Annotated in this window: 58 protein-coding genes and 2 tRNA genes (2 of these 60 cut by a window edge); 36 read left to right on the plus strand and 24 right to left on the minus strand. The window is 60.3% G+C overall.

The window, feature by feature from the left end:
• The 7 genes in view from KQH53_14135 to KQH53_14165 are tightly spaced (at most 60 nt apart) and all read left to right on the plus strand, a layout consistent with a single transcriptional unit that may run on beyond the window.
• A protein-coding gene (locus KQH53_14135; GenBank protein ID MCB2227815.1) for a hypothetical protein crosses the window boundary here: on the plus strand, nt 1–101 show its 3' portion. The gene continues 490 nt to the left of window position 1, outside the view; only the last 101 of its 591 coding nucleotides appear in the window; the start codon falls outside the window, past its left edge; its stop codon occupies nt 99–101.
• Nucleotides 98–535: a hypothetical protein gene (locus KQH53_14140; GenBank protein ID MCB2227816.1), complete on the plus strand. Its 438-nt coding sequence runs from the start codon at nt 98–100 to the stop codon at nt 533–535. The genes KQH53_14135 and KQH53_14140 overlap by 4 nt, the downstream gene beginning before the upstream one ends.
• Nucleotides 536–561: 26 nt before the next feature.
• Complete coding sequence (locus KQH53_14145; protein MCB2227817.1) at nt 562–1,248, plus strand: DUF1638 domain-containing protein; 687 nt, start codon at nt 562–564, stop codon at nt 1,246–1,248.
• A 60-nt stretch (nt 1,249–1,308) separates the two neighbouring features.
• On the plus strand, nt 1,309–1,932 hold the full coding sequence (locus KQH53_14150; GenBank protein ID MCB2227818.1) for a cobalamin-dependent protein: 624 nt from the start codon (nt 1,309–1,311) through the stop codon (nt 1,930–1,932).
• On the plus strand, nt 1,929–3,068 hold the full coding sequence (locus tag KQH53_14155) for a hypothetical protein (protein MCB2227819.1): 1,140 nt from the start codon (nt 1,929–1,931) through the stop codon (nt 3,066–3,068). The genes KQH53_14150 and KQH53_14155 overlap by 4 nt, the downstream gene beginning before the upstream one ends.
• 31 nt (nt 3,069–3,099) lie before the next feature.
• Nucleotides 3,100–4,953, plus strand: a complete 1,854-nt coding sequence (locus KQH53_14160) for a DUF4445 domain-containing protein (GenBank protein MCB2227820.1) — start codon at nt 3,100–3,102, stop codon at nt 4,951–4,953.
• Between the two features lie 34 nt (nt 4,954–4,987).
• Complete coding sequence (locus KQH53_14165; GenBank protein MCB2227821.1) at nt 4,988–5,782, plus strand: methyltetrahydrofolate cobalamin methyltransferase; 795 nt, start codon at nt 4,988–4,990, stop codon at nt 5,780–5,782.
• A 1,231-nt stretch (nt 5,783–7,013) separates the two neighbouring features.
• Here the strand turns inward: KQH53_14165 and KQH53_14170 are convergent.
• Entirely contained in the window at nt 7,014–7,724 is a 711-nt protein-coding gene (locus KQH53_14170; protein MCB2227822.1) for a hypothetical protein, read from the minus strand.
• A gap of 894 nt (nt 7,725–8,618) precedes the next feature.
• Here KQH53_14170 and KQH53_14175 point away from each other — a divergent pair.
• The 4 genes from KQH53_14175 to KQH53_14190 all read left to right on the plus strand — a co-directional run bounded on the left by KQH53_14175 (nt 8,619) and on the right by KQH53_14190 (nt 14,171).
• Nucleotides 8,619–9,542 (plus strand): tetratricopeptide repeat protein, encoded by a 924-nt coding sequence (locus KQH53_14175; protein ID MCB2227823.1) that lies wholly within the window; start codon nt 8,619–8,621, stop codon nt 9,540–9,542.
• 15 nt (nt 9,543–9,557) lie between these two features.
• Nucleotides 9,558–10,025, plus strand: coding sequence for an SH3 domain-containing protein (locus tag KQH53_14180; protein MCB2227824.1), 468 nt, complete (start codon nt 9,558–9,560; stop codon nt 10,023–10,025).
• Between the two features lie 242 nt (nt 10,026–10,267).
• On the plus strand, nt 10,268–11,518 hold the full coding sequence (locus KQH53_14185; GenBank protein ID MCB2227825.1) for a hypothetical protein: 1,251 nt from the start codon (nt 10,268–10,270) through the stop codon (nt 11,516–11,518).
• 145 nt (nt 11,519–11,663) lie between these two features.
• On the plus strand, nt 11,664–14,171 hold the full coding sequence (locus KQH53_14190) for a chitobiase/beta-hexosaminidase C-terminal domain-containing protein (protein ID MCB2227826.1): 2,508 nt from the start codon (nt 11,664–11,666) through the stop codon (nt 14,169–14,171).
• 166 nt (nt 14,172–14,337) lie between these two features.
• Here KQH53_14190 and KQH53_14195 read toward each other — a convergent pair whose 3' ends face one another.
• The 3 genes from KQH53_14195 to KQH53_14205 all read right to left on the minus strand — a co-directional run bounded on the left by KQH53_14195 (nt 14,338) and on the right by KQH53_14205 (nt 16,377).
• Nucleotides 14,338–15,051 (minus strand): hypothetical protein, encoded by a 714-nt coding sequence (locus tag KQH53_14195; GenBank protein MCB2227827.1) that lies wholly within the window; start codon nt 15,049–15,051, stop codon nt 14,338–14,340.
• A 2-nt stretch (nt 15,052–15,053) separates the two neighbouring features.
• The gene (locus KQH53_14200; GenBank protein ID MCB2227828.1) at nt 15,054–15,563 is read right to left on the minus strand and encodes a hypothetical protein; all 510 of its coding nucleotides are present in this window, start codon (nt 15,561–15,563) and stop codon (nt 15,054–15,056) included.
• A gap of 496 nt (nt 15,564–16,059) precedes the next feature.
• Nucleotides 16,060–16,377 (minus strand): hypothetical protein, encoded by a 318-nt coding sequence (locus KQH53_14205; protein MCB2227829.1) that lies wholly within the window; start codon nt 16,375–16,377, stop codon nt 16,060–16,062.
• Nucleotides 16,378–16,684: 307 nt separating this feature from the next.
• Here KQH53_14205 and KQH53_14210 point away from each other — a divergent pair, with 307 nt between their 5' ends.
• The 10 genes from KQH53_14210 (at nt 16,685) to KQH53_14255 (ending at nt 25,593) form a co-directional block, all read left to right on the plus strand.
• Nucleotides 16,685–17,311, plus strand: coding sequence for a hypothetical protein (locus KQH53_14210; protein MCB2227830.1), 627 nt, complete (start codon nt 16,685–16,687; stop codon nt 17,309–17,311).
• Nucleotides 17,312–18,173: 862 nt separating this feature from the next.
• Entirely contained in the window at nt 18,174–18,968 is a 795-nt protein-coding gene (locus KQH53_14215; GenBank protein MCB2227831.1) for an IclR family transcriptional regulator, read from the plus strand.
• Nucleotides 18,969–18,974: 6 nt separating this feature from the next.
• Nucleotides 18,975–19,850 carry an acetamidase/formamidase family protein gene (locus tag KQH53_14220; protein ID MCB2227832.1) on the plus strand — a complete coding sequence of 292 codons (876 nt, stop codon included), beginning with the start codon at nt 18,975–18,977 and terminating at the stop codon, nt 19,848–19,850.
• Between the two features lie 17 nt (nt 19,851–19,867).
• Nucleotides 19,868–20,668, plus strand: coding sequence for a carbon-nitrogen hydrolase family protein (locus tag KQH53_14225; protein ID MCB2227833.1), 801 nt, complete (start codon nt 19,868–19,870; stop codon nt 20,666–20,668).
• Nucleotides 20,661–21,545 (plus strand): branched-chain amino acid ABC transporter permease, encoded by an 885-nt coding sequence (locus KQH53_14230; protein ID MCB2227834.1) that lies wholly within the window; start codon nt 20,661–20,663, stop codon nt 21,543–21,545. Before KQH53_14225 ends, KQH53_14230 begins: the two co-directional genes overlap by 8 nt.
• On the plus strand, nt 21,538–22,506 hold the full coding sequence (locus KQH53_14235) for a branched-chain amino acid ABC transporter permease (protein ID MCB2227835.1): 969 nt from the start codon (nt 21,538–21,540) through the stop codon (nt 22,504–22,506). The genes KQH53_14230 and KQH53_14235 overlap by 8 nt, the downstream gene beginning before the upstream one ends.
• A gap of 2 nt (nt 22,507–22,508) precedes the next feature.
• Entirely contained in the window at nt 22,509–23,276 is a 768-nt protein-coding gene (locus tag KQH53_14240) for an ABC transporter ATP-binding protein (protein ID MCB2227836.1), read from the plus strand.
• Nucleotides 23,269–23,973: an ABC transporter ATP-binding protein gene (locus KQH53_14245; protein ID MCB2227837.1), complete on the plus strand. Its 705-nt coding sequence runs from the start codon at nt 23,269–23,271 to the stop codon at nt 23,971–23,973. Before KQH53_14240 ends, KQH53_14245 begins: the two co-directional genes overlap by 8 nt.
• Complete coding sequence (locus KQH53_14250; protein MCB2227838.1) at nt 23,945–24,343, plus strand: hypothetical protein; 399 nt, start codon at nt 23,945–23,947, stop codon at nt 24,341–24,343. The genes KQH53_14245 and KQH53_14250 overlap by 29 nt, the downstream gene beginning before the upstream one ends.
• Before the next feature lie 89 nt (nt 24,344–24,432).
• A complete protein-coding gene (locus KQH53_14255) occupies nt 24,433–25,593 on the plus strand; it encodes an ABC transporter substrate-binding protein (GenBank protein MCB2227839.1) in 1,161 nt (386 codons plus the stop codon).
• A gap of 532 nt (nt 25,594–26,125) precedes the next feature.
• Here KQH53_14255 and KQH53_14260 read toward each other — a convergent pair.
• Nucleotides 26,126–26,212, minus strand: a tRNA-Leu gene (locus KQH53_14260).
• A gap of 133 nt (nt 26,213–26,345) precedes the next feature.
• On the opposite strand from KQH53_14260, the gene KQH53_14265 reads away from it, so the two are divergent.
• On the plus strand, nt 26,346–27,365 hold the full coding sequence (locus KQH53_14265) for a polyprenyl synthetase family protein (GenBank protein MCB2227840.1): 1,020 nt from the start codon (nt 26,346–26,348) through the stop codon (nt 27,363–27,365).
• Between the two features lie 153 nt (nt 27,366–27,518).
• Nucleotides 27,519–28,106 (plus strand): ANTAR domain-containing protein, encoded by a 588-nt coding sequence (locus KQH53_14270; GenBank protein ID MCB2227841.1) that lies wholly within the window; start codon nt 27,519–27,521, stop codon nt 28,104–28,106.
• A gap of 74 nt (nt 28,107–28,180) precedes the next feature.
• Here the strand turns inward: KQH53_14270 and KQH53_14275 are convergent, their stop codons facing one another.
• From KQH53_14275 to KQH53_14295, 5 genes are all read right to left on the minus strand, one after another.
• The gene (locus tag KQH53_14275; protein ID MCB2227842.1) at nt 28,181–29,203 is read right to left on the minus strand and encodes a TAXI family TRAP transporter solute-binding subunit; all 1,023 of its coding nucleotides are present in this window, start codon (nt 29,201–29,203) and stop codon (nt 28,181–28,183) included.
• A 197-nt stretch (nt 29,204–29,400) separates the two neighbouring features.
• Nucleotides 29,401–30,399 carry a TAXI family TRAP transporter solute-binding subunit gene (locus KQH53_14280; protein ID MCB2227843.1) on the minus strand — a complete coding sequence of 333 codons (999 nt, stop codon included), beginning with the start codon at nt 30,397–30,399 and terminating at the stop codon, nt 29,401–29,403.
• 222 nt (nt 30,400–30,621) lie between these two features.
• Nucleotides 30,622–32,262 carry a hydroxylamine reductase gene (gene hcp, locus KQH53_14285; GenBank protein MCB2227844.1) on the minus strand — a complete coding sequence of 547 codons (1,641 nt, stop codon included), beginning with the start codon at nt 32,260–32,262 and terminating at the stop codon, nt 30,622–30,624.
• A gap of 299 nt (nt 32,263–32,561) precedes the next feature.
• A complete protein-coding gene (locus tag KQH53_14290; GenBank protein ID MCB2227845.1) occupies nt 32,562–33,941 on the minus strand; it encodes a sigma-54 dependent transcriptional regulator in 1,380 nt (459 codons plus the stop codon).
• A 607-nt stretch (nt 33,942–34,548) separates the two neighbouring features.
• Entirely contained in the window at nt 34,549–35,526 is a 978-nt protein-coding gene (locus KQH53_14295) for a HAMP domain-containing histidine kinase (protein ID MCB2227846.1), read from the minus strand.
• A 407-nt stretch (nt 35,527–35,933) separates the two neighbouring features.
• Here KQH53_14295 and KQH53_14300 point away from each other — a divergent pair, with 407 nt between their 5' ends.
• The 3 genes from KQH53_14300 (at nt 35,934) to KQH53_14310 (ending at nt 39,669) form a co-directional block, all read left to right on the plus strand.
• Nucleotides 35,934–37,622, plus strand: a complete 1,689-nt coding sequence (locus KQH53_14300; GenBank protein ID MCB2227847.1) for a long-chain fatty acid--CoA ligase — start codon at nt 35,934–35,936, stop codon at nt 37,620–37,622.
• A gap of 174 nt (nt 37,623–37,796) precedes the next feature.
• Nucleotides 37,797–38,849, plus strand: coding sequence for a cold shock domain-containing protein (locus KQH53_14305; protein ID MCB2227848.1), 1,053 nt, complete (start codon nt 37,797–37,799; stop codon nt 38,847–38,849).
• 109 nt (nt 38,850–38,958) lie between these two features.
• Complete coding sequence (locus KQH53_14310; protein ID MCB2227849.1) at nt 38,959–39,669, plus strand: hypothetical protein; 711 nt, start codon at nt 38,959–38,961, stop codon at nt 39,667–39,669.
• Nucleotides 39,670–39,911: 242 nt separating this feature from the next.
• On the opposite strand, the gene KQH53_14315 is transcribed toward KQH53_14310, so the two are convergent.
• The 7 genes from KQH53_14315 to KQH53_14345 form a co-directional block, all read right to left on the minus strand.
• The gene (locus tag KQH53_14315; GenBank protein MCB2227850.1) at nt 39,912–40,955 is read right to left on the minus strand and encodes an aldo/keto reductase; all 1,044 of its coding nucleotides are present in this window, start codon (nt 40,953–40,955) and stop codon (nt 39,912–39,914) included.
• A gap of 71 nt (nt 40,956–41,026) precedes the next feature.
• Entirely contained in the window at nt 41,027–41,806 is a 780-nt protein-coding gene (locus KQH53_14320) for a 2-hydroxyglutaryl-CoA dehydratase (GenBank protein MCB2227851.1), read from the minus strand.
• 30 nt (nt 41,807–41,836) lie between these two features.
• On the minus strand, nt 41,837–42,373 hold the full coding sequence (locus tag KQH53_14325) for a hypothetical protein (GenBank protein MCB2227852.1): 537 nt from the start codon (nt 42,371–42,373) through the stop codon (nt 41,837–41,839).
• Between the two features lie 56 nt (nt 42,374–42,429).
• A complete protein-coding gene (locus KQH53_14330; GenBank protein MCB2227853.1) occupies nt 42,430–42,969 on the minus strand; it encodes a hypothetical protein in 540 nt (179 codons plus the stop codon).
• Nucleotides 42,970–42,993: 24 nt separating this feature from the next.
• Nucleotides 42,994–44,313 (minus strand): 2-hydroxyacyl-CoA dehydratase, encoded by a 1,320-nt coding sequence (locus KQH53_14335; GenBank protein MCB2227854.1) that lies wholly within the window; start codon nt 44,311–44,313, stop codon nt 42,994–42,996.
• Nucleotides 44,310–45,401: a 2-hydroxyacyl-CoA dehydratase family protein gene (locus tag KQH53_14340; protein ID MCB2227855.1), complete on the minus strand. Its 1,092-nt coding sequence runs from the start codon at nt 45,399–45,401 to the stop codon at nt 44,310–44,312. Before KQH53_14340 ends, KQH53_14335 begins: the two co-directional genes overlap by 4 nt.
• A 72-nt stretch (nt 45,402–45,473) precedes the next feature.
• A complete protein-coding gene (locus KQH53_14345; protein MCB2227856.1) occupies nt 45,474–46,088 on the minus strand; it encodes a VOC family protein in 615 nt (204 codons plus the stop codon).
• Between the two features lie 306 nt (nt 46,089–46,394).
• Between KQH53_14345 and KQH53_14350 the strand changes: the two genes are divergently transcribed.
• From KQH53_14350 to KQH53_14380, 7 genes are all read left to right on the plus strand, one after another.
• Nucleotides 46,395–46,925, plus strand: a complete 531-nt coding sequence (locus tag KQH53_14350) for an RsbRD N-terminal domain-containing protein (protein ID MCB2227857.1) — start codon at nt 46,395–46,397, stop codon at nt 46,923–46,925.
• A 45-nt stretch (nt 46,926–46,970) separates the two neighbouring features.
• Complete coding sequence (gene dsrM / locus KQH53_14355; GenBank protein ID MCB2227858.1) at nt 46,971–48,062, plus strand: sulfate reduction electron transfer complex DsrMKJOP subunit DsrM; 1,092 nt, start codon at nt 46,971–46,973, stop codon at nt 48,060–48,062.
• 2 nt (nt 48,063–48,064) lie between these two features.
• Nucleotides 48,065–49,720, plus strand: coding sequence for a (Fe-S)-binding protein (locus KQH53_14360; GenBank protein ID MCB2227859.1), 1,656 nt, complete (start codon nt 48,065–48,067; stop codon nt 49,718–49,720).
• On the plus strand, nt 49,720–50,109 hold the full coding sequence (gene dsrJ / locus KQH53_14365; protein MCB2227860.1) for a sulfate reduction electron transfer complex DsrMKJOP subunit DsrJ: 390 nt from the start codon (nt 49,720–49,722) through the stop codon (nt 50,107–50,109). Before KQH53_14360 ends, dsrJ begins: the two co-directional genes overlap by 1 nt.
• Nucleotides 50,109–50,936 (plus strand): 4Fe-4S dicluster domain-containing protein, encoded by an 828-nt coding sequence (locus KQH53_14370; GenBank protein ID MCB2227861.1) that lies wholly within the window; start codon nt 50,109–50,111, stop codon nt 50,934–50,936. Before dsrJ ends, KQH53_14370 begins: the two co-directional genes overlap by 1 nt.
• 8 nt (nt 50,937–50,944) lie before the next feature.
• On the plus strand, nt 50,945–52,105 hold the full coding sequence (gene nrfD / locus KQH53_14375; GenBank protein MCB2227862.1) for a polysulfide reductase NrfD: 1,161 nt from the start codon (nt 50,945–50,947) through the stop codon (nt 52,103–52,105).
• Between the two features lie 138 nt (nt 52,106–52,243).
• Nucleotides 52,244–52,558: a hypothetical protein gene (locus tag KQH53_14380; GenBank protein MCB2227863.1), complete on the plus strand. Its 315-nt coding sequence runs from the start codon at nt 52,244–52,246 to the stop codon at nt 52,556–52,558.
• Between the two features lie 24 nt (nt 52,559–52,582).
• On the opposite strand, the gene KQH53_14385 is transcribed toward KQH53_14380, so the two are convergent.
• The gene (locus KQH53_14385) at nt 52,583–53,065 is read right to left on the minus strand and encodes a universal stress protein (protein MCB2227864.1); all 483 of its coding nucleotides are present in this window, start codon (nt 53,063–53,065) and stop codon (nt 52,583–52,585) included.
• A 130-nt stretch (nt 53,066–53,195) separates the two neighbouring features.
• On the opposite strand from KQH53_14385, the gene KQH53_14390 reads away from it, so the two are divergent.
• From KQH53_14390 to KQH53_14400, 3 genes are all read left to right on the plus strand, one after another.
• Nucleotides 53,196–53,272 (plus strand) — tRNA-Arg (locus KQH53_14390).
• 202 nt (nt 53,273–53,474) lie between these two features.
• A complete protein-coding gene (locus tag KQH53_14395; GenBank protein ID MCB2227865.1) occupies nt 53,475–53,594 on the plus strand; it encodes a helix-turn-helix domain-containing protein in 120 nt (39 codons plus the stop codon).
• Complete coding sequence (locus KQH53_14400) at nt 53,591–53,899, plus strand: transposase (GenBank protein ID MCB2227866.1); 309 nt, start codon at nt 53,591–53,593, stop codon at nt 53,897–53,899. Before KQH53_14395 ends, KQH53_14400 begins: the two co-directional genes overlap by 4 nt.
• A gap of 85 nt (nt 53,900–53,984) precedes the next feature.
• Here the strand turns inward: KQH53_14400 and KQH53_14405 are convergent, their stop codons facing one another.
• The 6 genes from KQH53_14405 to KQH53_14430 all read right to left on the minus strand — a co-directional run.
• Entirely contained in the window at nt 53,985–54,380 is a 396-nt protein-coding gene (locus KQH53_14405; protein MCB2227867.1) for a hypothetical protein, read from the minus strand.
• Nucleotides 54,377–54,751, minus strand: coding sequence for a hypothetical protein (locus tag KQH53_14410; GenBank protein MCB2227868.1), 375 nt, complete (start codon nt 54,749–54,751; stop codon nt 54,377–54,379). The genes KQH53_14405 and KQH53_14410 overlap by 4 nt, the downstream gene beginning before the upstream one ends.
• A 25-nt stretch (nt 54,752–54,776) precedes the next feature.
• Entirely contained in the window at nt 54,777–55,079 is a 303-nt protein-coding gene (locus KQH53_14415; protein MCB2227869.1) for a hypothetical protein, read from the minus strand.
• 82 nt (nt 55,080–55,161) lie between these two features.
• Entirely contained in the window at nt 55,162–55,548 is a 387-nt protein-coding gene (locus KQH53_14420; GenBank protein ID MCB2227870.1) for a hypothetical protein, read from the minus strand.
• Nucleotides 55,549–55,687: 139 nt separating this feature from the next.
• On the minus strand, nt 55,688–56,056 hold the full coding sequence (locus tag KQH53_14425) for a hypothetical protein (protein ID MCB2227871.1): 369 nt from the start codon (nt 56,054–56,056) through the stop codon (nt 55,688–55,690).
• A gap of 85 nt (nt 56,057–56,141) precedes the next feature.
• On the minus strand, nt 56,142–56,301 hold the end of the coding sequence (locus KQH53_14430; protein MCB2227872.1) for a potassium-transporting ATPase subunit KdpA. The gene runs 224 nt beyond the window's last position; 160 of the gene's 384 nt are visible here — the last part of the coding sequence; the start codon falls outside the window, past its right edge — the gene reads right to left on this strand; the stop codon is at nt 56,142–56,144.

Below are 56,301 nucleotides of genomic sequence, written 5' to 3' on the forward strand. Positions count from 1 at the left end.
CCCGGGACCTCCTGTCCCGGCACAATCCCGCGGCCAAGGCCTTTGCGGTTTCCGCCCAAGAGGGGCTGGAGCCCGCGGTGCTGGAGGAGTTGTTGTCATGAAAGAGCTGCCCCTACACCCCTTGTCGATGGTCCTGACCTTCCGCTTTGCCGAGCCTCGGTCCTCGCGGGAGCTCGAGGCCCTGGTGGCGGGTTTGTTCGACGCCCTGTCCCGGGCCGTGGTGGAGGGCGGGACGGATTGCGTCATCGGGCACATCAAGGGCCTGGCCAAGTTGGGCGAAGCGGATTGGCTGAAAGTAAGCGTGATTTCCCCGGACCGGCCCGCCCAGGCGCTTGCGGAAATCAGCCGGCCGCTGGAGGCCATGGATATGGCCGTCAATCTCATGGTCTACGGCCGGGAGCCGGAAGAGCTTTGGCAAATCGTCTCCCAGGTGGCCGAGCGGCCGGGAGAGGCCTGGAGCGGCGTGGTTGCGCCCCAGCGCCCCGTTCAAACCGTGTCGCTGCACGACCATCACCACGATCACCACAGCCACTAAGGGCTTTTGCCTGGAGCCTGCCCAGCATGAAGGTCATCACCTGCCAAATCTTCGCCTCGGACTTCAAGCACTTCCTGCCACCGGAGGTGGAGATGCGGGTGCTGGACATCGCCCTGCACGTGAGCCCCGAGCGCCTGCGGGACAAGCTCCAGGAGTGCGTGGACGAGATGGAAGACGGCTGCAAGCACATCATCCTGGGCTACGGCCTATGCTCCTGCGCGGTGGAGGGGGTGGTGTCCCAGAAGGCCAGCCTGGTCCTGCCGCGCATGGACGACTGCACCGGGGTCATGCTGGGCTCCAAAGCCGAGTACCTGCGCCAGCAGCAGGATGAGCCGGGCACCTACTACCTGAGCCAGGGCTGGATGGAGGCGGGCACCCATCTGTTCGCGGAATACGAAGGCATGGTCAAGCGCTTCGGCGAAGAGCGGGCCCGGCGGCTCATGCACAGCATGATCCACCACTACAGCCGCCTGGCCTACATCGACAGCGATTACGCCCCCACCCCCCAGGAGTATCAGGACTACTGTGAAGAGACCGCCGCCAACTTCAACCTGCGCTTGGCGCGGCTGCCCGGCTCCTCGCGCCTGATCCAGAAGATCATCGCCCGGCAATGGGACGAAGACTTTTTGGTGTTCGGCCCCGGCAAGCCCATAGACCGTTGGCGATTTTTCGATGACCAAGACGGCAAATCTCTCCAGGCCGCCGAAGGCTAGGCCCCTCGCGCGCCCCTGGGCAATTATCGGTTGGACCACTAGATTAGGAGCATAAAGACCATGAGCAACAATCTTTCAGAACTGATGGCCGACCTCAAGGAACAGGAAGCCCTGGACCTGGTCAAGGCCCAGCTTGAGCAAGGAATGGACCCCAAGGAGATCCTGGCCGCCTGCCAACAGGGCATGGTATTGGTGGGCGAGAAGTTCGAGCAAGGCAGCTTCTACGTTTCGGACCTGATGATGTCCGGCGAGATTTTCAAGACCATCAACGAGATTCTGGCACCCAAGCTTACCGGCGACGCCGTGGCCAAGGGCGACAAGATCGTGGTCGGCACCGTGGGCGGCGACATCCACGACATCGGCAAGGACCTGGTGGTGGCCATGCTGAAGTCCGGCGGCTTCGAAGTGCAAGACCTGGGGGTCGACGTACCGGCCGCCAAGTTCGTGGAAGCCCTCAAGGAGAGCGGGGCCAAGGTGCTGGCCCTCTCCTGCCTGTTGACCACCGCCTATGATTCCATCAAGGCCACCATCGCGGCCTTGGAAGAGGCGGGCATGCGCAACCAGATCAAGGTGATTATCGGCGGCGGTCCGGTGGATGGCCAGGTGGTCAAATACACCGGCGCCGATGCCTTTGGCTCGGACGCCCAAGCGGCGGTGCGCCTGAGCAGGGAGATGATGGCATGAGCTACCAGGGGACTTACGAGGACTACAAGGTAAAGCAGGCCCGCTACGACAAGGCCCTGGCCTGGGAACCGGTGGACACGGTGCCCTGCCTGTACATGGCCAACGCCTTTGCCCCGCGTCACATGGGTATGAGTATCCACGAGTTTTGCACCAACCCTGACAAGGCTGGAGAGGTGAGCCTGGCCTCAATGCAAGCCATCGGCGATTTTGATGGCGTGAACATTATGCAGAGCGGCTACATCACCATGCTCTTGTCCGGTATCTGGCTTTCCAAAGTGGCGGTGCCCGGCATAGACCTGCCGGCCAGCGAACTCTGGCAGGTGAAAGAAAATGAAATTGTAGGGACAGACGCCTATGATTTCATCGTCGAAAAGGGATGGGAAGCTTTTGTGGAAGGCACCATCCCCAAGGTCGTGGACATGGATATGTGGGGCAAGCACTGGGCCTGGATGGAGAAGAATTTTGCCGGTGTGGCCGATACCTATCGTAATATTGGATATATGGTGGCCAACGGCGCCCTAGGCACCATTCCCTTCGAGCCTCTGTGCGGCGCCCGGTCCATGAGCAAATTTTTTATGGACCTCTATCGCATGCCCGACAAGGTCAAGGCGGCCATGGACGTGGCCGCACCCATCATGACCGCCCAAACCATCGGCGCGGCCCAGATGTCCGGCGTTTCTGGCGTGTGGGTGGGAGGCTGGCGCACCGCCAGCGCCATGATCGCCCCGGACATCTGGGACAAGCTGGTGTGGCCCTATTTCCGCGACATGGCCCTGGCCCTCATCGAGCAAGACATCACCCCGGTGTTCCACTGGGACCAGAACTGGAACCGCGACCTGGAGCGCCTGCTGGAGCTACCGGCCAAGAAATGCGTGCTCAACCCCGACGGCATGACCGACATCCGCCTGGCCCACAAGATCCTCAAGGATCACACCGCCATCATGGGCGACGTGCCTTCCCAGTTGTTCGCCGCCGGCGAACCCGAGGACGTGCGCAACTACGTACGCGACCTGGTGCGCGACGTGGGCCCCGAGGGACTGATCCTCTGCCCCGGCTGTGACGCGCCCATCAACACCAAGGTGGACAACATGCAGGCCTTCCTGGACTCCAGCCGGGAATTCGGCCGCGGCGCCTAGCTTGCATCGGTGAGCCCAGGCCCTGACAACCATGTCTGATTCAACCAACCCAGCCCCCCACCCCCGGGTGGTGTTGGAGATCCAACCGCAAGGTTGCTCCGTAAGCACCACCCCGGGGGTTCTTCTCAGCCAAGCCCTAGCCGCCGCGGGAGTGGACTTGCCCTCCGACTGCGGCGGCCAGGGGACCTGCGGCCGCTGCCTGGTGCGCCCGGAAGGCGAGGTGTCGCCCCCGGAGGAGGCCGAGCGCCAAACCTTGGCGCGCATCAAGGCCCCGCCGGGCTATCGCCTGGCCTGCCGCGCCCGGGCCCTGGCCGACCAGAACATCTTCATTCCCCAGGGCCGCGAGGCCCAGGCCGGGGATTGGCAGGTCATCGAGCACCAGGGCGAGGTTCTGGTGGGCCGACCGGCGGTGCTCTGCCGCGAGATCGGCGCTGCCCCGCCCAGCATCGAAGACCAGCGCTGCGACTTGCGGCGAATTTCCGATTGCCTGGCGGACGATCCCGCCCAGCCGCCTTATCGCGCCACACCGGCGGCCCTGGCCCAAATCTCGCGCCTGGCCCGCGAGCATGATTGGCGTTTCAACGCCCTGTCGCGGGGGCGGGAGATAGTCGGCGCCCTGGCCACGGGACAAGGGCCTCTCGGCCTGGCCGTGGACCTGGGCACCACCAAGCTGGCCGCCTACCTGCTGGAGTTGGACAGCGGAAGGCTCCTGGCCGCCCAAGGGCTGATCAACCCCCAGGCGCCCTTTGGCGCGGACGTGATCAGCCGCCTGAACCGGGCCACCCAAAGCCCGGAGGATGCGGCCGAGCTGGCCGCCGGCCTGCGCCGGGCCGTCGACCGGATTGCCCGGCAATTGCTGGAGCAAGCGGGAGCCGACCCCGCTCAACTGGCCGACTTCTGCCTGGTGGGCAACACGGCCATCATCCAGCTTTTGCTGGAGCTGCCCGCCAGGCAATTGGCCCTGTCGCCCTTTGTCTGCTCCAGCGACCTGCCCCAGGACATCCCGGCGCGGGACCTGGGCCTGACCGCCGCGCCGGGGGCCTGGGTGCACATCCCGCCCGGCATCGGCGGCTTCGTGGGCGCGGATCATGTGGCCATGATCCTGGGCACGGACCTGGACCGCGGCAGCGGCCTACGCCTGGGCCTGGACATCGGCACCAACACCGAGATCGCGCTGGCCCTGCCCGGCGGCGACCCGCCCCTCCTGGTGGCCTCGGCCCCCTCGGGCCCGGCCTTCGAGGGGGCCCACCTGGCCTGCGGCATGCGCCTGGGCGCGGGGGCGGTGGGCCGGGTTTGGCACGAGGAGGGCCGCCTGGCCTACGCCACGGTGGACGGCGGAGCCCCGGCCGGACTGTGCGGCTCGGGCATCATCGACGCTGTGGCCGCCCTGCTCGGGGCCGGGCTCCTGGACCGGCGCGGCCACCTGATCGCCTCCCAAGCCGGAGTGCGCCAAGGCGGCGGTGGACCGGAATACCTCCTGGCCCCGGCCGGCGACACCACCACCGGCCAGGACCTGGCCATCAGCCAGGACGACCTGGTGCAGGTGCAGTTGGCCAAGGCGGCCATCATCGCCGGAGTGCGGGTGCTTTTGGCCGAGGCCAAGGTGGACGAGCAGGACCTGGACGAGGTGGTGCTGGCCGGCTCCTTTGGCAGCCACTTCGACGTAGACAGCGCCATGGACATCGGCATGCTGCCCCGGCTGGACACGGCCCGTTATCGCCAGGTGGGCAACGCGGCCGGGCGAGGCGCCCAAATGATGCTGGCCGATCTGGATCAAAGGCAACGCGCCGCCCTGCTGCCCGGCCAAACCCGTTACCTTGAATTGACCACCAAGCCGGAGTTTCGCAGGCTCATGACCCGCTCCCTGGCCTTTACTCCGGCCTAGGTTTGAACCCATCTTTGGACAGGAAGAAGACACCATGCAGATCATCGGTGAGAAGATAAACGGCACCCGTAAAAAGGTGGGCGAGGCCATCGTGGCCAAGGACGCCCAGTTCATTCAAGACCTGGCCCAGAGCCAGGCCCAGGCCGGAGCCGACTATCTGGACGTGAACGCGGGCACCAACCCGGAAAACGAGACCCAGGACCTCATCTGGTTGGTGCAAACGGTGCAGGAGGTGACCGAGGTCCCTCTGTGCCTGGACAGCTCCAGCCCGGCGGCCATCGAGGCGGCCATGCCCCACGTGGCCCGCACCCCCATGATCAACTCCATCAACGGCGATGCCAAGAGGCTGGAGGGCATGCTGCCCATCGTGGCCCAGCACGCCTGCCCGGTGATCGGCCTGGCCCTGGACGAGAGCGGCATGCCCAAGACGGTACAGGATCGCCTGCGGGTGGTGCGCCGCATCATGGAGGCCACCCGCCAGGCGGGCGTGCCCGACGAGCATCTGTTCATCGATCCGCTGATCATGACCGTGGCCACCAGCACCACCGCCGCCCTGGAGGCCCTGGAGTGCATCCGGAGCATCAAGGGCGAGTTCCCCGAGGTGCACATCACCGGCGGCTTGAGCAACGTCTCTTTCGGCCTGCCGCAGCGCTCGGTGATCAACCGCACCTTCGTGGCCCTGGCCATCGAGGCGGGCATGGACTCGGCCATCATGGACCCCAACGATCAGCCACTCACCTCGGGCATCCTGGCCGCGGAGCTGCTGATGGGCCGCGACCGCTTCTGCCGCAACTACACCCAGGCCGCCCGCCAGGGGTTGGTGTCCTGATTGTCTCTTCGGTAATGGGTGGTAGCCTAACCAGGGCAATTTTTGCTCGGCCATGACGACCCCGACGCGCCCCTCCCCGCAAGGGTAGGGGCGCGTTGAAGCTTGAGCAGCGGGGCTTCGCTCGCAGCCCGAACAGACGTCATCTTGGGGGAATATGGCCGGTTCTTGCGAACCAGCCATTGGCATAACAGCATGATATTGTTGGTGCCTGGGGCGGGATTCGATCCCACACGGGGGTTTGCCCCTGGGGATTTTGAGTAACCTGTATCGAAGCACGTAACGTAGCGCAATCTTTACTAATTATTTTTTTGGTATCAATGTATTAATAATTATCGTCTTGTCCTGGTACATCCCTATTTCCCCCCCAAAATCCCTGCATATCGGTCACCAAAGTCCCGACGGGAGGACTTACCTATTCAGATGTCCCCTGTCATCTTCTTGATCTTGTCATTTTAAATCCTCCCTCTAGGCGCCCTGGCTTGCCGGAAGGATGGGTGCTTAGCACAGGCTGGGTTATTGAAATAGCCTGAGTATTGTAGATTGTTTTTCCACTTCTAACTTAATTCGTAATCTTGGCCAATTGCTTGATATCTTAAGATTCAACATTTCCCACCCCATTTGATTGCCTATAGTTAATATAAGTCGCCGCTAAATATCATTGATCCGTATCCTGTTTGGTATCGTTTGCTGTTTTCTGGAAAGAAAAGCTTGTTGGGCCATTTTCATGGAGCGGGTCAAGTCCCAACACGCGGTTACGGCTTCAGTCAAGGCTAGGCTTTTTGGCTGGGCTTCTGCGCGCGACAAGGCGGCCTCCAGCTCGCTCCCGTTGGTCACATTTTCCCCCCAACCTCCGACGAAGAATTGAGGGGCGGAACTATACCTCCATTTTTGAAGACCATTGAAGGGGCCATCGTGAATAATCCGCTAGACCTGACCCCCGCCGATGTGAATCACGTCCGAGCCAGAGTAACCGTGACGGCCAGAAATCTGGTCAAGGAGCAAACCGTGCGGCGCAGGAGGCGCCATAATCTGGGGCTGAGGCCCCTAAATGAAGAGGTGATCAGGCCCGAGGCCTACAGGGAATGTGTCCTTTAGCAAAAGCCAATTCTTGTCCCAAACGCTTTGACGACGTACAGCTGCTGGTGAAGGCCAGGAGGCAAAGCAAAAATAGGGCTGGCAGCATGAAGCGTTTCATGAGACTTCCTGCCAAATCGAAATTTGGTTTTAGGGGCTATTGGGCGGTCAGGCCTTGCAGGACCTGCTGGGTGATCCAAAAATAGAAGTTCACCGGATCGCCCTTGATGCGGCTTTTGGCGTCGTCGCCAAACTTGACCAGCTTGATCTCGCTGTCAGCCGTGCGGGACTGCACCAGCCCCAAGGGAGCCACATAAGGGCTCACTATGGCCGACACCGGGCGACCCTGGTCATCCTTGCCCTTCACTTCCCAGGCCTCGAAGCGGGTTCCTTTAAATTTGAAGCGGCGCTTCTTGACCTTTTTTACGGCCGTTACCCGTTGCATGTCATTTTTCGGGCCTTGCTCGGACTCGAGCATGCTTTGGGGCACCGTGAAGGGGCCGTAGCCCTTGGGCTGGACGATCACTTCCAGGACCTTGCCCAGGCCCTTGGGGGATTCCTCGGCCAAAATGCGGGTGACGACTTGGTTCTTGTCCTGGGTGGTTACATCCACCTCCATCCAGCGGGCCGGCTTGCCTTCCACGCTGGTCTTTTGCAATGTGGCGAAATACATGGTGGACACGTCCTTGGTGCGGAGGTCCGTGATGCGGTAAACGCTCCAGGCGCCCACCTTGGGGTTCCAAGACCCGTCCACCATGATTATGGGCTGGCCGGCGCTGGTGGGCGGGTTTTTGGCGGCTGCCGGAATAGCCCCCAGCAGGATGCAGATCAGAGCGGTGCACAACAGGGTGGATGTAATTTTTCTCATGGGTAACCCCTAAGCTGGGCAGTCATAGGCCAACTAAGCTATCTACCCGTAATTATGATGTTATTATCCTTGCTTCTGCGAAATGCGGCCCTGAATCTGTCATTATGCTTTTTTCGGATCACTTTTACAACCGAGTTGGCGCGGGCAAGGCACCAAACACACCCAGTTTTTGCTAATGTTTGTTGGGCCTTGCGCTTGGTCTTTAGCGGTAAACGCTCTCCCGACTCCAGATAGTCAGGAAAGAGTAAAGGCTGCAATGGTGCCCAGAATTTGCTTTTGCTCATTTCGCCTAATAAAAAAGCTTCCATACTTTATCTCGGCTAACACCCATCCCCACCGGATCGGGTCGCTCACCTGGTCGGTCTCGGCCGGGCTCATGCCCGCGTTGACTGCAACACGGCCATGCACCGTGGGCGATCTTGTACTGCTCGGGCAGGGCCGGGGGCTGGGGAAGGTCTCGGCTGAGAATTGTCCAACAGCTCCTCGGCTTGTCCAGGCCTTATATCAACTATTCCATCAAATCGTCCTTGATAGCCATCGCGTGTTTCTCCTCAGAGACAGAGTCTCCCAAGGATGGCTAATTAAAAATTCGCTGATTCCTCTGCCCGTGAAGCTCGGATGGTTTTTGGCTTGAAGAACTTGTTTACGAAGGCGAAATTTCTTGTTATTTTGAAAATCACGCCGTTTAAGTGATCCTCCGTCTTTGGTGGAATAAATGTTTATCCTCCCGGGATCATTATGTGACGGTGATTTTTTCTTCTTCGACTGAGTCGGCTCACGCAATATCAGGGCCAGTAGCTGAAATAAGATGGGCAACCCCACCGAGATGCAAGGCATATGGTCCAAATATCCCATGGACATCCCTGCAAGGGCACCAATATATTAAGGATTGACATGAACACCGACGTTGTGCGGCTTCAGCTGATTGCCCTTATGATATCCTGCCTGGCCGTGCTGGTATGCGGCCAGGCGGCCCTTGCAAGTTCGCCCCTCTCTCTGCCGGAAGATCTGGTATCCGCCGCAAAAGTCACCGCCGATGAAATTAATAGATCGTCCGCTCACCTGCCCAAGAAAAATAGTGATCAAAATCAGTCCATTGGCAGCACCACCGCCACCAAATCGCCTTTCTCGCTGCCTGACAACCGGCAGCAGGCCGACAAGCAATCCCTAAGCAGCAGACCCGAATTTGACCTTCCCAAGAAAAATAGTGATCAAAATCAGCCTCTAGGCAGCACCACCGCCACCAAATCGCCTTTCTCTCTGCCTGTCAACCAGCAGCAGGCCGACAAGCAATCCCTAAGCAGCAGACCCGACTTTGCCCTGCCCAAGAAAAATAGTGATCAATATCAGCCTGTGGGCAACACCAGCGCCACCGACTCGCCTTTCCCTCAGCCTGATACCCAGCAGCAGACCGACGGGCAATCCATAAGCAGCGAACCCGAAGCCCCTGATGCGGAACAATTGGTGGCCAAGGGCGTAGAACTGGCCCGGGCGGGCAAATGGCGAGAGGCGGGGCAAGCCTTCCAAGCAGCTACCGAGGCCGACCGGGGCAATGCCGCCGCTTGGTGCGATCTGGGCCTGGCCTTGAGTCGCCTCGGAAAAACTCAAAAGGCGGTGGCCGCCTATGAGCAGGCGTTGCAAGCCGATCCAGGCTTTGCCTTGGCCCACAAAAATCTGGCTCTGGCCTTGGAGCACATCGGGCAATATGCCAAAGCGGTCAACTCCTATGAACAATACTTGCGTTTCAAACCGGATGCGGAAGACGCCCGTCAGGTGAGAGCCAGGGCCAAGTGGCTGAAGCAGCACAAGATCAAATAACAGGGGCTAAAAAATATGCGCATTAAAATCTTTCTCTCGCTGCTTGTGATCGTCTTGTTGTCGGTTCTCGGAGGATGCGCTCAGACAAACAAGGCCATCGATTCCTTGCAGGAGGCCCTTACCCCCACGCAGACCAAGAACAAGCCAACGCCCAAACTGGCCGCGGGGTCTTATTTCGTGCATGCATGGGCGCTTAACCTGCGCAAATGCCCCGGCAGCCAGTGCCGCATAATAACTGTTCTGAAACGAGGCCAGGAAGTTAGCGCCAGCGAATGGAAGGCAGGCTGGATCAAGGTTTCCCTTGTGGACAGCCAGAAACAGGGCTGGGTAGCCGCGCGCTATCTGGGAGCTGAAAAACCTCTGACCAGAGCTAGGCGTTCCGACGAAAATGCTGGCCCTGCCCCGGAGCCGCCACCGCCTGCGGGGGAGTTAGCCCCCGCCGTTTCGTCTCCACCCGCCGTGAAGGGTGAACTGGCCAATTGAGGTGTCCTAAAACGCTAAACGCAGGAAGCGTAAAATATCCACCAAGTGCTGGAGTTAACCAAAAAAATACTTCTAGACCCGCTTGGTCACGGTATAGCTTGTCAAATACATATAAATGCCGTGTGAGCCTATCTGCATGTTGCATTAGGGGGGCCAACAGGATTGGCACCTTGGACGATCTTTTGTAGCCTGTCGAGGTAGGCAACATCAAACCGCTAGATTTTCTGTTTAAGGGAGGCAATGTGAAAAAGTTTTTATACTCCATCGGTGTATTGTCAGTACTGTATATACTGTTACTAACGGCCGGCAATGCATTTTCAGCTGATTATAATAATATTGCCAATAAAACTGTCAGCTGGAAAATGTTTAAAATAAATGCGCCCGATAACTGGTTAGGTTCAGCTGAAAAAAGCATATATAAACTTGTATATAATTCCGGCGATGAATATGGCGTTATTATACTAAGTGATAATAAATTTTCCTTTAACGAAAATGACTATCGCAAATTTGTGACATATACATACAACAAATTGGCCAAAGACCCGGACAATATAAATGTAACCTTGCACAAGGTTACGCCATATAGCGTCCTTGGTATGAAAAATGCTCCGGCCGTAGTATTTTCAGCGAAAGGGAAGAAATTTTTTACCTTTGCGCCATATGTTGACCATCACGCCTATTCCATTATTGCTGTATCCTGGCATGATAAATCTAAAATACTACCATCTTATCTAATAGATATGCTGGGTCGGATTGCTGTCGAAACCACAAAACCCAAGCAAATTGTAAGCAAATTTGGCGAACCCATAGAAGTGCGCAATAAGGTTTTGCCAACAAAAAAGCCAGAACACATATCAACCACAGACAACAGTAGCTCTCTAGCGAAACCACGCAGAGAAAAAATTGCCACTTCTTTCACAACGAGGGCTTCATCATCAAATAACAACAATACTAATATGTGTTTTGATAGGATTGCTCCAATTTACAAGGCGCATTTTCTGGAGATTGACAAACTGAAAGATCAATACTATACAAAAAGCGCACAAGAAAAAGATAAAATCAGAGCGATTGCAAATGACAAAAGGGCTAAATTACAAGCTAAAGTCGCACAATTCATTTCGAGCAATCCGGTTATTGGCAGCAAGATACCCTTTAAAACATTTGGCAATTTACCATTTACTGTCCAGCAGGTTAAAGTCAGCATGCTAAACTACAGCAGGATGGAATTTATTGTTAAAGCCAAAATTAACCAAGACATCAAAAATACTAAAGGCGAAATAGAGCAAAGAATTTCAATCTATTTTGGTGCTATTGGCAAAGACAATAAACCAATAAAAGGTACAAAAAATTGGGCTACCAATCATGGTTGGGTGAAATTGCTTTCTGGAACCGTCTATGATGCGATGGGGCACTGGAACGGAGTTCGCCTCCAGAATATGGGCAACTTTAAATATTTGAAAATTATGTCAAAATCTGAATACAAAAAGCGGTAAAATCCGCGCTGGATTTCTAATCCTAGCCGCCTGGACCAATAATCTCGGTGAAAGTGTCTTTTAACGGCCTTAGCTAAGCCGGGTTTAGATCCCTAAATCTTCGGGCACAGGATAATCTCAACAGGAAATAGAGTAGGAGCTTATGGTGTTTTGTAGCTTTGGCGGTTCCGCCACACAAGCGAACTTCTCGCGGGAGATTTGCCAACCCGCAAGCCTGAGCGAAATTTCAGTTACAAATAATTTTGCAGACCACGTAGTGGCGGCAAATTGGGTATGGATCAGGATGAAAAGAATACTAACGCTGCCCCTTTTGATTGCCTTGTGTTTTCTGTTTATTTTTTCACCGCAGACCAATAAAGCTTTGGCCTATGACAATGTATATGCTCATAGAGATATAAATCGGTGCTCAATAGACAAATTCGCACGTGACGTCTCGTTTGATATTTTTGGAAAAAAATATAAGAAATTTAAAAAGTACAATTTCGCACGCAATACCTATGAGATGGAAGGCTATGCCATTCGGAAATCCGGGACTTTCGAGGTTGAAACATGCCTTCGAAGTCGTAATTATCAAAAGTGGATCGAGATGGGTGGATACTCTGCCGACGAACCAGAGTTGTATTCTTCTTTGAGACATTTTTACGACCCCCTGAAGGTGCAGATAGACAAACACACCCATCGAAATGTCACCTACCTTACCGACCATGCAAGCGAATTTTTGGAAAAAGTTAACGATTTTGGTAATTTTCTCACTGGTAAATTTATTGTCGACCCTAGAATGGATGCGCGTGAATGGGCTCTGACAGGACCGGTGCGCAGAGGTTATCCGGAAAACAAGTATAGCCTTTCCAAAGGCATAGAATATATGCGGAGGGCTTGGGCAGAAAAAAACATCAAGATGAAAGACAAACTTTTTGCTGCTGCCTGGCGATCTTGTGGGGAGACAATGCATCTCCTTTCTGACATGACTGTGCCCGCCCATGTCCGTAATGATGCCCACCCTGGTTATCCCAATGGGAAAATTTATACAGGCATGAGATACGATCCGTATGAATATTATGTAACAAAAAATCATGCCAAGATTAGGGCCTGGTCTAAGCTGAAGGTCGCCACTTCTATTTCTGGTAAAATTGGCGACTGCACTGATATGAATAACCTTTTTCATCAGGTTGCTCTTTTTACAAATCAATCCTTTTTCTCGTCAGACACGCTTGCTGGCAAAAACAGAAATGGTCAACAGGTCCGTAGCGCTAACGGAATGCGCCCCTATCCAAAACCAAACCTCGATCGATGTAATCTAGACCCTGAAGGTTTTTATGTGGACAAAAGAACAGGGTTTCATGTTGCGCATGCTGATTGGGCTGATAACACTTGGTGGAATGTTCGAAATTATCTCCGGCAAACTTATATTCCTGCTATTGCGAGCGACCATTATGCATTATACACCGATGAAGAACTCGTTATTGATCAGGCGAAAGTGCTGATTCCTACAGCAGTAAAAGCCAATTGCAAACTGTTAGAGATGTTTATTCCCGAAGTGAAAGTTAAACTTAAAAGTTGGGACGATAAAAACAGAACTATTACAGGCTCTATCACCCATGTCCTGTCCGGCGTTTATGCTGACAAGACTCTGTATCCGAATCAGAGGCCTCTACGGTTCAACAGTGCGGGAGGTAGAGGTAAATCTTGGTCAAATATAATCATAAACAAAAAACGGTTCTCCGAAGTCATGGGAGACTATTTACTGAAGATAGATGACAATAAAATAAGAATCATATTAGGTAAGAAAATAGAACTAAAAAACAATGAAATAAACCTTGCACAATTGAATTTATTTTTTGGTGGTTTCTGGGTTGCGTCAAACGATATGAAGCTAATTATTAACGATTCTATGCGTCCTCCATTAGCCTCTCCACCCAATACAGATTTTAATGACAAATTAAATGTAACCTTGAGTAGCCCAGATGGCGGATCTATTGTTTATCGCTTAAATGGTGGTGCCCCGACAATTTATTCGGCCCCGATTACCTTAACAGAAACTAGTAAGATCGAAGCTTATGCAGATAGAGACCCTTATAGCAATAACTCAATTTCATCCAAGAGTGCAGTTTTCGCATATACGAAAGTTAAGGCTGCCAAAAAATCCGGCTGCTGGGTTTTGGCCAAGGTAATCTCTATTAACGGATGTTCGTTTTATAAACACGAATGCTATAAGGTGCGTTGTTCTGGTGGTAGTGGGTCTTGGACGGTACATAAAAGTAAATCTAGCTGCAGTAAGAACGGCCCGAAGGCTGTATCAGGTTCCGGTTCTTATTCTGTGCCACCCGCAACATTGATTCCCGGTGATAAAATCAAGTTTACAGCTACCGTGAGTGGAGCAAATGGTTACCAAACATCTATAGCAGTGCGCTTTTATAATTCCTCAAAAGGAATTAAATTTAATAAAAAAGGGCGCGCAAATCGCAGCGCGGCTTGGAGTAACTCGATAGCAAGAGCTAATACTTCTCGTCAGGGAAGTGTCCCACCCGAAGCCAATTTTGTTGTGCCGAAGGATTTAAATGTTGACGGTCTTTTGGTAATTTCAGGAGGCGGAACCGGCGGAAACTTTCAAACTTCAATGTTTAATTTGTATTTATATAAATGGAGAAAGTAGAGCGTGTATTTGCCAATCTGTTTAGGGTGAATTGTCTATTTATATTTAATTGAAAGCCGATCTAGTAGACACACTATTTGTGTCTAAGGGCGGGATAACCTGCGAGTAAAATGCGCCAAGGAATCCCATGGTGGACGTGATGAATGGGCGCCATCTGTTGGGTTTTTCATCCATCAGATGGGTTTCCACTCTCGATCTTTTTCCGTAGTTCTACCATTCTATACGTCCAATTTTTACCTTCTGGCTTTAGATAAAAACCGTATTGAGCCCTATTGCGAGAGCGGATCGCCTTTTCCACGAACCGCAACGCCTGCCTCAGCTGGCCCTTTTTTTCTAACACCAGGCTCATGGCGTACTGTGTGTTCCAGCTTCCAGGCGCTGCTTCGTAAGCGGTGTGGGCTGCTTCATAGGCGCTATCGACATCACCCACTTGCAAAAGGGCTTTGGCCCGTTCAGCCAATGCTTCGGCCATGATTGGCGACGGTTTACTATTTCCTGATTGAGTGCTGAAGCGTTGTAAATCCTCTAACGCACCTTGCGCATCGCCATTGCTCAATCTTATCTTGCCTCGCAGCTGGAGCCCGCCCCAGTGATCTGGATTCACAGCCAGCAAATTATTCAAAACTTTTCGGGCATATTGGCTATTGCCAAGCTCCAGCGAGGCCCTGGCTTGCAATTCGTGGGAGGCTTGCCATATCTGGGACTCTTCGTCGGATAGCAGAGCGGCGAAACGCGCCAGACGCAAAGCGCTGTCCATGTCGCCCAAGCGGTAAGCTTTCCATGCCACGCGTATATCTTTTTGGGGATCATGGTCGAAAAGCATGGACACAGCAAAGATTAGGGCTCCGATCAACAAACACACGCGTATGATTTTGATCATGATTAATCCTTTGCCAGTTTTTTACGAGCGGTTTGACCTTGGCCCCACGGCATAATCCATATGAAAAAGAACATGATCGACCAGTCGATAATGCACAAGAGCAACCAAAACCCCCCTTGCGCCCCCATGGCCACGCCCCTGGCAAAACTGCCGGTGCTGGCCACACCGAACACGAACTCGGCCGTGTCATCGTGCAAGATTCTCGACAGCCACCCCACGGGTTCAAACCAGGGTTGGGCTAATCCGAAACCCAACATGAGCCCCACATTAGTTCCAATGAACCATAGCGCGGCGACTAGCAAAGCGGTTTTAAACCCAGGATGCCACGGTTTTTCTCCACCTAGAACCTTGACAACTATCCAAGGCACGCCCAAGCCCAAAAGCGCTCCTTGTGCGATAACGAAAAAACCAAGCCAGTAGCGCAGGTAGCCCAACAAACAACCCATAGCCATGGAAATTAGTAAGCCAGTCCAAACCGATCTACTTAAACTTGGCGGTGACACTTCGGACATGACATCTCCATGGATTATGGATTAGCGATTAAGTACATATAACGCTATAGCTAACCGATCATTGCTATCAAACCAGACAATTTTATTTCTGATCAGACACTACAGGAACAAACAAAGTTCAAAGGCATGGGCTATGGACAAGACAGACAGTATTTTCCGAGGGGCCACGCCGGTCGGTCTTAGCTCCCGTGGCCGCCATCTAGCTAAAGCCGACCATTTTATAAGACGTTTTGATCTCTGCCTTGCTGCACCTAGCCGCTAGAGCACAAATAGCCGGAACTGATAATTCACTACGGCCTCATGGTGGGCATGATTCGTTCGCCAGCAAACTTGCTATACAATAAGCATCCATCTTGATGTGCATAATTGCCCTTATACTTGAATCTGGTTGGCATCAAGACGCCAACCCGTAAGCTTAGACCGTTATACAACCTGATCATTTGGCCTAAATATCTGTTTCAAACCGACTTGCCGCGCGGCATTCTCTATATCAACGTTATATCTTTACAGGGAAATCATCGCCAGCCTTTTTTCTAAGTTTGTCTCCCGCTTTTAAGTCAGGATACATTTGGTCCAATTGATGTTTGGGGATATTAATTTTGCCTTTTTTGCCGCTATCTGTCTGATAATGGATATATACTTGGCTTTTCCAGTCGTTAGTGCTGCTATATTCCGGATCTGAATTGTAGTCTGCTTCTTTTGTTTTAATTTTTGTTACAACTCCGACCCAGGAGTTCTTTTTTTTCTTAATTTGAAAAGCCATCAGAACGATGGCCAATACAATAGCAACTAAAATTCCATAAAAAGTTTCCATGCTAACCCTTTCAGTAGTAGAGATTGATTGGTTGGTGAATTATTGCCTTGGCTGTCACTTGCAATATCAAGCCAAAATCAATTTTAACTATACGTCGTCAAAGCGTTTGGGACAAGATTGGCTTTGGGCTAACGGGCACATTCCCCTTGGACACTATCCGGGCAAAATCATTGGGACTTACCAGGTGCTTACTCATCCCGGTGACCCTGCCCACTTTAAACGGCTGATTTGAGCCTCAGCAGTAATTGCAGCACGATTTGTGATATAGATATTGCCGCTCGACACCAACCACCCGAGGAAAATAGTCATGCCCCAACCCAGTGGAAGCGATACTCCCCAACCCAAAAAGCAAGAACCCCTGTTGGGTTGGATGATCACTCGCCCCGTGATCGACCGCTTTCTGTTGCTCGGTTTTGCCAAGGTATCGGCAATCTGCCTTGTCATTTTCGTTGGCATATTGATTTTCGTGGTAGCCACCATCAAGCACAAGCCGAGTTTCCTCGCTACCCTCGGCATGTTAGGTGTAATGGTGGGCGGCGTCACCGTATGCCTCCTAATCGCCCTCGGCGTGCTGAAGCTGATGCACCGCAAGGGAATGGTCCAGGTGTTCATGCTCACCGAAACCAACGCCCAGTTCGTTTATGGCAAGAATTTCCAAGGCGGGTACGAAAGTCTCTGCCAGTTGGTCGGCACGGCCGGGGTCCTCTCTGGCGACTTAGATTTGGCCGGCATTGCGCTTAGAGAACGCAATAACCAGGACGTGCCGTGGGGCGCAATTCTCAAGTACCGCGAGCATCCCGAGAACTTGGCGATAACCCTCTACCACAAGATCGCGCCGGTGATGCGGCTATACTGCCCCAACCAGGAAATTTACCATCAGGCACTCGAGATCGTGCAACAGCGTTCGGCAGCCGGCAGTCAAGCGGAGCAGTAAACCGCGTGGCAGCGTGAGCTATTCGCACGTTGCCGACGCATCTCTCGGCGCCGTGTGCGGCGATGCACTTGGCATACCGGTGGAGAGCTGGTCGGCCGAACCCATCGCGGTGTAGCGCGGCCGGTGGTTGCGGCCAAGACGTCAAGGGGTTTACCTTTGTGACTCCAACCGCCCGGATTTTGGGGCGGTTTGGCACAAAACCCGACCCTTCGTCGTTATGCACAACAGGTCCTTTCCTGGTCAACCGTCTGTTGCCGCGACCTGCTCTTCTAAAGTAGGTTCAGATCTTCAGCTAGGATTTTAGAACCAAGATAGGGGAGCGTGGATGGCCAGGAAACACTATTCATCCGAACAGATCATGGGTAATCATCCCATATTTGCAAGACACCTTGCATCTGCTGCTGCAACTGGTGGGCATTTCTTAAAATAAAGTCTATCGGCTACAGGCTTAACTCAGGCGGCCTCGGTGAAATTTAACCTAGGATTTGCTAGCCACATTCGGGTCGACCACCAGGGCAGTTCACCTTGCTTAGCACTCCATCGAACAGAGGTGGCCCATCTAAATTTGAACTTTGTTCAGTCTTCCCGCAATGAATGAGGCCTTAGAAATATAGGTTGTAAACCTACCAAAGCGGATGTCAACCGCCCTGCTTCCGGCCGGAGACCAGGCGGCGCTATCCGCAATCATCATTAAACATCAGCACCTACCGCCGCAAAGCCCACAAGGTCACAACCTCCGGGACCGTTTACAAAAAAGTAAATAAGTTGAAATAGATAGCCTAAAAAGGCTCTGAATTTGTTGTTGACAGAGTTTTCCAAGACGGCTAGAGTAATATCATAATAAGTTATGGTGTAACAGCATATGATACAGTCCAAAGAGCAGGCGGAAGCCCCCGGAGTCCTCAAATCAGCTCAGACCGTGTTGACGGTTCTAAGGGCTTTTGCCGACTTGCCTTATGAAGCCAGCCTGGCCGAAGTGGCGCAGCACACCGGCCTTCCCAAGATGAAAGCTCACCGCGCCCTGCAAACCCTGGCGGCTAGCGGTTTCATCTTTCAGAGCCCCAAAACCAAGAAGTATCGTCTGCACTATTCGGTGCTGGGTTTGTCGCGCAAATTCCAAAGCGGCCAGACGGTGCACACCATCGCTCACGACATCCTCCAGGACCTTGCCGTTCAGGTCGGCGAGGACGTCACCGTGGCGGTCATGGATGACAACCAGCGGGAAGTGGTTTTCGTGGACCGCCTCTCCGGCGGGGCCCGCATATCCTTTTTCTGCGATGTGGGGCGCCGCCTACCCCTCCACGTGGGCGCGGCCGCCAAGGCCCTTCTGGCCCACCTGCCCGAGGAGCATTTCGAGCGCTATCTGGAGGGCTTCACCCCGGTCGAGGTGAGCCCCTACACCATTACCTCCGTGGAGAAGATCCGCCAGGACCGCGAAAGGGTCCTGGCCAAGGGCTACTCCTACAGCAACCAGGAGGTGGACGCGGGGGTCTCGGCCGTGGGCGCCTGCGTGCTGGACGCCAACGACTACCCGGCGGCCGCCATGGCCATCGGCACCCTGCACGTAAACATGACCGCCCGCCGCATCAGCGAGCTGGGCAAGCTGCTTAAAAAAACCGCCGACGAGATCTCGGCCAATCTGGGCCACGGAGGCTAGTCCTGCATGCGACTCACTCGATCCGAGGAGCACACCCACTATAAATTTTCGGCGTCCGTGGCTCCGGTGCTCACGGTGCAGCCCGGCCAGAGCCTGGTGGTGGAGACCCGCGACGCCTCCAACGGCCAGATGCGCCCCGGCCTTTGCGCCCCAGTGGACCGCTCCCGCCTGCTGCCCGTAACCGGACCCATCGAGGTTCAGGGTGCCCGCCCCGGCGACGCCCTGGCCGTAAGCATAGAGAAAATCGACCTGGCCCCGGCCGGTCACGCCTGGTTACGCCCCGGCCTGGGCATCATGAGCCTGGCTCCCGAGGCATCGCCTTATGTGCGCGAGTTCAAGGTGGGCGCCGACGTGGAGCTGGCCCCTGGGCTGCATGTGCCCCTGCGCCCCATGGTGGGCATCATGGGCGTGGCCACGCCCCAGGAGATCGCCACCCGCTCCCCGGGGGTGCACGGCGGCAACCTGGACTGCGTGGACCTCACCCAGGGCAACAAGCTTTTGCTGCCGGTGCTGGTGGCCGGGGGCAACCTTTCCCTGGGAGACGTGCACGCGGCCATGGGCGAGGGCGAGGTCAGCGGCTCGGGCGTGGAGATCGAGGCCGAGGTGAGCCTCTCGGTGGAGCTGTTGCCCGGCTTCGCCCTGGAAGGCCCGGTCATCATCACCCCCAGCAAGACCCTTTTCCTGGCCTCGGCCCCCAGCCTGGACCAGGCGGTGCGCGCCGCCTTGCTGCGGGCCATAAAGGCCCAGGTGGAGCGTAACGGGGTGAGCCAGGAGGAAGCCTACATGTTCGCCTCCCTCGCGGGCAACGCCCGCATCTGCCAGGTGGTCAACGGAGACGTCACCACCGCTTTCGAACTGCCCAAGGAGGTTTTGTCGTGGTAAAGGCGGCTGCTGTCCAAATGGACGTCGCCCTGGGGCGTCTAGATGAGAACCGAGCCGAGATCCTGCGCCTGGCTTCGGAAACCGAGGCGGACCTGGTGGTGTTCCCCGAGTGCGCCAGCTCGGGCTACGTCTTCGACTCGGCCGAAGAGGCCATGCCCTACGCGGAAACCGTCCCCGGCCCCTTTGTGGATGAGCTCATCGCCCTGGCCAAGGCCAAAAAGCGCAACCTGGCCGTAGGCCTCCTGGAAAAGCACGAGGGCAAGCTTTACAACTCCGCAGTGCTGATCACCAGCCAAGGCGAGACGCACCTTTACCGCAAGACCCACATGCCCTTTATCGGCCTGGACCGCTTCACCGTCCCCGGCGAGAACCTGGGCCTGTTCGACACTCCCCTGGGCAAGGTGGGCCTGGCCATCTGCTATGACTGGCGCTTCCCGGAGCTGGCCCGCTGCCTGGCCTTGCAGGGGGCGGATATCCTCATCGGCCTGAGCAACTGGCCCACCGGGGCCGTGGTGATCCCCACCCTGCTGCTGCCCGCCCGGGCGGCGGAAAACCGGGTGTGGGTGGTCTCGTCCAACCGGGTGGGGGAGGAACGGGGCGCCCAGTTCATCGGCCGCTCGGCCATCATCGACCCGGACGGCAACACCGTGGCGGGCCTGTCGGCCGACAAGCCGGGAGTGGCCCTGGCCGAGCTGGACCTGTCCCTGGCCCGCGACAAGCGCCTGGTCAAGATACCCGGCGAGTACGAAGTGGATCTCTGGAAAGACCGCTGTCCGTCCCTGTACGGGGCCACGGCACGGGAGCACGAGAATGCTTGAGTACATCCCTCAGCTCATCGTCAACGGGATCGTACTGGGCAGCATCTACGTCCTGGTGGCCCTGGGCCTTACCCTTATCTTCGGCATCATCGACGTGGTCAACTTTGCCCACGGCGAGTTCTACATGATCGGGGCCTTTGTGGCCTTTTTGTGCGTGGACAACCTGGGCCTGCCCTATCCGGTGGCCATCGTGGCCACGGCGGTAATCGTGGGGATCTTCGGCTTCCTCACCGAAAAGGTCATCATCCGCTCCCTGCGCAAGCGCGACCCGCACCCCATCAATTACGTGCTGGTTACCGTGGGGCTCTCCACCTTCCTGCTCTACGGCATCAACTTCATCTTTGGGCCGGACCTCCGGCGCATCCCCTCTCCCTACATGAAGCAGGTCATCCACTTCGCCAACGTCTACCTCACCACCCAGCGCCTGCTGGTGGTCCTGGTGGCGGTCCTGTTGGTGGCCCTGCTGGCCTACTTCGTCAAGTACTCCTCCCTGGGCAACCAGATGCGGGCCACGGCCCAGAACTATCAGGCCGCGCGCATCGTGGGGGTGAACACCGACCGGGTCTTCGCCTCCACCTTCCTCATCGGCTCCATGCTGGCCGGAGTGGCCGGGGCTCTGGTGGGAGCCATGTTCGTCACCGAGCCGGCCATGGGGATCCACATCATCGTCAAGGCCTTCATCGTGGTGATCGTGGGCGGCATGGGCAGCATCACCGGCTCCATCGTGGCCGGCCTGGGCCTGGGCCTTTTGGAGACCCTGGCCGGGGCGGTAATGCCCGCTGAGTTCCTGGACATCATCGGCTTCTCCATCATGATCCTGGTGCTCTTGACCAAACCCACCGGCATCTTCGGAAGCAAGGGAGGCGCCCGTGCCTAAGTTCGCCTCCAAGGGAATAATCATCCTGGCCGCCCTGGCCCTGCCGGTGGTGTTCAATGAGGCCTTTTACCAGCACATCATGATCACCGCGGTGATCAACATCATCCTGGCGGTTAGCCTGGGGGTGATCGTGGGCTACATCGGCGAGCTCTCGTTGGCCCACGGCGCCTTTTACGGCATCGGGGCCTACACCTCGGCCCTGCTCATGGTCAAGCTGGGCCTGCCCTTCGTGGCCGCCTTCCCCCTGTCCATCGTGGCCGCGGGCATCATGGGCTTCATCATCGGCATCCCGGCCCTGCGCCTGAGCGGGCATTACTTCGCCATCGCCACCCTGGGCTTCCAGGGCATCGTGGTGCTTCTGATCATCAACCTGGTGGACCTGACCCGGGGTCCCATGGGCCTGCCGGGCATCCCCTCGCCGGGCACCCTGGACATCTTCGGCCTTAGCATCTCCTTCGGCGACAAGCTGCCATTTTATTACCTGGCCTTCGCGGTGATGATCGTAGTGCTCATCCTGGTGCGCAACCTGTTGCGCTACAAGTTCGGCGAGGCCTTTATCGCCACCCGGGAAGACCCGCTGTTGGCCGCCTCCCTGGGGGTGCACCCGCGCAACAGCCGCATGCTTGCCTTTGTGGCGGGCACCGCCCTGGCCGGCGCGGCGGGCAGCCTCTACGCCCACTACACCATGTTCATCAGCCCGGACTCCTTCACCTTGGGCGAGTCCATCTACCTAGTGACCATGGTCATCATCGGCGGGCGGGGCACCATCGTGGGGCCGGTGATCGGGGCGGTGATCCTCACCGGGCTGCCCGAGGTGCTGCGTTTCACCGGGGACCTGCAATTCGTCATCTACGGCCTGATGCTCATGCTGGTGGTGATCTTCCTGCCCAAGGGCATCGTGGGGCTGCGGGGGCGCTCGGCGCGGCCCGCCATGCCGCTGGAAAGCGAGGCGGCGGAATAATCATGGCCTTTCTAAAGATCAGCAAGCTTTCCAAATCCTATGGCGGAGTCAGCGCCAACAGCGACATCAGCTTCGCCATCGACGAGGGCCAGATCGTCAGCATCATCGGCCCCAACGGGGCGGGCAAGACCACTCTGTTCGACCTCATCACCGGGGTGACCCGGGCCGACCAGGGCTCGGTGAAGTTTCAGGGTGTGGAAATGAGCCACCTGCCCACCTCGGAGATCGCCAAGCTGGGGGTGGTGCGCACCTTCCAGCAGACCAAGATTTTCCGGGACCTCACCGTCTTGGAGGCGGTGATGATCGGCAATCACCTGCACGACCAAACCAGCTTGTGGCAGTCCCTGCTGGCCACCCGCTCTGCCCGCGCCCAGCGGGAGGCCAAGCGCGAACGCGCCTTGGAGATACTGGAGTTCATGGGCCTGGCCGGCAAACAGGAGCTCATCACCCAAAACCTGCCCTACGGCGAGCAGAAGCTGCTCAACATAGCCATCGCCCTGGCGGTGCGGCCAAAGCTCTTGCTTTTGGACGAACCGGCCGCGGGCATGAACCCCATGGAGTCGCTGCGCATGCTGGGCACCATTCGCAAGATTCAGGAAACCGGCGTCACCGTGGGCCTGGTGGAGCACAACATGCGCCTGGTCATGAACATCTCCGAGCGGGTCTTTGTCCTGGACTACGGGGAGCTCATCGCCGAGGGCAAGCCCGAGGAGATCCGGGCCAATCCCAAAGTGATCGAGGTGTATCTGGGGAGGCAGGCCAGTGCTTGATCTGAAAAAGCTGCGCGTCTTTTACGACAACGTGCCCGCTCTGCGCGATGTATCGCTCAGCGTGGACTCCGGCGAGATTGTGGCCCTGATCGGGGCCAACGGCGCGGGCAAGTCCACTACCCTGCGGGCCATCCAGGGCATGGTCAAGATCAACAGCGGCGAGATCACCTGGCAGGGCCGGCGCCTCACCGGCGCTCCGCCCCACAAGGTGGTGCGCCAGGGCATCGCCCACTGCCCCGAAGGCCGTCAGGTATTCCCGGACATGACCATCGCCGAGAACCTGAACATGGGCGGCATGGTGCTGGACGACGCCCATCGCCGCCAGGAGCTTACCGATTACGTATACGAGAGCTTACCCCGCCTGGCCGAACGACCCAAGCAGCTGGCCGGCAGCCTCTCCGGCGGGGAGCAGCAGATGCTGGCCATCGGCCGGGCCCTTATGGCCGACCCCAAGCTGTTGATGCTCGACGAGCCCTCCATGGGCCTGGCCCCCATTCTGGTGGAGTCGATCTTCGAAATGATCCGCGTCATCAACAAGCAGGGCATCTCCATCCTGGTGGTGGAGCAGAACGCCTACATGGCCCTGGAGAATTCCACCCGGGCCTATGTGATCGAGAGCGGGCGCATCGGCAAGTCGGGCCTGTCCCGGGTGCTCTTGGACGACGAATATGTGCGCGAAGCCTATCTGGGTATCTAGCCTGCTGGCCGGCTGCCTGCTGCTGGCCCTGGGCGCGGCGGCCCCGGCGGCCGCGCCCCCGGACCCCGAGGGCGCCCGGGCCTGCCGCCTGGTGGAGCTTTTCGGCGGCCGCCAAGGCGGCCCGGAGACCATCGGCAGCCTGATGGAGCTGAACATGCGCCAGTGGAAGCCCCAGTCCAACCGAGGCATCGGGGTGCTTGGCTGGCGGGCTGAGAAAGAGGCCCCCGGAGTTTACCGAGTGGTCTACGCCTATCAGGAAATCGGCCTGAAGCCGGTGGAGGTGCCCTGGCGGGTGGAGCTGGCCGGGGGCAGGATAACCCCGCTCACCCCCCTGAGCGCGCGCATCCAGCAAATGTCGCTGCTTTTATAAACCCACCTATCCCAAGGGGTTGGGCGGTGGATGATTATGGTCCAAACGGCGGCCTTTACCGGGCGGACCCTACACTAAAGGAGAAATTAATGAAAAAGCTTATCGTAGTGGCAACGGCGATCATGGCCCTGGTGGCCACGTCCGCCTGGGCCGCCGGGCCCGTGAAGGTCGGCGTGGTGTTGCCCTTCTCCGGGCCGGTGGGCTCCGACGGCACCCGCACCTTCAACGGCATCGACCTGGCGGTGAAGCAGATCAACGCCGCCGGTGGCATTGATGTGGGCGGCCAGAAAATGCCCATCGAGATTGTCAAAGAAGACAGCACCTGCAACCCGCGCATGTCCGTGGCGGCGGTGGAAAAGCTCATGACCCGCGACAAGGTGTCGGTGGTCATCGGCGACTTCTGCTCCACCAGCACCCTGGCCGACGCCGAGGTGGCCAAGCGCAACAAGGTGCCCCAGGTCACTCCCATCTCCATCGCCCCGCCCATCACCAAGCAGGGCAACCCATGGATCTTCCGCAACTGCGACAGCTCGGACATGATGGCCCGCGCCTTTGTCAAGCAGGCCATCAACGGCCTCAAGATCAAGCGCTGGGCTTTCCTGGCCCGCAACGATGACTACGGCCGGGGCGGCGTGAAGTCGCTGAGCGACCTGGTCAAGAAGGAAGGCGGCGAGGTCGTGGCGGTGGAGTATCACCCTCAGGGCGCCACTGACTACTACACCCTGCTCACCAAGATCCGCGCCAAGAAGCCGGACGGCATCGCCCTGATCGCCAACACCGCCGAGCACTCGGTGGCCACCAACCAGATGGGCGAGATCGGGCTGACCAAGGAAGTGCGTCTGCTGGACCCCACCAGCGCCTACTTCAACCCCGACTTCATGAAGCTCACCGGAGCCAACTCCAACGGCATGGCCGGCCCCACCCGCTACGTGCCCAACATCGACACCCCGGCCAACAAGAAGTTCGTGGAGGCCTACCAGAAGGCTTACAAGCAGGTGCCGGACAAGTTCGCCATGAGCGGCTATGAGACCGTGTACATCGTGGCCAAGGCCATTGAGATGGCCAAGAAGACCGATCCGGCGGCGGTGCGCGACGCCTTGACCAAGGTCAAGTACCCCAGCGTGCAGGGCCGCGACATCTACTTCGACAAGACCAACCAGATCGTGCTGGATGAGTTCCTGATCCAGGTCAAGGACGGCAAGTACGAGATCCTGGGCCGTGTCGAGGGCGAGAAGGTCCTTAAGGACTAGATTCAGTCCCGGCGCTCGGCAAGGGCGATGTTGGTAAAAAATGGGCCCACCTGGTTTTTCCGGGTGGGCCCATTGCAATGCTCCGTGGTGTCGCTTTTGGGCCATATTCTCGCTTGGCCCTAGGTTAGAGTTTTGGTCCCATCGTAGGCATGGGTACGCGGTCAGCAGGTCAGGCCGGAGATGAAATTGTCCTGGGTTATCTACAGTGACACTTGCATGCCTTACTGTGAATCATAGCGAGTCATTTTCATTGATCAGTATCGGCTACTATCTCTGCAATCACTCAACGACTTAAAGTAAACACAACTTATGCAAGTTGTGCTGTGGGGCGGCCTGAGTTAACCCAGCGGCTCCACAAGTTTGGACTTGAGGTCGATCCTAATGCTCGCATAGATAAATTTTAGGTGAACACGGAAGGAATCAGAGAACCGGTATGCGGTGGCACAGACTCCTCGAATCGCTCCTATTTCCCCGATGAATTTTGGTGCCCGCCACGACGGAAAACCCAAAATTTTAACTTATTGATTTTATTTGGTGCCTGGGGCGGGATTCGAACCCGCACGGGGGTTTGCCCCTGGGGATTTTAAGTCCCCTGTGTCTGCCATTCCACCACCCAGGCTCCGGCGTGACCGCCGTGGTGAGTATATACCATCAATGTCCCTCAATCGTAAGGCTTTCCGGCCGGGACCGCGATTGACACGGGGCCCTCTATAAGGTATTCGAGCCTTAAGCCCTTTGGTGAAAGGACACCCGTGCCCAGCGACTCAGACCGCAAAACCCTGCCCGGAGCCCTGGAGCCCGATGAGTTACGCTCCCGGGTGATGGCCTTGGCCGCTCCAGCGGACCAGGCCCTGGAAGACACCCTCAAGAGCCATGTGCCCTACATCGAGCAGGTGAGCCGCTACATCATCTTCAGCGGGGGCAAGCGCCTCAGGCCGGTGCTCTATCTGCTGGCCTCGGCCGCCGCCGGCAAACAGGGCCTGGCCCGCCACGCCGCCATCTTCGAATACCTGCACGCGGCCACCCTGCTGCACGACGACGTGATCGACGAGGCGGGGCTGCGGCGCGGCCGTCCGGCGGCACGCACCCGCTACGGCAACGACGCGGTGATCCTGGTGGGCGACTTCCTGTTCTCCAAGAGCTACTCCCTGGCCTCGGAGCTGCCCGACCACCGCTTTGTCACCGCCCTGACCGACTGCACCACCATCATGGCCGAGGGCCAGGTGCTGGAGCTGTTGTTCACCGGCGACTTCGAGCTGTCGGTGGAGAACTACCGCCGGGTCATTGATGCCAAGACCGCGGTGCTCATCGCGGCGGCCTGTCAGATGGGCGCCATCGCCGCTGGCGCGTCCCCTGAAGTCATCGGAGCCTTTTATTCCTACGGCCGTGAGCTGGGCATGGCCTTCCAGATGGTGGATGACGCCCTGGACTACGTGGGCAGCGAGCACGAGTTCGGCAAGCCGGTGGGCCACGACCTCAACGAGGGCAAGATCACCCTGCCCTTTATCCACGCCCGCGACAACTGCGCCCCGGAAGAGCGCCACCGCCTTCTGGCCCTGGCCGCCGCCGCGCCCACCGACCCCGAGGCCGCCGCCCAGGCCAAGGAGCTGGTGCGCCTGGCCGGCGGAGTAAGCCACACCTTCGACCGCGCCTGGGAGCACGCCGCCGCCGCCCAGGAGGCCCTGAAGCCCCTGCTGGGCAACGAGCCCCCCTCGCCGGAGATGGAGACCCTTCTGGCCGTGGCCCCATATGTGGTGCAGCGCCGCAATTAGTCCAACTTTTCGGCAAATCCGATCCGTCTTACGGTAAGCCTCGCCACACCCGGCACACGGTCTTTGCCCCATAGTCCTGAATTAATTCCCAAAAATTAATGCCGCCTCCTTGGCAGTTGCCTTGCAAAAGGCTTGGGCCAAAGGAGGCGCATCTTGGAACAGCTTCGCATCGCCCTTTTGCAGGAAAACGATTCATCCATCCACAACATGCTGGACGCGGCCCTGGCCGGCTGCCAGGTGGAAGAGTTGGAACCGGGAGCCGCGCCCAGGCTGCCCGAGGACGCTCTGTGCGGCGGCCGCCTGGTTCTGTGGAACCTGTCCGGCTTTGGCCAGGAACAGCGCAAGGCCTGGGCCGCCCTGCTGGCCCCGGACCAGGTGGGCCTGGTGCTGGCCAGTGACTGCCTGGACCAACAGACCCGGGATATGGCCTTGGAGTGCGGAGCCCTGGGTTTGATCGGGCCGGACTACGGGGTGGGCCTGAGCCAAGCGGTGCTGGCCATGGCCGCGGACTGGCAGGCCCGCTACTGCCGCCTGCGCGGGCAGCTGGCCCAAGCCCGCCAGGAGCTGGCCGACCGCGAGCTGGTCGAGCGGGCCAAGAGCATCCTCATCGCGGCCCTGGGCATCAGCGAGCCCGAGGCCATGAGCAAGCTGCAACAGCAGGCGCGGCGCACCAACCAGAAGCTGGTCAAGGTGGCCGAGCGGGTCATCGCCGCCAATCGCGTGTTCAACGGAGAAAAGTAAGCCCGGCCCAGCCTATGCGGCCGGAATCCGGGTGGGGGGAGCGGACCGGGCCCAACAGGCCCGGTCCGCTTTATTTATTGCACCGGTGATGCGGTGGGCATAATCATGCCCATCTCCTTGAACAGCTTGAGCACCCCCGGATGGTAGGAGGCGCTCACGTTCCAGGTTTGAAGCTTGCGATCGCCCGAGGTGGGCGGCTCGATGGACTTCATGAAGGGAAGCCGCTTCTTGAACACGCCCAGGTTGATGAAAAACAGGCGCGCCACCTCGTAGATCGTCTGCTCGGGAACCTTGTCCGTGGACAGGATGAAGGTCTCGATGCCGAAGGTGTCTATTTTGCTCTTCTTGTTTTGTAAGGCGGGGTAGTCGCTCTTCCAGATGAAGTAGTTCACGTAAAAGGGGATCGCCTTCTTCATGGCCGCCGAGGGGTGCATCGGCACCAAACGGGCGCGGCCGTAGAACTGGAAGAACTTTTTGAGGGTCGCGTTGGGATGGCCCACCATGAAGAAAAAGGCGTCCAGCTTGCCGTCGAACATCATGCGCATGGCCTGATTGGGGTCCACCAAAAGGACCTCGCCCAGGTCCGAGGGCCGCAACAAGCTGAGCTTGAGCGCCTGCATCGCGTTGACCATGGTGCCCGAGCCTTTGGTGCCCAAAGCCACCCGCTTGCCCTTCAGGTCGGCGATGGTTTTGATGCCCGCCCCCTGGGCGGCCACGCAGGCGAGCCCCTCGGTGTAGATGTCGTAGATGGTGCGCAGAACCTGTTGAGGCCCCGCCTTGGCCCAAGGCCCCTCGCCTTCCCAGGCCATGTGCTCCACATCGGCCTGGGACAAGGCAAGCTGATACTTGCCCGCTATCAAACCCTTGACGTTGGCCACCGAGCCCTCGCTGGGCACCGCTTTGATGCGGATGCCGGACTTGTTGCTGGAGGCGTTGATCACCTGGGCAAAGACCTGGCCAAAAGCGTAGTAGTTGCCGCCCGGCTTGCCGGTGGCCATGGTGAGGAAAGTCATGGCCGAGGCCGGGACAGCCAAGGACGCGCCAAAAAGAAAACACACCAGCACACAAGCCGCAGCCGTGCGTAGCCTGAAAGACATTTGAATCTCCCCCTGGGATAGCTGGACCGGAATTTAGATGCCGCTCCGGCGGGCCGGCACTGCAGCGGCTTTCTATGAGTGAATATCCCGGCCCCGCTCGTATCTTAAGATATTGGTTGCGGGGAGGCAAGCAATAGCTGATAGGGCCGGCGGTGCAACACCGCCGGCCCGGAAGGGGCGAAAAGAAGGCTGGCCGCCTAGAGCTGGTTCATTTCCTTGTATAGCTTTAAAAATCCCGGATGATAGGGCGCGGCGGCATTCCAGTTGTTGAGCTTGCGCACACCCTTGACCGGAGGCTTGATGCCGTCCATGAAAGGCAGTTTTTCCTTGAACAGGGGCAGGTTCTTCATTAACAGGCTAGCAACCTCGTAGATCACCTGTTCAGGCACCTTGTCGTTGGTCATGAGGAAGTTCTCGATGCCAAAGGTGGCGATCCTGACCTCCCGGTTGTTCAGCATGGGGTAGTCATTTTTCAGGATGAAGTAGTCCTTGTAAAAGGGGGGCCCGTGTTTCATGCCGCCGGAAGGCACCAGGGGAACGAAGCAGGCCTTTTCGTAGTACTCCACGAACTTGCGCAAGGTCGGGTTGGGGTGGCCCACCGTGTAGAAGAAGGCGTCCAGCTTGCCGTCGAACATCAGGCGCATGGCCTGGTCCTGGGATACGTACAGGGCCTGGTCCAGGTCAGCCGGAGTGAGGTGGCACAGCTTGAGGGCTTGCAGGGAGTTGACCAGGGTGCCTGATCCCTGAGCCCCCAGGGCCACCCGTTTGCCCTTGAGGCCGGCGCAGTTCTTTATGCCCGAGGCCTCGGAGACCACGCAGGTGAGGCCCTCGTTGTACACGTCGTAAATGCAGCGCAGGCCCTTCTGCTTGCCTAGCTTGGCCCAAGGCCCCCTGCCCTCCATGGCCAGGGGCAAGACATCCGCCTGGGCCATGGCAAGCTGTAGTTGATTGGAGGCCAGGCCACTGAGGTTGGCCACCGAACCTTCGGTTTTCACCAACTTAATGCTAATGCCTGTCTTGGCGCTTTGGGCGTTGACCACCTGGGCCAGCAGCACCCCGAAGGCGTTGTAGTCGCCGGCCACCTTGCCGGTGCCCATGACCAGGGTGGTGTTGGCCAGGGCCGGCGCGGCCCAGGCTGTGAACAGGAAAAGCAGAGCCAACGAGCAGGCGGCCGCTGCTCGAAATTGTTTTTTCACTTTAACCATCCTCGCAACGATGAGAGTGGGCATGAATCTCGACACTGCACGAACTGCAACTTGGAGGGCGGTTGGGGCAGCAGGGGAGGTTTTTCAAACTGAATTGCTATTCATTGTTACCGCAAACCAGCCCACCCGGCAACCTCCGGCCGCCAAAAAAAAGCCCGCCGGCTTCCCGAATCGGGAAGCCGGCGGGTGTGAGTCCGGTTGAGCCCGGGGGCTTTAGGCGGCCTCGCCCAGGATGGCCTTGAGGTCCTCGTCCGGGGTGCTGATGGGCATGATGTTGAAGTTGTCCACCAGCACCTGGAGCACGTTGGGGGTGATGAAGGCAGGCAGGCTGGGGCCAAGGCGGATGTCCTTGATTCCCAGGTGCAACAGGGTCAGCAGAATGGCGCAGGCCTTCTGCTCGTACCAGGAGAGGATCATGGACAGGGGCAGGTCGTTGACCCCGCAGTCAAAGGCGCCGGCCAGGGCCACCGCGATCTGGATGGCGCTGTAGGCGTCGTTGCACTGGCCCACGTCCAGCAGGCGGGGGATGCCGCCGATGTCGCCCAGCTTCTTGTCAAAGAAGCGGAACTTGCCGCAGGCCAGGGTGAGCACCACCGAATCGGAAGGCACCTTCTCCACGAACTCGGTGTAGTAGTTGCGCCCGGGCTTGGCTCCGTCGCAACCGGCCACCAGGAAGAAGTGCTTGATGGCGCCGCTCTTGATCGCGCCGATGACCGTGTCGGCCACGCCCATGACCGCGTTGCGCGCGAAACCGGTCATCACGCTGCCCTGGTCCTCGTCGCTGGGGAAGCCCGGCAGCTCCAGGGCCTTTTCGATCACCGGGGCGAAGTCCTTGCCCCCGCCGATGCCCGGAATGTGGGGGACGCCCGGCCAGCCCACCAGGCCGGTGGTGAACAGCTTGCCGCCCGCGTCGCCCTGGGGCTTCTGGATGCAGTTGGTGGTCATGAGGATGGCGCCGGGGAAGGCCGGGAACTCCTTGCCCTGGTTTTGCCAGGCGGTGCCGTAGTGGCCGTAGAAGTGCTCATAGGCCTTGAGCTTGGGATAGGCGTGGGTGGGGAGCATCTCGCCGTGGGTGTACACGTAAATGCCCTTTCCCTGGCTCTGCTCCAACAGCTGCTCCAGGTCGGCCAGGTCGTGGCCGCTGACCAGGATGGCCTTACCCGCCTTGTGGCCCAGGGGCACCTCGGTGGGCACGGGGTGGCCGTAGACACCGGTGTTGCCCGCGTCCAAGAGCTCCATGGCCTTGAGGTTGATCTCTCCCACCTTGAGGGCCAGGCCCACCCAGTCGTTCAGGCCCAGGCTCTCGTCCTCCATGGCCGCCAGGATCTCGTATACGCCGGCATAGACCGAGTCGTCCTCCTGGCCCAGGATGGCCGCGTGGTCGGCATAGGCGGCCACGCCGCGCAGGCCGAACAGGGCGGTGTGGATCAGGGCCACCACGTCGGCGCGCTCGCCCTCGGCCGGGGCCAGGGGATGCTCAAGCCCCTGCTCCACCATGGTCTCCAGGCTGGCGGCGGGCTGGAAGTTGGCCGCGGCCTGGCTGAAGCTTTGGCCTAGCTTGCCCTTGAGCTCCTCGCGGTACTCCACCGCCTTGGTGATGTAGGGAGGGAAGCGCTCGGGGTCGAAATCCACGTTGGTCAGGGTGCTGAACAAGGCCCGGCTGGTAAAACGGTCGATCTCAACGTCGGAGATGCCCTGCTGGCGGGCGGCGTGGGCCACGATAGCCAGGCCCTTGAGGGCGTAGGTAAGAAGGTCCTGCAAAGAGGCCACCTGGGGGTCCTTGCCGCAAACGCCGCGCACGGTGCAACCGGTGCCCTTGGCGGTCTGCTCGCACTGATAACAGAACATGTCCATCTCTACTCCTCCGCTCTTGGCGAAACTCGCCTGGCTTGAATTTGCAACCACCTCTCCCGGCCGGTTGCACTGTTTTTATTGTAAAGCTTTTCCATGTGAGTTGTGGTGTTGCCTTGTTGATGTATTTAGGTACTAAAATACCCATTTAAGCGCGCCCGTCAAGCGGCAGGGGCCAAAAAATTAATTAAAAATTAATTACAGAGCAATGGCAGGCGCTTGGCCGGGCCGCTTGTGGGAGGGTCCTAAATTGGACCGGGTCTCAAAGGCCCAAAAGGAGAACAAGGCCGGGCCGGTCTTGCTTAGAAGGTGGCTTCCTGGTTGCGGCGGCGGCCGCTCTTGATAGCGTTTTCCAGGCCGAATTTCTTTACCCGGTAACCGATCTGGCGCAGGGTGAGGCCCAACTCGGCAGCGGCGTGGGACTGCACCCAGTTGTTGCGCTCCAGGGCGGCCACCACCTCCTGTTTCTCCATCTCCTCCAGGCGCGAAAGGTTGGCCTCGCCGTGCTCGGGCGCGGCTGGGCGGTAGAAAAGGAAGGAGGGCAGGTCGTCCAGAGAGACCTCCGGCGTGCGGGCCAGGAGCACCAGGCGCTGGCACAGGTTGTCCAGCTCGGCCACGTTGCCCGGCCAGGCGTAATGGGTCAAGACCCCCACCGCCTGGGGGCTCAGGCGCACGGCGCGCCCCGAGGCTTGGCAATATTTTTCCAGGAAATGGTCCGCCAGCACGGCCACGTCCTCGCGCCGCTGTTTGAGCGGCGGCAGGGTAATGGGCAGCACGGCCAAACGGTAGAGCAGATCCTGGCGGAAGGTGCCTTGGGCCACCCGGGCCTCCAGGTCCTGGGTGGAGGAAGCCACCACGCGCACCGAGGCGCGCCGGGTATCGCCGCCTCCGCTGGGCTCGTATTCGCCCTCTTGCAATACGCGCAGCAGGCGCGCCTGCAGGGGCAGGCCCAGGGCGCCTACTTCTTCCAGATACAGGGTGCCGCCGGCGGCGCGTTCCAACATGCCGGGCCGGGAGTGGGCGTGGCCGTTGCCCGGGCCGGACTCCTCGCCGAACAGACGGCGCTCCAGCTCGCCCTGGTCCCAGGCGGTGCAGACCAGACGGGCCCAGGGCCTTTTGCTGCGCTGGCTCAGCTGGTGGATGATGCGCGCGGCCAGATGCTTGCCCGCCCCCCGGGGCCCCAACAGGAGAACGGTGGCCTCGCTGGGGGCCACCTTTTTGATCAGGTCGCATACCTGGGCCATGGCCGCCCCCTGGCCGGTGAGGAACAGATGGGTCGCCATGGGGTCCAGTTCTTCGGGCACGGGTGACTCCTCGCATCGGGTGACCAGGGACTGGTGCAGGCCCAGGATGGAACCGGCCACCACCGCGGCGGCCGAAACCAGGCGCAGGGCTGCCTGGGTGTCCTGGGCCTCCTGGAGCGGCAGGGAGACCACCAGGCGGCCGGCCTCGCGGCCGCTGGCCACTACCGCGGCGGCCACCACGTTGCCCCGGTTGGCCGCGTCCGGGCCCAGGCCGGTTTCCTCGCCCAGGCCGGCGGCCACTTGGGGCGGCCCCTGGGCCTCCCATTGCCACAAACGCGCGCCCCGCAGGTTGAGGGCGCGCTGCAGCCGCACCAAGACCCCCCGCAAGGCCAGCTCGAGGTCTTGCGACTGCTCCACCAGGCGGGTCATGTCCAGCACTGCCTGGTATTCTGGGGTTGAGGCCGGCAACATCATGCCCAGCAAGAGAGCAAAATCCGTGCCTGTCGGCCCTATCGGGCCCCAAAGCTCTAACTAGCCGCTCTTACAGCCGCTTTTGCCGTCCATTCCGGCCGGCCCCTCAGGCAGTCATACCAATTTGTAACTTGGCGGCGGGATTTACTACCCACAGGTAGGATGTACAGCACCGGGCAGGCATAGGCCTATCCCTTGAGGGGAATTGCTAACTTACTGTAGTAAATGTTTTTATCAAAAAATCGGCCCGTAAAAACACTTTTGGCAAGGGCTTTGCTTTATATGGGGGGCAACCGGCACCCCTCCTCAAGTTGTCGGTGACTACTCCCTCCTAACACCCCTCTCCCCCCCGGCCCTTCCCCAAGGGCCGGGGCTTTTTTTTGGCCCCCGCCCGCTCTGCCCCCCTGGCGCGCGGCGCGGGCGGATGCTAACTTTTCAGGAGTAATTTCTCTCGGGAGGTCTGGAACTTGCTTTGATTGGTGCTCAACCTGATCCGTTGGATCAGGGACCGCAAAAAGCCCCCCGCCGGCTGCCCCATCAAGGGACCGGACAAGCCCCCGGCCCCGCCCAAGCCCTAGGCCGGGGGATCGTAGGCCAAAGGCAGGCTGAGGCGGGCCGTGGCCCCCTTGCCCGGCACGCCCTTTAGCTCCAGGCTGCCGCCGTGGGCCTCGGCGATGCGCCGGCAGATGGGCAGGCCCAGGCCGGTGCCGTCCTTTTTGGTGGTGTAAAAAGGCGTGAAGATGCGCGAGGCCTCCTCGCGGGTGAGCCCCTCGCCCTGATCGATCACCTCCAGCAAGGCCGCCCCGTCCTCCTCCTTGGTGGAGAGCCACACCTGGCCGCCGGGCCGCGAGGCCTGCAAGGCGTTCTGCACCAGATTGCTGATCAGTTGCTGCAAGCGGGCCGGGTCACCTTGCACCCGGGGAGCCGGGGGCCAGGGCTCGTCCACCAGGCGCACCCGGACCCGCCGGGAGGCCGGGCCCATCAGCTCCAGCACCTCTCGCACCAGGGCGTGCAGGTCCATGGGCATCAAGGCCAGCTCCAGGGGCAGGGAATACTCCCGCACCTCCTCCAAAAGCCCGCGCATTCGCTCCACCTGGCCGAGAATAATGCCTAACTGCTGGTTTTGCTTGGCGTTGAGGGCGGGATCGCCGGCCAGGAGTTCGGCATAGTTGCCGATGATGCCCAGGGGGTTCTTCAACTCGTGGCTCACCGTGGTGGTGGCCCGGCCCAGTTCGGTGAAGCGCTGGTTGGCCCGTTGGCGCTCCTCCGCGCTCTGGTGGCGGTCCACCAGCCATCCGGCCAGAAAGCCCAGGGCCCACATCATGGCCAGGTCCATGAGCTGGGGCCAACCGGTCAGGGGGCCGTACAGGGCCACCAGGGCCAAGGACCCGGCCCCGGCCAGGGCCAGGCCGCCCCGCAGCCCGAAGCAGGCCGCGACCACGGCCAGGGGCAGCCACAGGGAGCGGGATATCCACTGGCGGGAGGATTCCTGGGCCGGGTCCAGGCTGGACCACAGGACGGCCACCAGCACGCAGGACAAGGCGCAGAGCAACAGGCGCAGCCCGCGCCGGGGAACAGGGAAGCTTCCCTTTCGGCTCAATTTGGCAGTGGGAAGCAACGGTCCCTCCGGGCATGAAAGCGGTTGGCTTCTTTATAGACCAAGCATGCAAGTTTGCAAACCCCGTGCCCGCCGGCCCGTTGGTGCCAAGCCCTGGATATCAGACGCCATCGCCCCGCACAGCGCCGGCCGCTCCCCTACCATGCGGTAGGATGGCCCCGGTGCCGGGCCGCCGAAGCGCCCCCCGTCACGACTCACGAGGGGATACGGACCAAATATCCAGGCCTTATGGGGCCTTGCCCTTGACATCCCTACCAGGGCGATTCTATAATTCCTAACGCCCGCACGCTTGCCGGCCGCCGGTTATCCGAGGCCTACCCGCCAACAACAGAGGTATGTCCATGAGCCAATTCCCTTGGCTGGCCCAGTACGACCCCCAGGTGCCCGCCCACCTGGACTATCCCCACACCGACCTGTTCCAGCGCCTGGCCGCCACCGCCGACAAGGTGCCCTCGCGGGTGGCCCTGGAGTTCCTGGGCACCAAGATCACCTACGCCTCCCTGTTCGAGATGGCCGAAACCATGGCGGGCAGCCTGTCCGCCAAGGGCATCAAGCTCGGCGACCGGGTGGCCCTGCTGATGCCCAACTGCCCCCAGTTCGTGATCTCCTATCTGGCCCTCATGCGCCTGGGGGCCACGGCCATGCTCCTGAACCCGCTCAACGTGGAGCGGGAGCTGATCTTCAAGTTCAAGGACTCGGGCTCCCGGGCCATCATCGCCCTGGACCTGCTCTCGGGCCGGGTAAACAACATCCGCAAGGAGATCAAGCTGGACCTGGTGGTCTACACCGGGTTGCAGGACTTTTTGCCCTTCCCCAAAAACCTCTTGTTCCCCATCAAGCGGGCCTTGGACAAGAACATGCCCAAGGTGGTGATTCCCAAGGACGGGGTCACCTACCGCTTCAAGGAGCTGCTCAAGGGCTCGGCCCGCGCGCCCCAGGTGAGCATCGACCCCGAGTCCATGGCCGCGCTGATCTACTCCGGCGGCACCACGGGCATCAGCAAGGGCATCATGCTCTCCCACCGGGCGCTCATCGCCAACCTGAGCCAGGCCTGCGCCTGGGTGCACATGGACTCGGCCGACTCCATCGTGGCCGTGTTGCCCCTGTTCCACGGCTTCGGCATGAGCGTGTGCATGAACGCGCCCCTGGCCTTCGGCGGCACGGTGATCCTCTTGCCCCGCTTCGAGGCGGGCCAGGTGCTAAAGACCATCGACCAGGCCAAGCCCAGCCTCTTCGCGGGGGTGCCCACCATGTTCATCGCCCTGAAGGAGCACCCGGAAATCGACAAGTGCGACCTGAAGAGCCTCAGAGGCATCTTCGTAGGCGCGGCGCCCCTGCCCCTGGCGGTGATGAACGAGTTCGAGCGGCGCACCGGGGCCAAGCTCATCGAAGGCTACGGCCTCACCGAGGCGGTGACGGCCATCTCCTGCAATCCCCTGGATGGGCAGCAGAAGCCGGGCACCATCGGCATCCCCTTCCCGGACGTGCAGTGGAAGATCATGGACCTGGACCGGGGCGTCGAGGAGATGCCCCAGGGCGAGGCCGGGGAGATCGTGCTCACCTGCCCGGACCTGATGACCGGCTACCTGAACCAGACCGAACTCACCGCCAAGACCATCCGCGACGGCTGGCTCCACACCGGCGACATCGGGGTGATGGACCCCGAGGGCTACATCACCATCGTGGACCGCAAGAAGGACCTGGTCATCGTCAGCGGCTTCAACGTGTTCCCCAGCGAGATCGACGAGGTCTTGCACCACCATCCGGCCGTGGCCGAGGCGGTGGCCGTGGGCCTGCCCCACCCCACCAAGGGCGAGTTCATCAAGGCCTACGTGGTGCTCAAGCGGGACAAAAGCGCCACGCCCCAGGAGATAATGGAGTTCTGCCGGGAGAACCTCTCGGCCTACATGGTGCCCAAGGAGGTGGAGATCCGCCAGGAACTGCCCAAGAGCATGATCGGCAAGGTGCTCCGGCGCAGCCTGCGCGAGGAAGAGGAGGCCAAATGGTCGGCCAAGAAGGGGGATTCCTGAGAAAAAAGCCGGGTTTGACAGTGGCCGGTCCCTGCGGTTTACTTAAAGGCTAACTGCAAGATGTTCTGGGGCCGGCCGCCAAGGGGGGGCCGGCCTCCCTTGCAGGCTTAAGGAATCCGGAGCGCCGTATTGCCCCCGGCGCAATTCACAAATTTTTCTCTATGTGAGGTCAATATGTATAAGGTTATGGTCTTCATCGACGGCACCTGGCTCTACCGCACCCTGCCCCGCCTGGCCGAGCAAAGCGGCAAAAGCGAGTTCAAGATCGACTACGGCGTGCTGCCCCGGGTGGTGGCCCGCGAGCTCAGCGAGCGCCTGGGGGTGGGCATCGAAGGGATCGACGTGGTGCGCAGCCACATCTTCGCCAGCCTGCCCACCAACTACGACTCCCTGGACGAGAGCCTGATCACCCGCCAGAACGAGTTCTACAAGCTCCTCAGGGAGGACTATCACTACGAGACCGAGCTGTTCAACATCGACTTCCGGGGCCGCCGGGTGCGCCACAGCGACCGCGGCCCGGAGGACAACTTCCAGCCCCGCGAGAAGTGCGTGGACATCGCCCTGGCCTCCAAGATGCTCTATCAGGCGGCCATGCCCTTTGGCATGGACATCGCCGTGGCCGTGCTTGGCGACCGCGACTTCACCCCGGTACTCAACACCGTGCGCCAGCTCGGCAAGCGGGTGGCCGTGGTGAGCGTGCGCTCCTCCTGCGCCCAGGAGCTGGCCGACCCCGAGGACCGCGAGGGGGTGAAGGACTACGACGTGATCTGGATGGACGACCTCATCGAGGAGCTGGAGCTGCGCTACGAGCCCCAGTGGCTGGAGTGCCAGTCCCCGGACCACGAGGGCGACCGCGCCTTCCAGACCACCTACCGCCCCCGCCGGGGCGAGCCGGTCTATTGCGACGCCTGCCGCCAGGCCTACTCCCAGCGGCGCTCCAACGGGGTGTACCTCGAGGAGACCGAGGAAGAGTACGACTACGGCCCCCAGGCCGGGCTGCCGGTGATCGGCGAGACCCTGGACGGGGTGGTGGAGTTCAAGAAGGATGACAAGGGCTACGGCTTCGTGACCACCGACGACGGGGTCAGCTTCTTCTTCCACCTCTCGGACCTGGAAGACCTGGACTTCGAGAACCTGGTCGAGGGCCAGGCGGTGGTCTTCGAGGTCAAGACCCTGCCTTCGGGCGGCAAGGCCGGAGCGGCCGAGAACGTGCGCGCCGGCGACTAGGCTCCGACCAAAAGCAGCTACCCCAGGGGAGGCCTCGCGCCTCCCCTTTTCTTGTGCCCCCGGCCTCGTGGCATACTAAACAGAGCCGGTTAAACGGGAGGGGCAAGTCATGCGCAAGTTTATCTGGATCGGGGTCCTGGTGGTGCTGCTGGCCGCGGCCGGAGTGGCCTATTACGCCTTCAGCAACCTGGACAGCTTTGCCAAGGGCTTCATCGAAAAGGCGGGCAGCCAGGCCCTGGGCGTGGCGGTGAAGGTGGACAGCGTGAACCTCCAGCTCTCTGAGCGCCAGGCCACGGTGAAGGGTTTGACCGTGGCCAACCCGCCGGGCTACTCCAGCCAACCGGCCATGAGCTTCGCCAGCATCACCGTGCAGGTGGGCGAGGGCGACGCAAACATCAAGAAGATAGAGGCCATCAACCCCAAGATACGGGTGGAGCTCAAAGGCAAAGAGAACAACCTGAGCCAGCTCCAGGCCCAGGCCAAAAAGGCGGAGGGCAAGCCGTCCCCATCCGCCGCCAAGAAGGACGACCCGGTGTTTTCCATCGGCCTGCTCCGGGTGCAAGGGGCCCAGGCCACCATCACCGGCCCGGACCTCAAGCAGCCGGTGGACCTGGGAGTGCGCGATCTGGAGATGAAGAACCTCAAGGGCACCGCCTCCCAGATCGCGGGCCAGGTCTTCGACCGCCTGCTGGGCATAACCCTGGAAAAGGCGGCCAGCGTGGCGGTGCAGCGGGGCCTGGGCCAGATCATCAACAAGGAGGCGGGCTACGGCTCCGAGGTGACCAACTTCCTGGAGAAGCTGGGCGGGGTCAAAAAGTAGGCCGCGAGGCCACCGCCAAACCCGCACAAAAAATCAGGCCGCCGGCATTCAGCGCCGGAGGCCTGCTTTCTTCTGGCAAGAATCTTTTAGGCAAGTAAGCGAGAAAGAAGCCCAACCCATGCGGCACAGCCAGGCGTGGCTAGGCAAGGCGTCCGCCGAGCGACAGCCGGAGGCGTAGCCTGAGCTACGTCGAGGCTGGAGCGATGGCGGCAACGCAGCATAGCCGCGTCTGGCGAAGCCGCCTATTTATTCAACTCGGAAATAAACTGGCGATACTCGCCCAGTATCTCTTGCAGCATTTCCGGAATGGGCAGCTCGTAGGGGCAGCGCTCTTCGCACTCGCCGCATTGCAGGCAGTTCTCCACCTCCTGGATGGCCTTGCCCGACATGGCGGCCAGCTCCTGGGGCGGGAAGCGCCTGCGCTGGGAGCGGAAGAGCATGGCCATGGGGATGTCGATGCCGTTGGGGCAAGGCATGCAGTAGCCGCAGCGGTGGCAGAAGCGGCTGCCCAGCTCGGCCCGGATGGCGGCCATGGCCATCAGGTCCGCCTCGTTCAGCGGCCGGCGCTGGGCGTAGAGCCCCGCGATTTCCTCCAGCTCGCTCATGGCCTGGATGCCCGGGATGGGCACCACGCCGGAGAGCCTTTGCAGCCAGCGGAAGCACAAATCAGCCCGCTCCAGCAGCCCGCCGCCCAGGGGCTTCATGCCGATGCAGCCCATGCCCCGCTCCTTGGCGGCGGCGAAGACCCTGGCGGCGGCTTGGTCCTCCACGAAGTTGCAGGCGAACTGGATGGTGGCGAACTTGCCGGTCTCGATGGCCGCCAGGGCCACGTCCGGGTGGTGCGAGGACAGGCCGATGTGCCTGACCCTGCCCTCCTGCTGGGCCTTGAGCGCCGTCTGGTAGGCCCCGTCCGGGGCCAGCACCTGCTCCAGCACCTCGGGCTTGGCCACGTTGTGCAGCTGGTACAGGTCCAAATAATCGGTGCGCAGGTTCGTGAGGGTCTGGGCCAGGTCCTCGGCGGCGGTGGCCGCGTCGCGGCCCATGGTCTTGGAAGCCAGAACTATCTCTTGGCGCCGGCCTTCCAGGGCCAGGCCCATCTTGTTCTCGCTGTCGCCATAGAGCCGCGCGGTGTCGAAGAAGTTGACGCCCAGATCCAGGGCGCGGTGGATGATGGCTATGGCCTCGCGCTGGGGCACCCGGGTCAGCGGTATGCCGCCGAAGCCGATTTCGGAGACCGTGAGGCCGGTGTCGCCCAGGGTGGTTTGCTTTAACGATGATGCAGGCATTGTGTTTCTAGCCGATCTTGCTTATGCGTATTCATGGATGATGTGGCCGGTGGAGCGGCAAACGCTGGGTTCTAGGCCCCCTCCCGCGCCGCGATCAGCGCCGCGCCCAAGGCCCCCACGATCTGGGGCTCGTCGGGCACCGAGATTTCCACGCCCAGGCGCTCGGACATCAAGGCCACCACGCCCTGGTTCTTGGCCACCCCGCCGGACATGATCACCCGCTCTTTCACGCCCGTGGTGCCGGTCATGGCCGCCACCCGGTTCACCACCGCGCGGTGCAGGCCCTTGATGATCTGGGGGATGGGCTGGTTCTTGGCCACCAACGAGACCACCTCGCTCTCGGCGAACACGGTGCACACGCTGGAGATGGCCACCTCGCCCTCGGCACCCAGGCTAAGGCGGCCCAGGTCGTCCAGGCCCACCCCCAGCTTGACCGCCATCACCTCCAGAAAGCGTCCCGTCCCGGCGGCGCACTTGTCGTTCATCACGAAGTCCACCACCTTGCCGCCATCGCCCAGGCGGATCACCTTGGAGTCCTGCCCGCCGATGTCTACCACCGTGCCCACGTCCGGGAACAGGGTGTGAGCCCCCAGGGCGTGGCAGGTGATCTCGGTGACCTTCTTGCCCGCGCCAGGCACGGCGGCCCGGCCATAGCCGGTGGCCACGGTGAAGGCGATCTGCCCGGGCTCCAGCCCTGCCCGCTCCAGGGCGGTGTTCAGGGCGGCCTCGGCCGCGTTGGTGCTGTGGGCCCCGGTCTCGGTGACCGCCCAGCCCTTGATGCCCCCGGCCGCGTCCACGATGACCGCGTCGCTGCTCAGGGAGCCTACGTCTATGCCGGCGAAAAAGGACATGCTGTCTCTCTTATGCTGTGGAAGCCGCCCTTAACAAGCCGGCGCTTCGTCCATCTTGAAGGCCTTGAACAAAATGCCGTCGGCCACCATGTTGGTGCCCTGCACCGTGGCCTCGAACACCTCGCGCTCGCTCCAGCCCAGCTCCTTGAGCCGGGCCATGTCCTCGGCGCTCACCTCTTCCGGGGTCTTCACCGCCTTAAGCACGAACATGAGCAGGGCCTTGTCCGCCTCGGCCAGGGGCGCGCTCTCCGGGTCGGCGATCACCTTGGCCGCCGCGTCCTCGTCCAGGATGCCCACCGCGGCCAGCACCTTGGTATTCAGGGAGATGCAGTAGTAGTACTTGAGCTCCTCGGCCACCAACATGCGGATGAGGGCCAGCAGGCCGGGGCTCAGGCGGGACTGCCCCCGGAAGTAGCCGATCACCTGGCCCTTGATGGCGGCCAGGTCCGGCGACACGCTGTACATCTGCATGGGCGCGGGCACCATGCCGATGCCCGCGAATACGTCGTAAGCCTCTTTTACCTTGCCCTGGGCCTCTTCCGGGGTCACGGTCTTGATAATGGGCATGATCCCTCCGAACAAAAGATAATTGTCTCGAACCGTTCGCGGGGCCGGGCCGCCGCTCAGCAGGCGGGCGCGCCGTCGTCCATTTTGAAGGCCTTGAACAAGATGCCATCCACCACCATGCCCGCCCCGTGCACCGTGGCGTCGAGGATGTCCCGGTCGCTCCAACCCAGCTCGCGCAGGGCCTGCATGTCCTCGGCGCTTACCTCTTCCGGCGTCTTGACCGCCTTGAGCACGAACAGGAGCATGGCCTTGTCTTTGTCTCCCAGGGGCGCGCCGGCCGGGTCGGCCAGCACCTTGGCGGCCGCGTCCTCGTCCATGATGCCGATGGTTTTGAGAAGCTCGCGGTTCATGGAGATGCAGTAATAGTACTTGAGCTCTTCGGCCACCAGCATACGGATCAGGGCCAAGAGACCCAGGCTCAGATTGGGATGCTGCACGTAGTATCCCATCAACTGGGTGCGCACCCCCATCCACTCGGGGGAGGAGGAGTACATCTGCATGGGCGCGGGCACCGCGCCCATGGGCGCGAAAATATCGTAAGCCTCTTTTACCTTGCCCTGGGCCTCTTCCGGGGCGACGGTCTTGATGATGGGCATTCGGCTCTCCTTGCGGTTGAATATCTAGGCCGCTTCCAGGGCCTCGAAAAAGGCCTCCAAGCGGGTGAGGGCCTGTTCCTCGCTAAAGTAACGGTAGTCGGTGATGTCCGCCTCGATGACCACGGCGGGTATGCCCAGGCGCTCGCTGAGGATGCGCTTCAAGTCGTACTGCCCCAGGGAGTAAGGCTTGCAGGAGCGGGCCGAGTGCACCACCAGGCCGTCCACCGCGTAATCCTCGACCATCTTGGCCATGAGGTTCAGCCGGTGCTCCAGGTTGTTGTTCAGGATCACCAGGGAGTAGGTCTTGGCCAGGGACTCGAAGGGCCGGCTCATGTCCAAATGCTGGATGGTCTCGGCCCAGGCGTTGGTATAGGTGGCGGCCACGAAGTTCATGCCCCGCGCCGCGAAGAGCTCGGAGAAGTCGCGCACCTTGTACCAGATGGCGATGTTGTCCCACATGAGCCGCTTACGCTCGTTGGTAATGGCCCCAATCCCGGCCCGCACCCGCTCCAAAAGCTCGGCGTAGAGGATCTCGTAATACTCCCTGGCCACGGGCAATCCGCGCAGGCTCACCACCGGGGCCAGGTGCACGAAGGCGTCGAAGATGGTCATGGGAGCGGGCTTGGCCTTCATGGTCTCCAGGCACAGGCCCCACAGCTCGCTGGTGGATTTGCTCAGCTCGGCCACGGCCATGAAGCGCTCCATGTCAAAGGACCGGCCCGCCGCTTTTTCCAGCACCGGGATCATGTCCTTGATCTGGCCCTTCATGTAGTCGATGTCGTCGTCCTTGATCTCGCCGTAGTTGAAGGGCGTGTCGAACATCACCAAGGGCACGCCGTAGCGGTGAGCCATGACCTTGTACCAGTACACCACGGTCTGGCAGATGTTGTTGGAGCAGAACAACAGGTCAGGCTTGGGCAGCCGCCCAGCCGGGGTCTTGCCGCTTAGCATGTGCCCCAGGTCCACCCGGGCGTAGGAGCACAGATCCGCTGAGTAGCCCTCGTCCTCGGCCACCTGGCACAGCTCGGGCCCCATCTTCTGGGCCCCGCACAGGGCCCCGTGGTTCTCGGGGTAGATGGTGTAGAAGTCCAGGGCCCGTAAGAGCTCCACCGGCGCGCCCGAGGTGACCCAGGCCACCGGCTTGGCACCCGGGGCGAAACGCGCCAAATAGTAGTGGCGCATCATGATCTCTTTGAGCCGCGCGGCGCACTTGAGGGGAGGCCCGAAATCGGGGTTGGCCTTGCGTGGGCCCCGCTTGCCCTTCATGGCCTTTTGCAGGCTCAGCATGGCCGGAAAGCCCAGGTCCTTCATGAAGCTCAGTTTGGCCTTGGCGCTCAGGCTCATGCCATCATCTCCCGGAAGGCTTCCAAACGGGTGGACGCTTGGCCGCCGGCCGCCTGGTTCACGTCCACTTCGATCAGCAGGCTGGGCAGACGCGCTTCTTTCAAGCCCCGCCGCAGCTCGGGCAGATCAAACAGCTCGGGCTCACAGAACTTGACCACCGAGAACACCACGCCCCGGGCCTTGCTGAGCTTGGCCAGGCTCTTGAGCCAGGCCAAACGCTCGGCCAAGGAGGAGCCCCGCGTGCTGCACGGGGGCATTTCCAAAAAGCTCTCGGTGAGCGCGGCCAGGGGCTCGCCCTCGCCCGGCGGGGGATATAGCAGACGCCGACTCATGGACAGCAGATCGTCGTGGGCCACCACCAGGCCCAGGGCGTCCAGGCTCTCCAAAAGGTCCTCCGGCCCGGGTAGAACGCCCGAGAGCACGATGCGCTCCCCGGCCGAGGGCTGCCCCACCGCCTGGGCCAGCCAGGCGTCGAGCAGGGGGATGAAAGCGGTGGGGTGCAGATACTCGCCCGCCCGGAGCACGGCGTAGAACTCGGCCGCGCCCACGGCCAGGCCGCCCGCGGCCCTGAGGTCATAGGCCTTGGCGTAGAGCCCGCTCAGGGTGCGGCTCCAGGCCAGGGCCTGCTCCAGGGCGCCCTCGGGCCGGGGGCCGAAAAGCCCGGCCAGCTCACGGTCCAGGGCGAAGAGCCGGTCCAGGTAGAACTCGCGGGCCGGCTGCCCGAAGGGGGCCTTGGGGTTGTAGAAAAACAGGCTGGTCGCCTTGGGCTTCAGGTAGTCCCCCACCAGGGAGGCCAGGTTCTGCATGGAGTCGCAGGTGTGGGGGAAGAGGATGATGTCCATCTCGTCCCCGGCCCCGGCCAAAAGTAGCTCCAGGCCCTGGCGCACCACCGAGCAGATGTAGGGCTGGAGATGGCCCGGCGCTCTTGTCGCGGCCAGGGGCGGGTCCCACACCTCCACGGGCAGGATCCCGTGGGCCCAGAGCAGCTCCTTGGGGTATTGGGCCGGAAAGGCGGCGCATAGCTTGCCGCCCGATTCGCGCCAGGCAGCCAGGTGCTCGGCGCGGCTGGGAATGGGGGGGATGCTCATCAATACCTCATGATCGGGCGGTCGCCGGGCGGGGCATGGGGAAGTATAGGATGGCGGGACGGGGAGCGCAACTCACGAGTCCGTCTCGCCATTGTCCGGAGCCCAGGCGTTGCGCCCGTCGTCGCGGATGGCCCCGCCCTCGCCGGGGTAGACCACCTTGTCCTCCGGCGGGGTGGGCTGGCTCACCGGCGGCCACTTGCCGGGCTGGGGGCCGGGTCCCTCCAGGGCCTCGGCGATGGGCTGGTGGTCGGCCATTATCGGGTGCTCGCGCAGGTCCATGCCCGGCACGTCCCAGGAAAACTCGATGGCGATTCCGTTGGGGTCGAAGCTGTAGAGCGAGTGGATGAACCCGTGGTCGATCACCTCGCTGGCCCAGAACCCGGCGGCCTCCAGCTTGTCCTTGAGGGCCCAGAGGTCGTCCTGCTCCGTGACGCCCAGGGAGACATGGTCAAAGCCGTAGGGGCCTTTCACCGGCACGCCGTGGTCCTTCTCCACCAGGGGCTCCACCCCGGGCCATTCGAAGAAGGCGATGTAGTCATGCGGCCCCAGCTCGAAAAAATAGTGGCGGTAGCCGGGCTTGCCCAGCCCGCCTTTCAAGGGCATGCCCAACAGGTCGCGCCAAAAGCGGATGGTGGCGGCCATGTCTCCGGTGGCCAGGGCCAGATGGTTCACGCCTTTGTAGCCTATCACCGCTTATCTCCTTCCCGCCGGCCGGAGCGCGGCCGCGCGTACCTTAATATATTAGCCGCTCTCCGCCCCCACAGCCAGGCCCCGCCGGGCCGCGCGGGGTTAACAATGGGGCCGGAACCCATTGTAAAAGCTTGACGTCCCCGGTGACCCTGTGTTAAGTATTTCCACTGATGTTCTGGCGCTAAACCCTCTATTGCATTGATAATTGCAGGAATACTCCAGCGCGAGGACTGGTTACTATTTCCAAGCGGGCCGCCCGCAAGCGGGCCAGCTAGGGTATGGAGTCGCGTAAGCGTAAGTGAAATGAAGCTCAAAACCATCCTGGCAAAACATAAGTCCGCCATCGTGGACCAGTGGATAGACGCCATCGTGCAGACTTATCCCAGCGAAACCGCGAAGTTTTTAAAGAGCAAGAAGGACCAGTACCACAACCCGGTGGGCCACACCATCGTGGCCGAGACCAACAACCTGTTCGATCAGGTTCTGGAGGGCGTGGACCGCGAGAAGATAACGCCCTTCCTGGACCGCATCATCCGGGTGCGGGCCCTTCAGGAATTCACCCCCGCCCAGGCTCTGTCCTTCGTCTTCTCGCTCAAGTACATCATTCGCAAGGAAATAGGCCGCGAGATCGACACCGAGGCCCTGGACCAGGAGCTGGTCGACCTGGAAGCCACCATCGACTACATGGCCTTGGTGGCCTTTGACATCTACATGGGATGCCGTGAGCAGCTTTATGAGCTGAAGGTCAAGGAAATGCATTCCAACGCCTTCAGCCTGCTGCGGCGGGCGAATATTTTGGTGGAAACAACCGGCGAAGAGCCGGAAAGTGTGTAAGCCGAACCAACAAGGCTAACCGTGTAACGAGGTAGCAGTAGAATGATTGGTTTCCTATTTAGCGTAGTCGCCGTGCTAGTGCTCGTGGGGATAGCGCTGGTGGGAGTCGGAGGCTTGGGCCTCAAGGTCCTGTTTGGGGTGATCATCCCGTACGCGGCGGTGCTCACCTTCTTCGCGGGGCTGGTCTACCGGGTGGTGGACTGGGCTCGGTCGCCGGTGCCCTTCAGGATTCCCACGACGTGCGGCCAGGAGAAATCGCTCCCCTGGATCAAGCCCAACAAGATCGACAACCCGTGTAGCGGGGGAATGGTGCTGCTGAGGATGGCCTTCGAGGTCCTCACCTTCCGCAGCCTGTTCCGCAACATGAAGTTGGACTACCGCCAGGGGCCCACCATTCGCTACAGCTCGGAGAAGTTCCTCTGGCTGTTCGCCATGATGTTCCACTGGGCCTTCCTGGTGGTGATCATCCGGCACGCCCGGTTGTTCACCGAGCCCATCGCCCAGTGGCTCCAGACCCTGGAGCACCTGGACGGGTTTTTGGAGTTCAACCTGGCCACCTTCGGCATCGGCTTGCCCACCATCCAGATCAGCGGCCTGGTGCTGCTGGGCGGGGTGAGCCTGCTGCTGGTGCGGCGCATCGTGGTCCCCTCGGTGCGCTACATCTCCTTGGCGGCCGACTGGTTCCCCCTGTTCCTGATCACCTTCATCGCCCTCACCGGCATCCTCGCCCGGTACGTCATCCGTATCGACGTGGTGAAGGTCAAGGAGCTGGCCATGGGCCTGGCCACCTTCCATCCGGTGGTGCCCGACGGAATCAGCGTCTGGTTCTACGTCCACTTCTTCCTTGTGTGCGTGCTCTTCGCCTACTTCCCCTTCAGCAAGCTCATGCACCTGGGAGGCGTGTTCCTCAGCCCCACCCGCAACATGGTCAACAACAGCCGCGCCGTACTCCACGTCAACCCCTGGAACTACCCCGTCAAGACTCACGACTATCATGAGTACGAGGACGACTTCCGGGAGGAGATGGTCGAAGCCGGCCTGCCGGTGGAAAAGACCCTGGAAGAGGCCGAGGCCGAAAAGGCGCCCGCCGCTCCGGCTCCGGCCGAGGCCGAGGTGACTGAGGAGAAGGAAGACTAACCATGGCTGCCAAAACTCCGAGTCCCGAAGTAGTCGGAAAAATTGATCACCATCCTCCAGCCCAAAACTGGATGGATACCAAGCCCGAGTTCAAGCCGGGCAACTACCTCTATGCGGGCAAAGCGTCGGCCCTGGAGACGGTGGGCCTGCCCAACCCGCGTGACTGGAACCCCACCGACGATGACTGGAAGCTGCCGGCCGACTGGAAGGGCACTGTCCGGGAGGGCATCGCCCAGCGCCTGGAGCGCTTCCGCAGCTTCAAGCTGTTCATGGACATCTGCGTGCGCTGCGGCGCCTGCGCCGACAAGTGTCACTTCTTCATCGGCACCGGCGACCCCAAGAACATGCCGGTGCTCCGGGCCGAGCTGATCCGCAGCATCTACCGCGGCGAGTTCAAGACCGCGGGCAAGATCCTGGGCAGGCTGGCCGGCGGGCGCAAGCTCACCGAAGAGGTGATCAAGGAGTGGTTCTACTACTTCTTCCAGTGCACCGAGTGCCGCCGCTGCAGCGTGTTCTGCCCCTACGGCATCGACACCGCCGAGATCACCATCATCGCGCGCGAGATCATCAACCTGATCGGCTGCAACATTGACTGGATCGCCTCTCCGGTGGCCAACTGCTTCATGACCGGTAACCACCTGGGCCTGAAGCCGCACACATTCAAGGAGAACATCGAGTACCTGCTCGATGACATCGAGGAGTACGTAGGGATCAAGATCGAGCCCTCCTTCAACCGCAAGGGAGCCGAGATCCTCTTCGTAACCCCCTCGGGCGACGTCTTCGCCGAGCCGGGCATCTTCACCCTCATGGGCTATTTGATGCTCTTCGAGCACATCGGGCTGGACTACACCTGGTCCACCTACGCCTCCGAGGGCGGCAACTTCGGCTTCTTCACCTCCCACGAGATGATGAAGCGCTTGAACGCCAAGATGTACGCCGAGTCCAAGCGCCTGGGGGTCAAGTGGATCCTGGGCGGCGAGTGCGGCCACATGTGGCGGGTGGTGCACCAGTACATGAACACCCTCAACGGCCCGCCCACCTGGCTGGATCGCCCGGTGAGCCCCATCACCGGCACGGTGTTCGAGAACGCGGTGTCCACCAAGATGGTGCACATCACCGAGTTCACCGCCGACCTGATCAAGAACAACAAGCTGAAGCTGGACCCCAGCCAGAACGATCACTACACCGTGACCTTCCACGACTCCTGCAACACCTCCCGCGGCATGGGCATGCTGGAGGAACCGCGCTATGTCATCAACAACGTGTGCAACAACTTCGTGGACATGGCGCCCCAGGTGATCCGGGAAAACACCTTCTGCTGCGGTTCGGGCTCCGGCCTAAACGCCGGTGAGTACCTGGAAATGCGCCTCAGGGGCGGCCTGCCCCGGGCCAACGCGGTCAAACGGGTGGCCGAGGACAAGGGAGTGAACATGCTCTCCTGCGTCTGCGCCATCGACCGCGCGGTGTTCCCGGCCCTGATGGACTACTGGGTGCCGGGCACCGAGGTCTGCGGCGTATCCGAGCTGGTGGCCAACGCCTTGGTCATGGAAGGCCAGGGCGAGCGCGAGTACAACCTGCGCGGCGAGGAAAACCCATCCTATGTCCCGCCTGAAGAGCCGGAAGGCGAAGGCGAGGCCGGAGAGGAGGGTGAAGAGTAATGAAGCTCTATAACGGACCGCAGATCATAGTTGGCCTGGTTATCTTCCTGGCCATCTTCACCTACCCGTTCTGGAGCGGCGCGGGCAAGGCGGCCCCGGTGCCCAAGCCCCAGCCGGTGCCCAAGAGCGTGGCCACCCAGTGCGTGGCGGACACCGCCTACATGCGCACCAGCCACATGACCCTGCTCAACCATTGGCGGGACGAGGTGGTGCGCGACGGCGACCGGCTCTACGAGTCGGCCAACGGCAAGACCTTCAACATGAGCCTGAGCAACACCTGCTTCCAGTGCCACACCAGCAAGGTCAAGTTCTGCGACCAGTGTCACAACTACCTGGCCGTGGCGCCGTTCTGTTGGGATTGCCACCTTGTGCCGAAGGAGAAGAAGTGATGGGCGTGGACAGGAGACAGTTTCTAAAACTCGCCGGGATCGCGGGCGCCCTTGGCCTGGGAGGCTCCGTGGGTTTCCAGCTGCTCAAGCCTGGTTCCCTGGACGCCGCCGAGCGTATGCCCACGCCTTATCAGATGGTCTTCCCCAAGAGCCAGGGCAACTCCGAGGTGATGCCCAACCCCAAGGCCCTGAAGGGCCGCCGCTGGGGCATGGTCATCGATATGCGCAAGCTCACCGAGGAAAAGGCCCGGGCGGCCATTCAGGCCTGCAACTACTACCACAACGTGCCGGACATCCCGGGTAAGCAAACCATCAAGTGGATCTGGCTGACGGGCTACGTCAACGCCTTCCCCGAGGTGGAGAACCCCTTCGCGGATCCCGAGATCAAGAACGCCCGGTTCATCGCCATGTGCAACCACTGCGACAACCCGCCCTGCGTCCGGGTGTGCCCCACCAAGGCCACCTTCCAGCGCGAGGACGGCATCGTCATGATGGACATGCACCGCTGCATCGGCTGCCGGTTCTGCATGGCCGGTTGCCCCTACGGCTCGCGGAGCTTCAACTTCCGCGATCCTCGCCCCTTCATCAAGAAGGAGTACCCCCTCTACCCCACCCGCACCAAGGGCGTGGTCGAGAAGTGCACCTTCTGCTCCGAGCGCCTCGCGGTGGGCAAGCTGCCCTACTGCGCCGAGGCCAGCGGCGGGGCCATGGTCTTTGGCGATGTGGACGACGCGGGCAGCGAGCTTCGCAGGCTGCTGCGCTCGCGCTACAGCATTCGCCGTAAACCCAACCTGGGCACCCATCCCCAGGTCTACTACCTGGTATAGAGGTCGTCATGCTTGAAAAGGCGCTAAGCGGAAGCAAGCTGTACTGGACCTGGCTCATCTGCCTGCTCGTGGTTATCGGAGCCGGTTTCGGGGCCTATTTGGTTCAGTACAATAAAGGCCTCATGATCACCGGCATGAGCCGGGACGTTTCCTGGGGCTTCTACATCGCCCAGTTCACCTTCCTGGTGGGCGTTGCCGCCTCGGCGGTCATGCTGGTGCTGCCCTACTATCTGCACCACTACAAGACCTTCGGGCGCATCACCATCCTGGGCGAATTCCTGGCCATCGCGGCGGTGATCATGTGCATCCTGTTCATCACCGTCGACCTTGGTAAACCGAGCCGCATCCTGAACGTGATGCTGCACCCCACGCCCAACTCCATCCTGTTCTGGGACATGATCGTCCTGAACGGATACCTGATCATCAACCTGGTGGCCGGGTGGGTGACTCTGGAGGCCGAGCGCAAGCAGCTGGCTCCTCCGGGGTGGATCAAGCCCATCATCTACCTGTCCATCCCCTGGGCGGTGTCCATCCACACCGTGACGGCCTTCCTGTACGCCGGTCTGCCCGGCCGCGGCTTCTGGCTCACCGCCATCATGGCCCCGCGCTTTTTGGCCTCGGCTTTCGCGGCCGGCCCCGCGGTGCTCATCCTGCTGGGCTACCTGGTCAAGAAGCTCACCCGCTTCGACGCGGGCCGCGAGGCCTTCGAGACCCTGGCCAAGATCGTTTGCTACGCCATCATCCTGCACATCTTCTTCTTCCTGCTGGAGGTGTTCACGGTGGCCTACAGCGCGATCCCCAGCCACACCTCGCACCTGAAGTACCTCTACTTCGGCCTGCACGGGCACAACAACCTGGTGCCCTGGGTTTGGACCGCTCTGGCCTGCGGCTTCACGGCCATCGTCCTCTTGGTCAACCCGCGCACCCGCAAGAACCCCACCATCCTGCCCTTCGCCTGCGTCCTGGTGTTCATCTGCACCTGGATCGACAAGGGCATGGCCATGATCTCCGGCGGGTTCGTGCCCAACCCCTTGCACGAGGTCACCGAGTACTCGCCCACCGGGCTCGAGCTGATGATCACCATCGGGGTGTACGCGGCCGGCGCCCTGGTGCTGACCATCCTGTACAAGGTGGCCCTGGGGGTCAAGGCGGAGGAAGAGGCCGTCTAAGGCCGCTCCGCCCCTTTCAACGGACAACAGCGCCCCTCCCGCTTCGGCGGGAGGGGCTTTCTTTTACCCGGGCATCTTCTCCCAGGACATTGGTAGGTATAATTGTAGCCAGATACCACACCCCAGCGGAGGTGACCCATGGGAGATCAAGACAAGCCCCAAGGCCAGGGAGCCTGGCTCAACGTGTTCTGCCCCGAGGCGCGCTGCCTCACAGAGGCCGAGGTGGCCTCCCTGCCCCCGGAAATGCGTCAGGCGCCCGGCGTAAAAGACAAGGACGGCCTGTGGCTCAAGGTGTTCTGCCCGGACGACTCATGCCTGAGCGAGACGGAGAAGGGCTCGCCCGTGGCCCCGGTGCTCAGGGCCCAAAAAAATCCGGGCGAAAAGGGGTTGTGGCTCAACCTCTTTTGCCCGGATGACGCTTGCCTGGTGGAGGAGGACACCGACCTGCCCTAGGCGGGGCCGGCCGGTCCGAAAACCCTACAGGCGGCAGTGTTCCGGCCCGCGCACGCTCAGCACCGGGCAGGGGGCGTGACGGAATATCTTCTCGGCGGTGGAGCCGAACAGGGCCCCGGCCAGGTTGCTGCGGCCCTTGGTGCCCATCACCAGAAGGGACACGCCCTCGTTCTTGAGCAGCTTGAGCAGCTCGTCGTGGGGATGACCCACGGTGAACAGCACCCGCACCTTCAAGTCCTTGACCACGGGGAGGTAGTCCTTGTCCAGGATGCCCTGGCGTTCCTCCTCCACCCGCTGGATATAGCCGGCCTTGCCTCCCAGGTCGTAGCCCTGCGCGGCCAGGCGGTCCAGCTCGTCCAGGCCCCGGTCGTTGATCACGTTGAGGATCAACAGCTCGGACTTGTGGGAGCGGGCCTGTTCCACGGCATGGGTAAAGGTGATCTCGGAATAATCGCTGAAGTCTATGGCCGCGGCCACCACCTTGTAATCGACCTTGCAATCCTGCATGAATTAAGCTCCTGTTTGAAGAATATAGTTACGTGAATCTTATTATAACCCCTACTCATGGGAGTTAAACAACAATCGCCTAACTGGACAACTCCCCGCGCCTATGGTAGAAATGCCATCTGACCTACGCGGGCGATTAGCTCAGATGGATAGAGCGTTGGCCTCCGGAGCCAAAGGCCGTGAGTTCGAATCTCGCATCGCCCACCAGCAATTCAAGGGGTTAGCCCAATGCGGCTAACCCCTTTCCTGTCACCAACTGTCACCATTTCAGGTTTCGGTCTCATCTTCCAACTCTGGCCTTCCTCGTGAACGCCCATGTGGTCCAGCAACTGGGCTCTGAACCCGAAATGGCCGCGCTGGATCAGGGGAATAAAAAGCGGCTGAACATATTGTTTCAGAGGCCAAGAAGATGCCTGAGCTCACCCCTCGAGAGCTGGCCTGGCACATCACCGACAGCCAGGGCGCCTTCATCAGCGAGTCCAGCGTCTATCGCATCTTGGGGGACGGGGCAAGCCCTACCACCCCATGACCCAGGGCAAGATCGAACGATACCGCCGGACCTTGAAGAACCGGATCAACCAGGAGAACTATTACCTGCCCTGGGACCTGGAGCATCAGATCGGCCGTTTCGTGGATTACTACAACCACCGGCGGGTGCACGAGTCCCTGGGCAACCTGCCCCCCGCCGATGTGTATCACGGCCGGGCCAGAGAAATGGTGACGGCCAGGAATCTGGTCAAGGAGCAAACCACGCGGCACAGGAGGCGCCACAACCTGGGGCTGAGGCCTCTAAACTCGGATCGTACGGCAACACGAGCATGGGGCTATTCGTGAGCAATAGCGCCAGGCACAACCAGCCCGTGACCGGGTGTTTGCAGCTGCCATCGCTGATCAATGGCAGTATGCCGTCCGGGAGGGCCTATTTCTTACTGGCGTTGTCGCAATCGCAATCGCAGTAGGTGATGGTCTTGTTCTCCACGTGTGTGCCGTCGTGCTTGTAGACCTTGACCTTGTCGGGGTAGATGCGGGCGTACCCACCCTTGGGGATGCTGAAGCCATCCTGGTTGCAGCGGCAGCATTTGTCGCCGTGTTTCACCAGGTAGACCGCGTAGACGTGGCTGAGGCTGTCGCCGTGCCCGCCGTTGTGCTTGCCGTGGGCCGGGATCATGAACTTGCAGTTATCGAGGAGAAATTGAGACCAAAAGGTTTGTATGCACACCTTGTGGTCAACGTGGTTGTAGATGGCATAGGCCTGGGCGGAGCCCGCCGCCAACAGGGCTGCGGCGCAAAGCATAACGATCATCAGGATTTTCATGGTTTTTGCTCCCTTGACTCTGTCTTTGAGTAATCCGGGGTTATGTCCACGGTCTTTATGTGCTTGTCGCTGTGAGTGTAGATTTTGACCCTTTTGTTGTAGATGCGGGCATAACCGCCCTTGGGTATGCTGAACTTGCCGCTGTGGTATTCGTTACTTTTAGTTTCGTAGAAGGCATATACGTTGTTCAGGCCCGCACCGTGCTCGCCGTTGTGGGTGCTGTGCGGGTCGACGCTCACATAGCAGCTAATTTGGTACCACCTCTTTAGGCAGAAGTGATGGCTGGTGTGGTTGTAAATTGCATAGGCTTGGGCGGAGCTTGCCGTGAGCAACGCGGCCAGGCACAGCAACGCGATGACTAAGGATTTCATGGACTTCCTCTCTCGGGATTTTTGGTTAACTGTCGCGCTGTATGGACACGGTCTTTTGGTGCTTGTCGTGGTGATCATAGACTTTCAGCTCTCGGTCGTAGACCCTGATGTAGCCACCCTTGGGAATGCTGAACTCGTCACTCCGGTAGTCGTTCCCCTTGGCGCGGAAAGAAGCCCATACCCGCTTCAGCCCGGCCCCATGCTCGCCGTTTAGGGTGCTGTGCGGGCCGACCTTCATGTCGCAGCCACTCATGGAGTACCAGTGGGCTATGCAAACCTTGTAAGAGGTGTGGTTGTAGATGGCATAGGCCTGCGCGGAACCCGCCATCAGCAGTGCCCCGGCGATAAAAATCGCTATTAATAAAGTTTTCATGGCCTCTCCCGGCTAATGGTTGCGGACCGTGCCGGCCCTAGGGCTTCTTTTTGCCCCTGCCCGGCCCCCAACAGTCGCAGTCGTACACATCGTGCTCGGCCACGTGCTTACCGTTGTGCTTGTAGACCTTGACCACTTCGTTGTACACGCGGGCGTAGCCGCCGTCCGGTATGTCGAATACCGCGACGCACCGACAGGTGCCGGAGCTATGCCAGATCATGCCCTGGTTCTTCATGCCGGAGCCGTGGGAACCATTGTGCTTGCCGTGCGGGGGAATGGTGAACTTGCAGGCGGCGAAAAAGGCACTGGCCGCGCTGGCCACGCAGATCTCGTGATCCACGTGGTTGTAGATGGCATAGGCCTGGGCCGTGCCCGCCGTCAGCAGGACGGCCAGGCACGCCGCGACAATCAGTAGTCTGTTCATGGTGCTGCCCTCCTTGGCAACTATGGGTGGCCGCTGGACTTAATTTCTGGTGTAAGGAAACGGCCAGCCGCCTTTGCGGTCATACTTGGTGGTGCTTTTGCTTTTGACGCGCTCGCCGTCGTGTTTATAAACTTCCGCCCTACCCTCCGCAGTGGTACTTTTCGACGCCTCTGGTCTCGATGTGCTTGCCGTCGTGTTTATAGACTTTCACCTTGTCCTCGTAAATGCGGGCGTAGCCGCCATGGGGTATGTCGAAGCTGTCCCGGTTACTATGGCATGTATCATGCGCATCCCAAAACACGTGTACATGGCTGAGGCTGTCGCCATGCCCGCCGTTATGCTTGTCGTGGGCCGGTATCGTGAATTTGCATCCCTTGAAAGTAAATGGGGTCCAACGAGTAGACACGCACACCTCGTGGCCCACGTGGTTGTAGATGGCATAGGCTTGCGCCAGGCCGGCGGGCAGCAGGAGTGAAATCGCCAACAAGGCGATGGCCAACTTTTTCATGGGTTTCCCTTCTCTGCTTTTGCGATGTGAGGCAAAGACCTAGTAGCCGGTGGCGGCCGGCGCGGCCCCCGCCCGGCAACCGTTGCTATAAAAGGTGGTAGTATGAGGGGCATTCCGTGCGGTGGATCCCCTTGGATCGTAGATGCTTGTTGTGGTGGTTGTAGATTTTCACCTCATGCTTGTAGATCCTGATGAACCCCCCCTTGGGAATGTCGAATCTGCCGCTTCCCATGCAAAGGCCGCCG

The sequence above is a fragment of the Desulfarculaceae bacterium genome, assembly GCA_020444545.1.
Lineage (GTDB): Bacteria > Desulfobacterota > Desulfarculia > Desulfarculales > Desulfarculaceae > Desulfoferula.

Bases quoted from the DNA above. Each gene is read 5' to 3' on its own strand.
- KQH53_14330 (MCB2227853.1), bottom strand. From the start codon at position 42,969: ATGCCCATCATCAAGACCGTCGCCCCGGAAGAGGCCCAGGGCAAGGTA.
- KQH53_14205 (MCB2227829.1), bottom strand. From the start codon at position 16,377: ATGGAAACTTTTTATGGAATTTTAGTTGCTATTGTATTGGCCATCGTT.
- KQH53_14165 (MCB2227821.1), top strand. From the start codon at position 4,988: ATGCAGATCATCGGTGAGAAGATAAACGGCACCCGTAAAAAGGTGGGC.
- KQH53_14200 (MCB2227828.1), bottom strand. From the start codon at position 15,563: ATGTCCGAAGTGTCACCGCCAAGTTTAAGTAGATCGGTTTGGACTGGC.
- KQH53_14325 (MCB2227852.1), bottom strand. From the start codon at position 42,373: ATGCCCATTATCAAGACCGTGACCCCGGAAGAGGCCCAGGGCAAGGTA.
- KQH53_14160 (MCB2227820.1), top strand. From the start codon at position 3,100: ATGTCTGATTCAACCAACCCAGCCCCCCACCCCCGGGTGGTGTTGGAG.
- KQH53_14360 (MCB2227859.1), top strand. From the start codon at position 48,065: ATGGCTGCCAAAACTCCGAGTCCCGAAGTAGTCGGAAAAATTGATCAC.
- KQH53_14385 (MCB2227864.1), bottom strand. From the start codon at position 53,065: ATGCAGGATTGCAAGGTCGATTACAAGGTGGTGGCCGCGGCCATAGAC.
- KQH53_14255 (MCB2227839.1), top strand. From the start codon at position 24,433: ATGAAAAAGCTTATCGTAGTGGCAACGGCGATCATGGCCCTGGTGGCC.
- dsrJ (MCB2227860.1), top strand. From the start codon at position 49,720: ATGAAGCTCTATAACGGACCGCAGATCATAGTTGGCCTGGTTATCTTC.
- KQH53_14145 (MCB2227817.1), top strand. From the start codon at position 562: ATGAAGGTCATCACCTGCCAAATCTTCGCCTCGGACTTCAAGCACTTC.
- KQH53_14225 (MCB2227833.1), top strand. From the start codon at position 19,868: ATGGACGTCGCCCTGGGGCGTCTAGATGAGAACCGAGCCGAGATCCTG.
- KQH53_14400 (MCB2227866.1), top strand. From the start codon at position 53,591: ATGACCCAGGGCAAGATCGAACGATACCGCCGGACCTTGAAGAACCGG.
- KQH53_14150 (MCB2227818.1), top strand. From the start codon at position 1,309: ATGAGCAACAATCTTTCAGAACTGATGGCCGACCTCAAGGAACAGGAA.
- KQH53_14195 (MCB2227827.1), bottom strand. From the start codon at position 15,051: ATGATCAAAATCATACGCGTGTGTTTGTTGATCGGAGCCCTAATCTTT.
- KQH53_14275 (MCB2227842.1), bottom strand. From the start codon at position 29,203: ATGTCTTTCAGGCTACGCACGGCTGCGGCTTGTGTGCTGGTGTGTTTT.
- KQH53_14415 (MCB2227869.1), bottom strand. From the start codon at position 55,079: ATGGCGGGTTCCGCGCAGGCCTATGCCATCTACAACCACACCTCTTAC.
- KQH53_14425 (MCB2227871.1), bottom strand. From the start codon at position 56,056: ATGAAAAAGTTGGCCATCGCCTTGTTGGCGATTTCACTCCTGCTGCCC.
- KQH53_14180 (MCB2227824.1), top strand. From the start codon at position 9,558: ATGCGCATTAAAATCTTTCTCTCGCTGCTTGTGATCGTCTTGTTGTCG.
- KQH53_14310 (MCB2227849.1), top strand. From the start codon at position 38,959: ATGCGCAAGTTTATCTGGATCGGGGTCCTGGTGGTGCTGCTGGCCGCG.
- KQH53_14230 (MCB2227834.1), top strand. From the start codon at position 20,661: ATGCTTGAGTACATCCCTCAGCTCATCGTCAACGGGATCGTACTGGGC.
- KQH53_14210 (MCB2227830.1), top strand. From the start codon at position 16,685: ATGCCCCAACCCAGTGGAAGCGATACTCCCCAACCCAAAAAGCAAGAA.
- KQH53_14170 (MCB2227822.1), bottom strand. From the start codon at position 7,724: ATGAGAAAAATTACATCCACCCTGTTGTGCACCGCTCTGATCTGCATC.
- KQH53_14335 (MCB2227854.1), bottom strand. From the start codon at position 44,313: ATGAGCCTGAGCGCCAAGGCCAAACTGAGCTTCATGAAGGACCTGGGC.
- KQH53_14370 (MCB2227861.1), top strand. From the start codon at position 50,109: ATGGGCGTGGACAGGAGACAGTTTCTAAAACTCGCCGGGATCGCGGGC.
- KQH53_14305 (MCB2227848.1), top strand. From the start codon at position 37,797: ATGTATAAGGTTATGGTCTTCATCGACGGCACCTGGCTCTACCGCACC.
- KQH53_14215 (MCB2227831.1), top strand. From the start codon at position 18,174: ATGATACAGTCCAAAGAGCAGGCGGAAGCCCCCGGAGTCCTCAAATCA.
- KQH53_14420 (MCB2227870.1), bottom strand. From the start codon at position 55,548: ATGAACAGACTACTGATTGTCGCGGCGTGCCTGGCCGTCCTGCTGACG.
- KQH53_14220 (MCB2227832.1), top strand. From the start codon at position 18,975: ATGCGACTCACTCGATCCGAGGAGCACACCCACTATAAATTTTCGGCG.
- KQH53_14380 (MCB2227863.1), top strand. From the start codon at position 52,244: ATGGGAGATCAAGACAAGCCCCAAGGCCAGGGAGCCTGGCTCAACGTG.
- KQH53_14175 (MCB2227823.1), top strand. From the start codon at position 8,619: ATGAACACCGACGTTGTGCGGCTTCAGCTGATTGCCCTTATGATATCC.
- KQH53_14395 (MCB2227865.1), top strand. From the start codon at position 53,475: ATGCCTGAGCTCACCCCTCGAGAGCTGGCCTGGCACATCACCGACAGC.
- KQH53_14410 (MCB2227868.1), bottom strand. From the start codon at position 54,751: ATGAAATCCTTAGTCATCGCGTTGCTGTGCCTGGCCGCGTTGCTCACG.
- KQH53_14155 (MCB2227819.1), top strand. From the start codon at position 1,929: ATGAGCTACCAGGGGACTTACGAGGACTACAAGGTAAAGCAGGCCCGC.
- KQH53_14315 (MCB2227850.1), bottom strand. From the start codon at position 40,955: ATGCCTGCATCATCGTTAAAGCAAACCACCCTGGGCGACACCGGCCTC.
- KQH53_14350 (MCB2227857.1), top strand. From the start codon at position 46,395: ATGAAGCTCAAAACCATCCTGGCAAAACATAAGTCCGCCATCGTGGAC.
- hcp (MCB2227844.1), bottom strand. From the start codon at position 32,262: ATGGACATGTTCTGTTATCAGTGCGAGCAGACCGCCAAGGGCACCGGT.
- KQH53_14240 (MCB2227836.1), top strand. From the start codon at position 22,509: ATGGCCTTTCTAAAGATCAGCAAGCTTTCCAAATCCTATGGCGGAGTC.
- nrfD (MCB2227862.1), top strand. From the start codon at position 50,945: ATGCTTGAAAAGGCGCTAAGCGGAAGCAAGCTGTACTGGACCTGGCTC.
- KQH53_14320 (MCB2227851.1), bottom strand. From the start codon at position 41,806: ATGTCCTTTTTCGCCGGCATAGACGTAGGCTCCCTGAGCAGCGACGCG.
- KQH53_14340 (MCB2227855.1), bottom strand. From the start codon at position 45,401: ATGAGCATCCCCCCCATTCCCAGCCGCGCCGAGCACCTGGCTGCCTGG.
- KQH53_14405 (MCB2227867.1), bottom strand. From the start codon at position 54,380: ATGAAAATCCTGATGATCGTTATGCTTTGCGCCGCAGCCCTGTTGGCG.
- KQH53_14140 (MCB2227816.1), top strand. From the start codon at position 98: ATGAAAGAGCTGCCCCTACACCCCTTGTCGATGGTCCTGACCTTCCGC.
- KQH53_14300 (MCB2227847.1), top strand. From the start codon at position 35,934: ATGAGCCAATTCCCTTGGCTGGCCCAGTACGACCCCCAGGTGCCCGCC.
- KQH53_14250 (MCB2227838.1), top strand. From the start codon at position 23,945: ATGTGCGCGAAGCCTATCTGGGTATCTAGCCTGCTGGCCGGCTGCCTG.